The following is a 57671-nucleotide window of genomic DNA, read 5'->3' as shown; positions in this document are numbered from 1 at the left end:
ATAGTAGAAAATTATTTTGAAGCAGTTCTTTATTGTTTTTTATTTATATAGTTGCAAACACAACTATTTATTAAATAATTATAGGGGAGAAAAAATATGGAGTGTTACCAACATATAGGTAAATACATTGGTGAAATTCATAGAGCTAGTGGTATTTATTTTAGCAAGAAATTCAGTAAATTTGGAATAGGAGCAGGTCAATATTTATTTTTACTAAATCTTTATAAGAATGATGGCATTACTCAAGAGGAATTAACGGAGAAAGTGAAATTAGATAAGGCAACTACAGCAAGGGCAATAAAAAAATTAGAAGATGAAGGATATGTAAAACGAGTAAAAAAAGAAAATGACAGACGTGCCTATAAACTTCAAGTTACAGAAAAAGCAGAACAAATAAAAGAAGAAGTATATCTAATAATGGATGAATGGGAAAGCAAGATTAGAAGTAATTTTACTGATGAAGAATCCGAGGAACTAGCGAAGCTATTAGAGAAGTTATCAAAAAGTTCTCTGATTAACAAGGAGGGAAGTTCATGAATAATCAAAAACGACTGGGAGAAATGGGCGTAGGAAAATTGTTATTAGAATTCTCAATACCAGCTATTATAGGTATGCTTGTTAATACCTTATACAATATAATAGACAGAGTATTTATTGGACATATACAAGGAATAGGAAATCTTGCTATGGCAGGTGTTGGGGTAGCTATGCCGCTTATGATTATAATTTTGGCGTTTGGTCTATTAATTGGAATTGGAACAGCTACACAGATATCAATAAAACTTGGGGAACATGACAAAGAAAGTGCAGAAAAGCTTTTAGGAAATGCGTTCACCTTAATAATTATCATAAGTATTTTCTTAACATTATTTGGGTTGATATTTGCAAATCCGCTATTAAAAATGTTTGGAGCAAGCGAAAATATTCTAGGGTATGGTGAAGAATTTATCCAAGTAATTTTTGTTGGATGTATTTTTAATATGATTAGTTTTGGACTTAATCATTCAATTAGAAGTGATGGAAGTCCTAAAATAGCAATGGCATCAATGCTTATGAGTGCTATTATAAATATTATTTTAGATCCTATATTTATATTTGGATTAGGGCTGGGAGTAAGAGGTGGAGCTCTTGGAACTGTGGTTGCACAATTTATCAGCAGTATATGGATACTATATTATTTTACAAAAGGCTCAAGTACCCTCAAAATAAAAAAGAAAAACTTAAGGCTTGATAGAAAAATTGTATTAAGTATTATTGCAATAGGAGTAAGTCCATTTAGTATGCAAATTGCTCAAAGTGCAGTTCAAATAGTGGCTAACAACTTGTTGCAAGAGTATGGAGGCGATATAGCAGTAAGTGCAATGACTATTATAGGTAGTTTGGCTATGGTATTTCTAATGCCTATTTTTGGACTAAACCAAGGACTTCAACCAATAATAGGTTATAATTTTGGTGCAAAACAATATGATAGGGTTAAGAAAGCTGTAAAATATGGGGCCGTAGCGGCTACTGTAATAGTAACAATAGGATTTATAGTAATTCAGGGAGCAGCAGAAATTCTTGTTATAGCTTTCAATGATGATCCATCACTTATAGAAGTTACTTCACATGGTATGAGAATATTTCTAATTATGCTGCCATTTGTAGGGGGACAGATTATAGTTACTAACTATTTTCAATCAATCGGAAATGTTAAAATATCAATGCTTTTGAGTTTATTAAGGCAAGTAATAATATTAATACCATGTCTGATAATAATTCCTATATTTAAGGGGTTAGATGGTATATGGATTGCTGGAGCAGTATCTGATTTTTTATCTGTTATAATAACAGTATTAGTGTTTATAAAAAAATCAAAGGATTTAGTTGGAAATAAAAAAATACAAAAAGTTGCATTAGAAAATTAAATTTATTGAACTTTTATAAGAGAATATTCAAATATAATAACATACAAAAAGCACAGCGGATGATAGCTGTGCTTTTATACATTTTATGTAGATTAAAGGATTCCTTCACTCTTTAAAATATCTTCTAATTTTTGAACTCTAGATGATAGGTCAATAAACTTTTCTTTTAATTGATCCTTTGAAGATTCTTTATTATTTATAAACTTTTCAATGTCCTCGACAGTTTTTAAAGCTTCCTCTACATCTTGTTGAGCTATTTTTAAATTTAAATTGTCCATAAAAGTTCTCCTTTTAAATGTAATTATGTTTAGTAATTATATCCTATCACTACTAAAAAATAAGTGCAAGGAATATAAATGTAAAGAATAATTATGCTATGGAGGAAAATATGATAAATTATATTTGGTTTCTTTTAATATTTCTTGGAGTTTTAGTTGGATTATTTAGTGGCAATGGTGAAGTTATTTCCAAGTCAATAGTTAATTCCAGCGGAAATACTGTTACTTTTATAATAGAACTTACAGGAATAATGTGCTTTTGGTGCGGAGTTATGAAAGTGGCTGAAAATAGCGGTCTTACAGAGAAAATATCTAAATTGTTAAAGCCTATTTTAAAGCGTATTTTTAAAGAGGCTGCTAAAGATGAAAAGGTGTTAGGGGCTATAGTTATGAATCTTACTGCTAATATGATGGGCTTATCTAATGCAGCAACCCCTTTTGGTATTAAAGCTATGGAGGAAATGGATAGACTTAATAAGGATAAAGAAACAGCATCAAATGACATGGCGCTTTTTTTAGTATTAAATGCAACCTGTATCCAATTAATACCTTCTACAATAATTTCTATAAGAGCTGCCTGCAATTCCACAAATCCGGGTGTGATAATATTGCCAACATTAATATCAACTGCCACAGCAGCCGTAGTTGGTGTAGTATGTTGTAAGATCTTACAGAGATATTTTTGAGAAGTTTAAAATATTGTTATTATAAATATTTTTGTAGGAGGGATAATAAATACTATGTTTAATTATTTAAGTAAAAGCATAATCCCAATAATATTTTTACTTATTATAACCTATGGCATGTTTAAAGGTAGAAAGGTTTATGAATGGTTTATCGAAGGTGCTAAAGAAGGGTTAATGGTAACATTAAGAATATTTCCATACCTATTAGCTATGATAATTGCAGTTCAAATATTTAAGGAAGCAAATCTAATGAATTTACTAAATAATATAATAGCTCCTGTTGGAAATTTAATAGGATTACCAAAGGAGCTTATACCATTACTTATAGTAAAACCATTATCAGGAAGCGGAGCTATTGGTGTGTTTACAGATTTAATAAAAAGTGTTGGCCCGGATACTAGAACAGGTTTAATAGCGTCAGTTGTAATGGGAAGTACAGAAACTATTTTTTATACAATTACAGTTTACTTTGGCGCAGTTAAGGTAAAGAAAATAAGACATACGTTATGGGCAGCAGTTCTAGCAGATCTTACAGCCATAATTATGGCTATTTTTATGGTAAATTTATTTTTAGTTAAATAGACAAATAACTAATCGTACATTATTTTATAAGATACAGCTAAATGCCTTTATTTGTATAAATTTTTGCAGTATCATATTTAGAGAACTAAAATACTTGTAGTAGAAAAGAGGCTGAATTTATGAATAAAAGCACATATATAGAAAACAGAAAAAAATTTATAGAAACTATAGAGAATAATTCAATAGCAATTCTATTTTCAGGAAAACCATGCAAAAAAACTGGAGATGAATTATATCAGTTTACTCCTAATAGAAATTTTTATTATTTAACTGGGATTCAAGAACAAGAACATGTAGTTGTATTATCAAAATTTAAAGATGTTATAAATGAAAAATTATTTTTAAAGGATTTAGATTTAGATAAAGAGATGTGGAATGGAAAAACGTTAAGAGATAATGAGGGAAAAGAAATATCAGGAATAGAAGATGTTGTATACTTAAAGGATTTTAATTTTTATATAAATAGATTAATTAAAGGTGCCGAAGAAGTAAATTTATATTTAGATTTAGATAGAGAGGATATTGATGAAGCAGATTCTATTGCCAATATCTTTGCAAAGGAAATTAATAATAAGTACCCACAGGTAAGAATAAAGAATTTTTCCAATAAGATTGCACCACTTAGAATGGTTAAATCTGATGAAGAAATAGTAGAGATGAGAAAAGCAATAGATATAACAATTAATGGTGTAAAATCTTTAATGAAAAATGCAAAAGTTGGAATGAAGGAATATGAACTTGAAGCGTATTTTGATTTTGAATGTAAAACTAAAGGAGTTAAGGATTTAGCTTTTAGAACAATAGCAGCAGCAGGAAAAAATGCAACTATACTTCATTATGTAGAAAATAATAGTGAATTAAAGGATGGCGATTTAATATTATTTGATTTAGGTGCACAATGGAATTTGTATAATGCAGATATTACAAGAGTATTTCCTGTTAATGGTAAGTTCACACATAGGCAAAAAGAAGTTTATGAAGCTGTTCTTAGAGTAAATAAGGCGGTAATCAAGAAAATAAAACCTGGTGTTGATTCAAAAGAATTAAATATTTGGGCAAAAGATTTAATTGCTGAAGAGTGTATTAAATTGGGAATTATAAAAGAAAAAACTGAAGTTAGCAAGTATTATTGGCACAGCATAGGGCATAGCTTAGGATTAGATACTCATGATTTAGGAGTGCAAGGAAGGGAATTTATATTTACAGAAGGAATGGTGTTCACAGTAGAACCTGGAATATATATAAGTGAAGAGAGTATAGGAATAAGAATTGAAGATGATATTTTAGTTACTAAAGATGGATGTGAAGTTTTAACTAAAAATATGATTAAAGAGGTTCATGAAATTGAAGAATTCATGAATAATTAAATACTAAATTATATGAGGAATATTTGATTTTTTTAAATATTCTTGATTATATTAGGAAAATTAGGTACAATATATAATGTTAAATGAAGTAAGATGCAGTGAAAAGAAGAGTAGTAAAAGAATCATTCTATAAGAGAGCTAATGTATGCTGAGAATTAGCGTTTGTGAATTTTATGAAGATGGTCTTAGAGCATGTTTTCTGAGCCAATGTTATTTGGTTAGGGAAGTACGGTAGCAACCGTTATATTGCAGGGTGATGATGGTCACCTACTGAGTTGCTTATTGTGAAGTAAGCAGGAATTAGAGTGGTAACACGTATAATACGTCTCTATGTAGGTTTTAATATACCTATATAGAGACTTTTTTATATATTGAATTTTAAAAGGAAAATTAGAATTAATGATTTTGAATATAAGGAGGAACACAAATAATGTGTAAAGACTGTAAAAAAACATACTATATAACTACACCTATTTATTATCCATCAACAAAGCTTCATATAGGGAATACCTATACTACAGTAGCTGCTGATGCTCTTGCAAGATTTAAAAGATTGACAGGGTACGATGTAATGATGTTGACTGGAACAGATGAGCATGGTCAAAAGATTCAGAGAATAGCTGAAGAAAAGGGGATTACTCCTAAACAACATGTAGATGAAGTTGTTGCGGGCATTAAAGAACTTTGGAGTATGATGAATATAAGCTATGATAAATTCATTAGAACAACTGATGATTATCATATTAAAGCAGTTCAAGATATATTTAAGAAATTATATGACCAAGGAGATATATATAAGAGTTCTTATGAAGGTTGGTATTGTACACCTTGTGAATCATTTTGGACAGATACCCAGTTAGCAGAAGGAAATTGTCCAGATTGCGGGAGACCTGTTGAAAAATCAAAGGAAGAAGCATATTTCTTCAAGATGAGTAAATATGCTGATAGATTAATAAAATATATAGAAGATCATCCGGAGTTTATTCAACCAGAATCAAGAAAAAATGAAATGTTAAACAACTTTTTAAGACCAGGACTTCAAGATCTTTGCGTATCAAGAACAAGTTTTAACTGGGGAATACCAGTAACTTTTGATGAAAGTCACGTTGTTTATGTTTGGATTGATGCATTATCAAACTACATAACTGCTCTTGGATATGGTCAAGAAAATACAGAATTATACGATAAATACTGGCCAGCAGATGTACATTTAATAGGGAAGGATATTTTAAGATTCCACACAATTTATTGGCCAATTATGTTAATGGCCTTAAAATTACCGCTTCCAAAACAAGTATTTGGTCATGGATGGCTGCTTGTTGATGGTGGAAAGATGTCAAAATCTAAAGGTAATGTAGTTGATCCAGTTGTTCTTGTAAATGAATTTGGGGTAGACCCAGTAAGATATTACTTATTAAAAGAAATTCCATTTGGAGCAGATGGTTTATTTAATAATGAAATATTTATAAAGAAGATAAATTCTGATTTATGTAATGATTTAGGTAATCTTTTATCAAGAACAGTTGCCATGGTTGAAAAGTATTTTGGTGGGGATATGCCTGCACAAGCTGAAAAAGAAGCTATCGATGATGAACTAATAAGTTTAGCAATTGCTGCACCGGCTAAAATTGAAGCAGCAATAAATGAATTAAATATTCCGCAAGCATTAGAATATGTTTTTGAGTTAATAAGGAGAGCTAATAAATATATAGATGAAACAACTCCATGGATATTAGCTAAAGATGATAGTAAAAAGGCTAGACTTGGAACAGTTCTTTATAACTTAGCAGAAAGTCTTAGATTTGTATCAGTAATGATCTCAGCATTTTTACCAGATACAGCTAGAAAAATTAATGAACAAATTAATACATCAGAAGTTTCATGGGACTCATTAAAGTCGTTTGATGGAACAAAAGCAGGAACTAAGGTGATTAAAGCTGAAAATTTATTTCCAAGAATAGATGTTGATAAAAAATTGGAAGAACTTGAAGCTTTAAGAGCAGCATCACAGCCTGCAAAGAGAGAAATTACTCCGATAAAAGAAGAAATCACAATAGAGGATTTTGAGAAAATCGATTTAAGAGTGGTTAAAGTATTAGCTTGTGAACCAATAAAAGGTGCTAAGAAATTGTTGAAATTAAAAGTAGACTTAGGTGGAGAAGAAAGACAGGTCGTGTCAGGAATTGCAAATTATTATAAACCAGAAGAATTGGTAGGAAAAAATGTAGTATTAGTTGCTAATTTAAAACCAGCGAAACTTAGAGGAGAGTTGTCACAAGGAATGATTTTATGTGCAGCAACTGATGATGATAGCATATTAAAGGCAGTAGATCCAGGAGATCTTGAAACAGGCAGTATAGTTAGATAAAGATATTATTTGTAAAAAAATAGAACGCTTCACTTAGGGGGGTGAAGCGTTCTTTAACCATAAAATTAACGGTTAAAAGGGGTAAATAATAATGCTTTAACTACTTTACAAGTTAATTTTACGTCAGAAATATGTCATTTACGTGACAAAAAAATATAATTTTAGAAGCTGTTAAATAATTTCTAAAATTTATTTTTATTTATTATGTTAGATTAAATTATCAGGAAGCGAAAGGAATTTTAATTTATGGAAGAGAAATTTAAAATAATAGATAGCCATGCACATTATGATGACGAAGCATTCAATGAAGATAGGGAAGAAGTATTACAAGAAATTAATAAAAATGGAGTTATTGGAGTGCTAAATTGCGCAGCATCATATGATAGTTTAAAAACTACAGATAGATTGACTAAAGATTATGACTTTATATTTGGGGCATTAGGAATACATCCAGAAAACGCGAATGAAATGAAAGAAGATACCATAGATGAAATTAGAGCTTACATAAAAAATAACGATAAGATAGTAGCAATTGGAGAAATTGGATTGGATTATTATTGGGATGAGAATCCGTCAAAGGATATCCAAAAAGATGTGTTTAGAAGGCAAATGATTTTAGCAAAAGATTTAAATTATCCTGTAGTTATCCATGATAGAGATGCACATAATGATACCTTAGAAATAATGAAAGAGTTTCCAGAAGTTACAGGTGTAGTTCATTGTTTTTCAGGCAGCGTAGAATTTGCAAGAGAATGCATAAAACTTGGATATTATATAGGGTTTACTGGAGTAGTTACTTTTAAAAATGCAAAAAAGATTGTTGAAGTAGCTAAAGAAATACCATTAGAAAAAATTCTTGTTGAAACTGATTGCCCATACATGGCACCTGAACCAAACAGAGGAAAAAGAAATAAATCAGATTATATTGAATATATAATAACAAAAATTGCTGAGATCAAAGAAATTGATCCATATGAAGCAAATTTGCGATTTAATGAGAATTTTTATAGGTTGATTAAAAAGGAAAATCAAGGTAAAATGTATTAGTACACTCATTAATTAATTTTCATATTCTACTTATAACAAATTAAATATAAACTTCTATCATGAAATATCGATTGATTCTCCATTTTATAATGAAGTAGCATTGAAATCGCTATCATTTTTATATTATATATTTTATGCACAGAGTGCATTATTACTATACTTCATTATATTGCAAGAGGTTACAAATTTGACAGGTCTGGAATATTAATATATAATTCAAAAGACACTCTTGCCAAAGGAGGAAAGATAATGGTAGAAAAATTAAAACAATTTATTAGAAAAGGTTTTTCTAACAGTCCGAAGGCAAAATTTATAGCAGGAACAATTGCAATAGCAGTAGTAGTTGTTACAGTAGTGACGATAATGAGTATGAGAAAAACGCTCATAATTAGTATAGACGGAAAAGAGGAAACTTTTGTCACGTACAAGGGGACTGTTAAAGATGTGTTGCAAGAAAAAGGCATACAACTAGGTATGCATGATAAAGTGCAACCATCCTTAGAATCCAAAGTATCTGGGAAAGAAACTATTAAATTAAAGACAGCTGTTCCCGTAGAAATTAATGTAAACGGGGTAAAAGTACAAGTGCAGACAGCAGAGGATACGGTTGAGGATATGCTAGATGCAGAGAAAGATACATTAAAAGATCAAGGAATTGAATTTGACAAGGATGTGGATGAAGTAGCACCTTCGCTAGATACTAAAGTAGAAGGCAATTTAAATGTGCAACTTGTTAAAGTAGAATCAAAAGACATTGTAGAAAGAGAAAAAATTAACTTCGATACAATAGTTGAAAAAGATGAAAATCTTGATAGCAGCGTTCAAAAGGTTAAGAGTAAAGGGGTCAATGGAGAGAAGGAGATCACTTATCAAGTAATATATAAAGATGGAATAGAAATTTCTCGTAATATAAAGAGTACTAAAACTATTTTGGAGCCTCAAAATGAAATTGTAGTGAAGGGAACTGGGCAAGTTTATGCGAGTAGAGGTGGAGATAGCATAACCTATAAGAGTAAACTTAGCTGTATAGCAACTGCTTATAGTAATCATTCAATTACTGCTACAGGAAGAACACCTGTTAGAAATGAGGGTGGTTTAAGTACCATTGCAGTTGATCCATCAGTAATACCGTTGGGAAGTAAAGTTTATGTAGATGGATATGGATATGCCATTGCAGCTGATACTGGTGGTGCTATAAAGGGCAACAGAATTGACATATACCTTAATTCGTCAAGTGAATGTAATAATTGGGGTAGAAGAGCAGTCAATGTATTAATAGTTGCCTATCCAGGGGAATGGTAACTTGCTGAAGGAGATAACATTTGTTATCTCTATTTTTTTCTTTAAATTACTTAGATTTTATCATATTATTAGATAATGAGGTAAAATAGATGATAATTATCTTAATTAGTTTTAAATAGATATAGTTGTATACTAAAAGTAAATAGTAATAAATGAAAGGAAGTATAGTATTGATAAAAGAAGTAATCGTTGTTGAAGGAAGAGACGATGTTGATGCGGTAAAAAAAGCTTTAGATGCAGAAATAATAGCTGTTGGCGGATTTGGTATAAATGCTAAAGTAATTGAAAGAATACAAGAAGCGCAAAAAAGAAAAGGAGTAATTGTTTTAACAGATCCAGACTTTGCAGGTGAAAAGATAAGAAGAATAATATCTAAGAGAGTTAAGGGCATAAAGCACGCATATATTACAAAAGAAGATGGGCTTAAAAATGGAGATATAGGAGTAGAAAATGCATCTCCAGAAGTTATTTTAAAGGCACTTGAAATGGCTAAAATAACACAAATAGAAAAACAAGAATTTTATAATATGCAAGATATGTTTTATTTTAAACTTACAGGAGATAGTACATCAAAAGTAAGAAGAAGCATGCTTGGTAAAATATTAGGAATAGGTTATGGAAATGCAGCTCAGATGATTTCTAGATTAAATAATTATGGAATAACTAAAGAAGAATTTACTAATGCTATAGAAGAGATAGAAAAACAATTGGAAGTGGGTAATAAATAAATGGATTTAAAAGATATTAAAACTCAAGAGTTGGTTAAAAAGTATAATTTTAAGTTTTCAAAGAGTCTCGGCCAAAATTTTTTAGTTGATGATTCAGTGCTTAGAGATATAGTTAATGGAGCAGATGTAAATAATGAAGACTTTATTATAGAAATTGGTCCAGGTGTAGGAACTTTAACTGCTCAATTGTTAATGAAAGCTAAAAAAGTAACTTCTATTGAATTGGATAATGACCTAATTCCAATACTTAAAGAAGAACTAGGTGAAAATGAGAATTTTCAATTAATACATAAAGATGCTCTTAAAGTAGATTTTAATGAACTTATTGGAGACGAGAAAAGCGTTAAACTTGTAGCTAATTTGCCTTATTATGTAACTACTCCAATAATAGTTAAGCTTTTAAAAGAAGGGTATAATTTTAAGTCATTAACTATAATGATTCAAAAAGAAGTTGCAGAAAGGATTAACGCTGAACCCAATTGCAAAGAATATGGGTCACTATCTGTTTTAGTTCAGTATTACTGCAATACAAGTATAATAAGAAGAGTTCCACCAACTTGCTTTATGCCAAGGCCTAAAGTAGAGTCTATTGTAATAAGATTGGATAGATTAGCTGAGCCAAGAGTAAAAACTAAGAATGTAGATTTAATGTTTGAATTGGTGCGCAACGGTTTTAATATGAGAAGAAAGACGTTATGGAATTCAGCAAAAACTCTTAATGTTAATAAAGAAAAATTAGAAGAAGCATTTAAAAAATCAGGAATTGATCCTAAAAGAAGAGCTGAGACTCTATCTTTAGAAGAGTTTGCATTATTAGCAGATTGCATATTTGATATAAAAATTGCAGATTAAAGATAGTATGTATTATCTTTGAATTTTAATTAAATCATAATAATAAATCTTCGGCATATAATATATGGAATAAATATATGCGGAGGGAATATAGGGTTTGGCACATAATAAATTGTATAGAAATTTTATAATATTACAAGAAGATGAAAGAGGATATTCTAACTCTAGTGATAAAACTTTGTCTGGATATGCTAAAGTTGAAGCAAAAGGCGATAAATGCAAAGTGTCTTTTTATGCTCAAAATCTAAGACAAGAAGATAACTATTCTATGGTACTTATCTGTTGTAAAAGGGACTTGAAACAATTAATTGATTTAGGCCCTTTGGCAATAAATGAAGTTGGAAAAGGAGATACCAGCAAAGAGTATTATGTCAATAACATAGCTGGGCTAGGAATATCTTACGAAAAAATATCAGGGGCTGCTATATGCAGGATAAAAAATAACGAGCCAGAGTTCATAATGCATGGATTCATGAATGGAGAGGAATCGGCTGATAATTGGAGAAAATTCAAATTTATAAAAGCGGATTCTAAAAAGTACATCAACAAATTAGATTCAGAACCTAAAAAGAGAGAGGTTATTAGTTCTGATGCAACCAGCAAAGCGGCAATAGCACAAACAAATGAAGTGGAGTCTAATGCTGTAAAACCAACTCAACTACAAGATGAACCTGCTGAAAGGAAGAATGAAGAGGTAATAAATACCTTAGATGAAGATAGGCATAAAAATAAAGAAAACAAAAAATATGACAAATGTGATGAAGATTATGAAAAATATGAGAAACATGAGAAACATGACAAGTGTGATGAACATGAAAAGCATGATAAGTGTGATAAATGCGATAAGAAAGAAAAGTATGAAAAATATTATCAATGTGATGAATGTGATAAACTTGGAAAATATGACAGTTTAGAGAAGAACGAAGATATAGAAGCAGTCATTAATAAATTAGCTAAGAAGCTAGATCCTTGTGAAAACATAATAGATCTAAAAATAAATCAGATAAGTGAAGACATTGAAGTCTATGGTTTTATAAAGTATAAGAAAGATTATAATTTCACATGGAAGAAATTTAAGTTAGAAAAGAAACACAGAGATGAAAATGACAACTTTAATTATATACAAACTAATTCTAAGAGGATAGAAGAAAACTTTAAATTAGATAGGATGGATCTAATAGATTTTGATGGATATGAGAAGGACATTCAACAGGGGAATTTAAGTAATACTGGCAAAGGGAATGTAGGACAATCAGGAACAGGAACTACAGGCCAAGTGGGAATGGGAACTGCCGGGCAAACAAATACAGGAATGGAAAAGATAACTCCAATTAGTACCGGAACCATGGGCCAAACAGGAATGGAAAAAATAACTCCAATTAGCACAGGAACTACAAGTCAAACAGGAATAGGATCAACAAGTCCAATGACTACAGGGATTACAGGGCCTACTGGAGGAACAATGACACCATGCAATTGTAATCAGTTGGATTTAGGTGGGGGTCAACAACCAAGTATAAGTAACCAGCAACAACCAGCAACAAATCAAGGATTTAATATAAATGGAGAAATAACTCTATATTTTGAAAAACTTGCAGAAGGTTTTCAGCCTTATAGTGGCAGTTTAGCAGATATAAATCATTGTAAGTGGTATAAGATTAACGTAAATAGTATAGAGGATTTGTCTGATGATTCAAATTATAATCAATATACATTAGCTTATTATCCTATGTTAAATTATTATCCTTACATTAGCAAAACAGGCCATTATTTATTGGGATATAAGTGTAATAGAAACGGGGATATTCAGTATATTGTATATGCAATACCAGGAAGCAAAGATAAAAATGATCAACCATATGGCGGAAGAACAGGTTTTGTAACATGGACCAATGATAGCAGTAATGGCAGAGGATATTGGTTAATGTTCTACGACTTTAAAAATTCTTCGATTGTAATCCCAACCAAATAGGGAAATATTCATATGAATAAAAAGCAGTTAATCGTTACGTCAATATTGTTATCATTAATGTTGATTCTGGCTATAACTCAAGGTTTTTTCAAAGAGAATTTTGAACAAGTTGTTCTCATGAATCAGGGAATAAGTGAATTTAAAGAATATCACTTCAATGAAAATGAATATACTATATCTTTGCCAAGCGAATGGAGTGTAGATGAAAAGGAAAGTAAAGATCAATATGTGAGTTATAGACTAGATTTTAAAGACAAAAATAATAAGCTTACTGGTTTATTAGAGGTAATAAACACCAAGGAAGATTTGAATGTATTTGCAGAAAATGATTTGAATAGTCAATATTTAGAGTACTATAACTCAGAAGTAATGCCTTTTAAGAACTCTAGCAATTCTGGGGTTCTAGCTGAATATGAAACGTCTGTAAAAAATGGATATGAGTTTAAAAATGAATGTTATTATTTAAACTTAGAAAAAGGTAAAACAATAAAAGTATTATTCAATCTAAAAGCCAAGGATTATAAAGATAATATGAAGACTATCATTAATACTATTATTTCAAGTATTAAATCATCTTAAAAGTGAAGTATAATTATATTTAAGTACATTTATACTTTCATAGGGAGGATTGCTTAGTTAATAGTTTTCTATGAGTAAAACATAAATTTATTTGAAAGTTTTGTTTGAACCTTTCTTAAGTAAATAAATTAAGTTTGCCAAGGATAAGGATAAGTATTATAATTTAAGTGTCAAGGAGAGGCAGAGATGGCTTCTCCTTGATACTTATTTCACGTTTGGGGGACAATAATGAGGATAATATTATTTGAGATATTTGGGATACAAATAAAGAGTTATGGATTAATGATTGCAATTGGTATAATTGTTGCAGCAGCTTTATTTATAAACAAAGGAAAAAAGAAGGGGTTTAATGAGGACTTTTTACTAAATTTAATTATCTTTGCTGTACTAGGTGGAGTTCTTGGAGGAAAAGTATTATTTATAATAACTGAATTAAATGATATTATAAAGGATCCAAGCATATTATTTAATCTTGGGTATGGTTTTGTTATTTATGGTGCTATTGGTGGCGGAGCTTTAGCTATGTATTTGTATTGCAGGAAAAAGGGGTGGAATATACTAGAAATGTTTGATATGACAGTCCCAGGACTAGCAATAGCTCAAGGCTTTGGAAGAATAGGCTGTTTTTTAGCAGGGTGCTGTTATGGAGAAGAAACTAAACTGCCTATTGGAGTTGTATTTCCTAAGGGATCTCTTGCACCAGCGGGAGTACATTTACAACCTACTCAAATCTATTCTTCAGTTTTTGATTTTTTATTAGGTTTTTTACTGCTATATTATAGTAATAAAGAAAGACAGACTGGTAAAGTTGCAGGTTTGTATTTAATAATATATAGCGTCGGAAGATTTATGGTAGAATTCTTAAGAGATGATCCAAGGGGGAGTGTTGGAATTCTTTCTACATCACAATTTATTGCGATATTCACTTTAATACTAGGAGTAATAATTTTTAACAATCATAAGATTTTTAAAGGAGCGAAAAAAAACATTGAGAAATAAAAAGTTTATACTTATGGCTTTGGCTATGCTATTAAGTTCAAGCATTATGCTGTCAGGTTGTACTTTTATTGAGGATTTAGAAGTTAAGATGAATCTTAGAAACAAGCAGTTTGAATATATAAAACAAAATAAGGTAGATAAGATTGTAATACAAAATGTTAGAGATACAGGTTTTAGGTTTATTGTTACTGATAGTAAAGCAATTGATGATATTTATAAACTTTTGTCAGAAGGTAGTGAGGTTTCGAAAAAGAGTTCTCTTGATCCAGATTATACTTTCGAAATATATATTGGTGATGATGTCAAAAAGTATCAATATGTAGTTGGAGCGAATGAACGGGATACGGGAAACTTTTATAATGAAGATAAAGCTTTTTCAGTATCAAAAAATTTAGAAAATACAATAATGCAAAATCTATCGTTTATTAGAAAACCAAGGGATTTTGAATACATATATTATCAATCAATATTGAAAGTTATTGAAAGTAAAAAGGACAGCTTATCAAATGGAAATAAGGTTGGAATAGACATTAATGGGGATACAGATTGTTTAAAATATATTTTCTCTGTGGATTTAGAAGAATTCAAGAAAAATTTAAATAAAGTTTTACCTACTGCTAATATAGTAAATAATAATAATGGAGATTTTGATACAATAATTAAAGTTAAGAACAGAGGATATAGCAGTACGGTATTTAAGACTTTAATAACTGTTGATAATAAAAAAGATAAGTCTTTTGAAAGTTATTATATATCAGCAGAATATAACTACAAGGATTGGGATATTAAAGTAAGTGATCCAAATAAAATGCCACAAGACTGGTAAGGAATTTAAGGAGGACATATAATGAGTTGTGAAGATTGTAAGAGTAAGGATACATGTCAATCTAAAGGGTCAGGATGTAAAGAAGAAAGTTTAAAATTATCATCAAGGTATGGGAATATAAAAAATATTATTGGAGTCATAAGCGGAAAAGGCGGAGTTGGTAAATCGACTGTTACAGGAATAATGGCTGCTATGTTAGCAAAGAAAGGCTATAAGGTAGGAGTATTAGATGCAGATATTACAGGTCCATCTATGCCAAGATTTTTTGGTGTTAATAATAAAAGAGCAACTATAATTCCTTTGGAAAATGATATGGTAAGATTTGAACCTGTTGAGACAGAGAGTGGAATAAAAATAATTTCAATGAATCTTTTAACAGCAGTAGAAGATGAACCTGTTATTTGGAGAGGGCCTGTAATTACAGGTGTATTGAAACAAATGTTTGTAGAAACAAATTGGGGAGAACTTGATTACTTGCTTATAGATATGCCGCCTGGAACTGGTGATATAGCATTGACTGTAATGCAGGAATTCCCAATAAATGAAATAGTAATAGTATCTACGCCTCAAGATATGGTGTCAATGATCGTTAAGAAAGTTGTTATCATGGCGCAAAAGATTGGTGTGAAAATTAAAGGTGTAGTAGAAAATATGGCATATATAAGCTGCCCAGATTGCGAAAAGAAAATAAGAGTATTTAGCAGAAAATCTTCAGAGGAAAATGCTGACTATTTGGGGGTTCCACTAATAGGAGAATTACCAATTAATATTGAGCTTACAGAGGCATTAGAAGAGGGGAAAGCTGAAGAATATGTTAAGGAAAGTTCATTATACTCATTGATTTTTGAAGGTTTATATTAATGTAGATAACTATTCTGAATATAAATTTATTCTAGTATTTTAATTAATTCTAATATATATACATAATCTATATTTCTTGGGAAATAATAAGCTATGTAATTTATATTAGAGGAGATGAAATAATTATGAAACCAATTGTTGATAAAGATACTTGCATAGCATGTGGATTATGTCCATCTATTTGTCCAGAATGCTTTCAAATGGAGGATGACGGGAAAGCAGGAGCTGTAGTTGACGAAGTTCCAGAAGGTTGTGCTGATGAAGCAAAGGAAGCAGAAGAAAGCTGTCCTGTAAACGCCATTGTTATTGAAGAATAAACTATTTATTGTAGAATAAGAAAAATAAAGGTATATAAGAATAGGATTGATTTCTTGTAGAAAATCAATCCTATTTTCATATTAGGCACAATCACAAAAATAACATTATTAAATAAACTAAAATATGAAAATTACATACAATCAATGGAATTAAAAATGTTAAATTTATCATTTTTATTATGATTGTTAGTATGAATTGAACTGCCTTGGTTTAAATTTATTATATGATGAGTAACAGAAGTATAGGGCAATTTATTTGATGAAATAGTGAAAATATCATCATTACTATTTACTATAGTGGCATCTTTATATGTTAAATCTAATACAAAATCTTTCATTTTAGAATACTTCCTTTCACATAATTTATTCTTTATTATTTACATATAAAAATAGAAGTATTCATAAAGAAGAATATTAAGAAAAATAAATTGATGAAATTTGTATATTATTTTTTAGTCGATCTTTTCAACTATAAAACCAACTAGTCCAGGTCCTGTATGAACTCCGAGAGCAGGTCCTATTGAACCACCTAAAGTACATTCTACTATATTAGGAAGATGTTTTATTGAATTATAAAGCAGTTCAGCTTTATCTGGGGCGTTTCCATCCATTATCCAAACTTTACACTTATTTTTTAAAAGGTACGTTTCTAGTAAACTTGTTAGCCGAGAAATGCATTGTTTTATTCCTCTAATTTTGCAAACAGTGTGATATATCCCATCACTTCCTACAGTTATAATAGGCTTAAGGTTAAGGGCGTCAGCTATGGTACCAGCCACCTTGCCTATTCTACCTCCTTTTATCAAATATTCCAAAGTATCTATCGTAAAGAATACATCAATTTTATCTCTAAATGTAGGTAAGGCATTTATAATATAATTGAATGATTTTCCTTCTTTTATTAAATTTGCAGTTTCAATAACCATAGCTCCTTCAGACATAGTTAAAGTCATAGAATCAAATACAAAAGTCTCAATTTCAGAAACATTTTCGGCAGCAATTCTTGCAGAATTATATGCACCTGAAAGACCACTAGATATGGTTATTATAATTGCATGGGTGTATCCTTTGCTTTTCACTTCTTCTAAGGCAGAAGTGAATTTTTCAACGCTAGGGAGTGAAGTAGTAGGGATTTCCTTAGGTAAAGATTCGTAAAGCATTGTTGGAGTTATATCTATTCCATCATCGTATTCTCTATCTGAAAATATAATTTTAAATGGTACTATTTTTATGTTATTCTTTTTTGCAAAATCAGTGCTTAAATCAGAAGCACTATCAGTTATTAAAGCTATTTTATCCACTTTAATTCCCCCCAATTGTAATTAATCTTAATTTAATTATAACACTATTTGCATAATTTATATTTTTAATTAATTATAGTGGATGAAAATAATTAAAAATATAAATTTTTTCTATAGATAGAAGTTAGAAAAATATCAAATACCAAGTAAAAAACAACTCTAGAGGATAATTATAATAAGTCAACTATACAAATATCGCAAAAATTAAATAAATCGAAAGATAATAAGATATAAATAAGGATAATTAAAATCTAGTGGCTTTAAAATAAAAAATTAGAAGTATTGCTAATGAATACCTAATACAGTATAATAGTACGGTAATAAGATACTATATATTGTGCCATGGAGGGAATAATAATGCTATATGTTGTGAAACGTGATGGGAGAGAGGTTGAATTTAATTCAGACAAGATAGCCCAAGCAATTAAAGGATCAGCAAATGAAATCGGTTTAAATTTAAAAGAGAGTCAGGTTTTAGATACTGTACATAAAGTTATAACATATATTGAATCGGAGTATAAGAAATCAATAACAGTAGAACAAATACAGAATTTTGTAGAGAGATCATTAAGGGATGAGGGGCACAAAGATATAGCAATTGCGTATTCATCATACAGACAAGAAAGAACTAAGGTTAGAGAAATAAAATCAGATTTAATGAAAGCTATAAGACAAATTGGAATTGAAACTGATAGAGATAATGCTAATGTAGGAAATAACTTCAGTTCAAAATTATTAAGAATTGCATCTGAATCAAATAAATGGAATACCTTAGCCATAATGCCGAAGCATTTAGCAAGAGCTCATGAAACTGGAGATTTATATTATCATGATTTAGACAGCTATAATTTAACTGTAAACTGTCTCCATATTCCAACTAAGGAAATTCTAGAAAACGGATTTAATACAGGATATGGAACAATTAATGCACCTAGAAGAATAGAAACAGCAGCTGAGCTATCATGTATATTACTACAATCAACTCAAAATGATATGTTTGGTGGTCAATCTCACCCGGACTTTGATAATGATATGGCTATGTTTGTTAATCCTACTAGAGATGAAATTAGAGAAGAATTAGAAGAATTAGGAGTTTCTCAAGATAAGATAGAAGAATTGTTAGAAAAGAAGGTCCGAAAGAAAGTACAGCAAGCTATGCAAGGTGTTGTGTATAACCTTAATACAATGCATTCAAGAGCTGGTTCACAAGTTCCGTTTAGTTCAATTAATATTGGGCTACCAACTAGTTCAGATGCTGCATTAGTATGCGAAGTTTTTCTTTTAGAATATGAGAAGGGGCTTGGGAAGGGTGAACAACCTATTTTCCCTAACATAATCTTCAGAGTTAAAGCGGGAGTTAACAGAGAAGAAAGTGATCCGTATTTCTATCTATTCAAGCTAGCTTGTAGAGTAGCTGCTAAAAGAATGAATCCAACGTTCATGAATATTGATGCTGACTTCAATAAGGAATATTATGATAGAGGATATATTCCAGCAACTATGGGTTGCAGAACTTACTTAATGAAGAATGTAAATGGTGAGCCTGGATGCAAAGGAAGAGGAAATATAGCACCAACAACTTTGAATCTTCCAAGAATAGGACTTCAGGCTAAGGGCGACATAAATAAGTTTTTTGAAATATTAGATTCAAGGTTAGAATTAGCTAAAGAATCTTTGATGCATAGATATGACGTATTAAAAAAATTAAGAGTTAAGGATTTACCTTTTGTTGCAGGTCAAGGACTAATGAAAGGGGCTGAAAATTTAGGCCCTGACGATTCAATAGAACCAATATTAAAGCAGGGTACCTGGGGGATTGGATTCATTGGTATAGCTGAAACTTTAGTAGCATTAATAGGTAAACATCACGGGGAAGATGCTGAAGCAAGAGCATTAGGTGTTAGAATTGTTGAATATATGAGACAATATTGTGATAGGCTAACAGAAGAATATAAATTAAATTGGAGTTGTTATGCTACTCCGGCAGAAGGGCTTTCGGGCAAATTTATAAAGCAAGATCAAAAGATATTTGGTTTAATAGCTGGTGTAACGGATAAAGAGTATTATACAAATAGTTATCACGTACCTGTAGCTTACCCAATATCCATTAAAGAAAAAATTGATATTGAAGCTCCATATCATAAGCTTTGTAATGGTGGACATATAAGTTATATAGAGGTAGATGATTCACCAGATGAAGAAACAGTTATGAATATAATAAACTATGCATACAAGCATACTAATATTAGTTATGTAGGTATTAACTTTCATATAAGATATTGTAGGGAATGTGGAACTTATCTTCATAATAATGAATGCAAATGTCCAAAGTGTGGAAGCCAAGACATACAAGGAGTTTCAAGGGTTACAGGATATTTAAGTCTAGATGAAAGATTCGGTTCTGGAAAATATCATGAAAGAGAAGATAGAGTATCTCATACAGAAAATCATGGACATAACTATTAGAATATATATTAAAGCAGGTAATCATTATTATCTAAACTAAAGTGCAATAATCTATGATTATTTTTAACCTAAAATCATTAACTTAAATAAACTATGTTGAAATAAGAGAAAAAACTCATCAGTTCGAAACTTATTTTAGCATAGTTTTTTATATCTATATATTAGGGGGGATAAATGTCCCTTGTAAGTAATTTATTGACTTAATTAGTGTAACTATTTGGTATAAATACTAAATAAAAAGCGTAAATTTGTTAATGGAGTAAAAGTTTAATTGGTTAAAGTCTTGCAATATTAGAAAAAAAACTTGCAATAATATATACGATTTTCCTTTAAATTAGTTGATTTTTAAAATTACTTGAAGGAGAAATGCTATTTCATTGCAAAATAAGAAAATAGAGCTTGTGTAATTTTACTCTTATATGATATTATAAATATACATGAAATTTGTTATTTTATTAGAAATATTGCTTTAAGCTATAAGTTAAAAATATAAATGGGGGGATTGCAATGGCAGTTAGTAATTTGAAAACTAACAAAAAGGTTACTATAGTAGATACCACTCTTAGGGATGGTGAGCAAACAGCAGGCGTAGTTTTCGCTAATGATGAAAAAATAGTGATAGCTCAAATGTTAAGTGATTTAGGTGTTGATCAACTAGAAGTAGGAATACCTACAATGGGTGGCGACGAAAAAGAGGCTATAAAAAAAATAGTGAAAAGAAATTTAAAATCTAGTATAATGGCATGGAATAGAGCTGTAATTAGCGATATAGAGCAATCAATAGATTGCGGAGTTGATTCAGTAGCTATATCTATATCAGTATCAGATATACACATTCAGCATAAGCTTAAGACATCTAGAGAATGGGTATTGGAAAACATGGTTAAATCCGTAGAATTTGCAAAGAAAAATGGTCTTTATGTATCTGTTAATGGGGAAGATGCGTCAAGAGCTGATAAAGATTTCTTAGTTGAATTTATTAATGCAGCTAAGCAAGCAGGGGCTAATAGATTTAGATATTGTGATACTGTTGGAATCAAAGAGCCATTCGGAATTAGAGATGATATTAAATATATATATGATAAGACTAATTTTGATATAGAAATGCATACTCACAATGACTTTGGAATGGCAACAGCAAATGCAGTAGCTGGTATTAAGGGTGGAGCATCGCATGTTGGAGTAACAGTAAATGGTCTTGGAGAAAGAGCTGGTAACGCAGCGTTAGAAGAAGTTATAATGGCTTTAATGCTTGTTTATGGCTATAAAGGTGAAGAAATAAACACTCAAATGTTTAGAGAAGTATCAGAATATGTATCAAGAGCTTCAGGAAGAGATCTTCCTATATGGAAAGCAATTGTTGGTACAAACATGTTTGCACACGAATCTGGCATCCATGCGGATGGAGCAATAAAGGATCCTAAAAATTATGAAGCTTTTGACCCATCAATAGTTGGACTAGAAAGACAAATTGTTATAGGAAAGCACTCAGGGAGAGCGGCAGTTGTAAATAAATTCAAGGAGTATAATATTGAGCTTACAGATGAGGAAGCACAAGGAATATTAGAACTAGTAAGAGCTACATCAGTAAGATTAAAGAGATCTTTATTCGATAAGGAAGTAGTTCAATTATATCAAGAATATCATAGACACTTGGAAGAAAAATAAACAGTAGAAATAGGAGGAAAACAAATTGGGAGATAATTTAGTTTATAAAATTTTAAAAAGTCACATTGTTGAAGGTGAATTAAAAGCAGGAGAGCCTATTGCATTAAAGATAGATCAGACTTTAACTCAAGATTCAACAGGAACTATGGCATATCTTCAGTTAGAAGCTATGGGAATAGATAGAGTAAAGACAAAAAAATCAGTAGCATTTATCGATCATAATATGTTACAGCAAGGTTTTGAAAATGCAGATGACCATAAGTTTATCCAAACAGTTGCATCTAAATATGGGGTTTATTTCTCAAAACCAGGTAATGGAATATGCCATCAAATCTTTTTAGAAAGATTTTCAACTCCAGGAGATACATTAATAGGTTCAGATAGTCATACGCCAACAGCTGGTGGTGTTGGTATGCTTGCTATGGGTGCAGGTGGATTAGACGTTGCTCTAGCTATGGGAGGCGGAGCTTACAATATTAATACTCCTAAGGTAGTTAAAATTGAACTTACTGGAAAGTTAAATAAAATGGTAGCAGCTAAAGACGTTATATTAGAAGTATTAAGAATATTAACTGTTAAAGGCGGAGTAGGAAAAGTATTTGAATACGCTGGTGAAGGTGTTAAAACACTTTCAGTTCCAGAAAGAGCTACTATAACTAACATGGGAGCAGAACTTGGAGCTACAACTTCAATTTTCCCAAGTGATGAAAGAACTTTAGAATTCTTTAAAGCACAAGGAAGAGAACAAGATTGGATAGAATTTAAACCAGATGCAGATGCTGTATATGATGAAGTAGTGACAATTAATTTAAGTGAATTAACTCCACTTACAGCTAAGCCACATAGTCCAGATAACGTAGCTAAAGTTAGTGAAGTTGGTAAGATTAAAGTTGACCAAGTAGTTATAGGAAGCTGTACTAACTCTTCTTATGAAGATTTAATGAAGGTTGCTAAGATACTTAAAGGTAAAAAAGTACATCCAGATGTTAGCTTAGTAATAGGACCTGGATCAAGACAAGTTATGGAAATGATAGCTAGAAACGGTGCATTAGCAGATATAATCAGCTCAGGAGCAAGAATACTTGAGAATGGTTGTGGACCATGTATTGGTATGGGACAATCACCTGGAACTGATGCGATTTCACTTAGAACTGTAAATAGAAATTTCTATGGTAGAAGTGGAACATTATCAGCACAAATATATATAGTAAGTCCTGAAACTGCTGCAGTTTCAGCTATAAATGGAGTTTTAACTGATCCAACAGAAGTGGATGTAGATTTAACAATAGATATGCCTAAGGAATTCTTAATAGATGACTCAATGATTTTAGCGCCAGCACCAACAAATGCTGAAGTTGAAGTTGTTAGAGGACCAAATATTAAGCCATTCCCAGTAAGTAAGCCGTTAGCTGAAGAATTAGATGGTAAAGTGTTAATAAAAGTTGAAGATAATATTACAACAGACCACATTATGCCTTCAAACTCAAAGTTATTACCATTTAGATCAAATATACCTTACCTTGCAGAATACTGCTTTAACACAGTCGATACAGAATTCCCTAAGAGAGCTAAGGAATTTAATGGTGGATTTATAATTGCTGGAGGAAACTATGGTCAAGGTTCAAGTAGAGAGCATGCGGCACTTGCACCTTTATACTTAGGCGTTAAAGCTGTTATAGCTAAGTCATTTGCTAGAATTCATAAAGCTAACTTAATAAACAATGGAATAGTTCCAATGGAATTTAAGAATGAAGCTGATTATGACAAGATTGATTTAGTTGATGACTTGAAGATGGAAAACATCCAAGCTGCTTTAGAATCAGGAGTAGTAAAAGTTAAGAACTTAACTAAAGGAACTGAGTTTGAAGCAACAGTTGATTTAACAGAAAAAGAAATTGCTGTTATTAAAGAAGGCGGAAGACTTAATTACGTAAAAGCAAATAGCTAATTTAAGATAAAGTATTTTTAAAGCGCAGGAATTCATACAAATAGAATTTCTGCGCTTTTTTAATATAAGAACCTCAATTATAATTTAGATTTAATTTAATTAGTTACTATACTATGATAATTAATGTATTTTAATTTGAAAGTACATTTATCATTAAGTTATAATTTATAAATAAACAATTTCTAATATAATAATATAATCTAGTCAGAAAGAAGTGCATTTAAATGAAAAAGACTATAAGGCTGTCTGGAATAGCATATGAAAGTTTAGTTAATGGTCCAGGAATAAGAAGAGTATTTTTTGCACAAGGCTGTAAGCATAATTGCAAAGGATGTTTTAATCCAGATACTCATAATTTTAATGGTGGAGAAGAAAAGGGTATAGATGAGCTAATTGAAGATACAATAAATAATCCAATTATAAAAGGTGTTACGTTTAGCGGTGGAGATCCATGGGAGCAAGCTGATAAATTTGCTTATATGGCAAAAGAATTTAGAAAGAGAGCGTTAAATATTTGGAGTTATACCGGATATACTTTTGAATATATTACAGAGAATATTGATAAGAGAGAGGGGTGGCGTGAATTATTAGAAAATATTGATGTTCTTGTAGATGGAAAATTTGAGGAGAATAAGACTCAAGATGGACTTAGATTTAGAGGCTCAACAAACCAAAGAATAATAGATGTGAACAAAACTTTGAAAGAGGGAAAAATAATAATTTTAAAATATTAATATATTACAGCTAAAGATTATCCACAAACTTGGATTATTAACAGAAAATCTGTGGATTAAATTTAGAAAATGTGGATAATTTTTTAATAATAAAAACCTTGAACATTTCACAATATAAATAATATGATTTATATTGAAAGTTGGGTGAATGAATTTTGATTTTAGATAAAGAATTTTATAAACAAGGTGCACTAAGTTTAGCTAAAGAACTTTTAGGAAAAGTTGTTGTAAGAACTGTTGATAATGTGACTTTAAAGGCCAAAATTGTTGAAACAGAGGCTTATATAGGAGAGGTAGATAAAGCATCTCACGCTTATAATGGGAGACGAACTGAGAGAACAGAACCTTTATTTAGAGAGGGGGGAATTGCATATATATTTTTTATTTATGGTAAATATTTTTGCTTTAATGTGATAAGCGGACTTGAAGATAAAGGAGAAGGAGTTCTAATAAGAGCATTTGAGCCATTAAATGAATTTGATTATTTAGCTAAAAAAAGATTTAGTCAAAACTATGAAGAGTTATCGGAAACTAAAAAAAAAGCAATTTCAAATGGTCCTTCAAAATTATGCTTAGCTTATTCAATTGATAAATCAGATAATTATAAAAAACTTTATGAGACCGGAGATATTTATATTGAAGATGGAGAAAATGAGAAGTTTGAAATAGTTGAAACTAAACGAGTTGGAATTGATTATGCAGAAGAAGCAGTAGATTTTCCTTGGAGATTTTATATAAAGGGTAACAAATATATTTCTAAAAAATAAATAAAAATATAATATACCTAAATAAATAATTCAATAAATTATTACAGTTATTTACTTAAAAGAGATAAAGAGTAATATGTTTATCACGATAAATTTACCATGAGGTTAATATTTTCAGGAGAGGGATTCCCATGGTAATTATAATAAGTAATAAGGAAATACATAAATATAAATATACGAGGAGAAAATTGTTTTTTAAGGATAGGAAAGTTAAAAAAATAAAAAAATCTTTTGGTGAAGTGTATAAAGATGTACAGGAGCTTAAGAAACAAGGGATTATATCTGCATCCAGTATTAATGCTAATATATCTGAAGCAATAAAAAAATCTATTAATAGAAAAATGCACTGATAAGGCATAGATTATAAGGCTATGCCTTATTAGTGCATTTTTTACTTATTATTGAAAGCAAAGAATTTCACAAGCAAGAAGGTGACAGGAACGCCAATAATTGCAGCTAACATATAAGCAAAAAGTTTGTGTAAACCCATAGTAGTGCAAATTATTACAACAATATATTGAATAATAAAATTTGGAATAGAAGATATAGTAAACCTAATAAATTTTTTTAGTTCAAGTTTCTCTTTAAATGTTATAAAGCTGTTTAGTATATATGATATAATTAGCCCAGAAATATATCCGGGTAAAAAAGCAATGTTAGCGCTTAGGAAATTAGAAAATATATATGAAAAAACAGTTCCGTTAAAAGTATTAATAATTCCTATTATAATAAAAAAAATAAACTGTTTCGAAATGAAAGTTTCTTTAAATTTTTGTAATATAGTATCCATAACTTCTAATTATCCTTTTCATTGCTATCAATTAGTTTATCTGCAATAATAAATCTTGGCCTTCTCTTAGTTTCATTATATATCTTACCTATATATTCCCCTATAACCCCAAGAGATAAAAGCTGTATTCCGCCAAGGGTCCAAATGGAAAGTGTTAATGATGTCCAACCGGTCACGGTTTTGCCCAAAAAATTTACTATTAGGGAATATATTAGAGCTAATCCACCAACAAAAAATATTGTAAAACCAAGGCATGTTATTATTCGTATTGGTTTAATGCTAAGAGAAGTAATTCCATCTAAGGCGAAAGCAATCATTTTTTTTAATGGGTATTTGGATTCACCAGCATACCTTTCGTGGCGTTCATATTCAACAATAGAGTATTTATAGCCTATTAGAGGAACCATACCCCTAAGAAATAAATTTACTTCTTTGTATTCGCTTAATCCTTCTAAAGCACGCTTGCTCATAAGGCGATAATCAGCATGATTATAAACCATATCGACACCAAGTTTACTCATAAGTTTATAAAAGATTAATGCAGTAGCTCTTTTAAAAAAAGTATCTGTTTGTCTTGAGGATCTTACTCCGTAGACTATATCACATCCATGATGATATTGTTCCACAAATTTATCTATAACATCTACATCATCCTGTAAATCAGCATCTAAGGATATGGACATATCACAATATTCTTTGGAAATCATAAGACCTGCAAGCAAAGCGTTTTGGTGGCCTCTGTTTCTAGATAAGTTTATACCAGAGAATATATTATTAGTCATATTAAGTTCGTTAATTATGCTCCAAGTATTATCTTTTGAACCATCATTAACAAATAGTATTTTGCTTTTATTAGAAATAAGATTATTTGAAATCATAGTATTGATTTTCTCTAATAATCTTTTAGCTGTTTCATGTAAAACTTCTTCTTCGTTATAACAAGGAATTACAAGATATAATATATCTTTCATAAAATCACCTCCAATAAATATTGTACCCAATATTTACTTAAATTAAAAAGGTATTTTTTATATTTCATATCTTATCTTTGTTATAACTATAGAAGTTTCGTGTATTAAATTAATTTCTTCATTTATTATATCTGAGTTTGCGCTCTTTAGAATTTTTACAATAGGTCTTAGAGGAAAGTTAGGCAGAGTTTCTTGTACTACAGCTACATCGCCATTGCTAAGTTCAACCAGAGTACCCTTAGAAAATGGTATTACTATTTTACAAAAAGTATTGACTATATCATAATCAAATATTTTACCTGCATTAGACATTAAATATTCTAAAACATCACTTGGAAATAGTGCCTTTTTATTGGGTCTGCCTGTAGACAAGGTGTCATATGCATTAGCTATGCTAACAATTTTACTCAACATATTTATTTCATCATTTAACAAGCCATTTGGATATCCTAATCCGTCAGGTCTTTCATGATGTTGCAATGCTATTATTTTACTAGCAGCACTTAGATTGTACGAATCTGACAGATATTTATATCCTAAAGCTGAATGTTGTTTTAGCTTTTGAACTTCTTCTGATGTTAATTCTTCCTCTTTCATGAGAATTTCCCTGGGAATAAATGACTTACCGACGTCATGGAGCAAAGCACCAATGCATAGGGATTGTAATTGCCTTTTTGGAAGTTTTAAAGTCATGCCCAGAACAAGTGATATTACAGCGACATTTACGGAATGTGAATAGACATAGTTATCCATACTTCTTATATCTACCAGTGAAAGTAATACACCATTATTATTTAACACGTTTTCAATTAAATCTTCAGCCATATTTTCTATACTATTAAAATACATAGACTCCTTTTTAGAGAATTTATCAGCGACTGTAAGTCTATTTATATTAGAGAAGGCTTCCTTTATTGTTAGAATAGCCTTTTGCCTTAATTCGGGTTTAATAATATCTTCAATTTCCTCAGAACTATATTCGTCAATAACATATATTGATAGAATATTAATATCTCTTATCTTAGAAATAATTCTTTCACTTAGAATTACTCCGGCTCTTACTAATACTCTTCCATCAGCATCATATAATGTTTTGCCAATAGTTGTATTTGGCTTTACACATTCAATTGGAACTAATCTCATTGTTATCGTCTCCTCAAGTGTTTGGTTATAGTACAATTTACAACATAATTTGCAATTGGTATATTGTATATAATAGTAGTATACCAGCAAAACTGGTGAATTTATAGTATTATAGGAAAAAATATATCATTATAAATGATTGATATTGTCATATTATAAAATAAGTGATAAAAATTGTATATAATTGGATTGATTAAGGGTAAAATGGTTGTACCATTAAGAGAATATACTGTAAATAAAGTAGAGTTAAAAAAATAAATTATATTAATTTCGGAATATTTTAAAATTTTATGTTATTATAGGTGATAAATTTGTTACTTGATAATTAAATTGTGTTATAATATTATAGATTACAAATAAAATATCACAAGGGGGCTTTTTGAATGTCAAGAGTTTATAATTTTTCAGCAGGACCTGCTGTATTGCCAGAAGAGGTTCTTAAAGAAGCAGCAGAGGAAATGTTAGATTACAAAGGTACTGGGATGTCAGTAATGGAGATGAGTCATCGTTCTAAAGCGTTCGAAGGAATCATCACAGATGCTGAAAAAACATTAAGAGAATTAATGAATATTCCAGATAACTATAAGGTTTTATTCCTTCAAGGTGGGGCATCACAACAATTTGCAATGATTCCAATGAATTTAATGAAGAATAAAGTTGTAGATCATATTATTACAGGGCAATGGGCTAAAAAGGCAGCATCAGAAGCAAAAATATTTGGGAAAGTTAATATATTAGCTTCTTCAGAAGACAAAACTTTCTCATATATACCAGATTTAAAAGATTTAAAAATTTCAGATGATGCAGACTATGTTTACATATGTCATAACAATACAATCTATGGAACTAAATATAACGATCTTCCAGAAGTAGGAGAAAAGATATTAGTAGCTGATATGTCATCTGATTTCTTATCAGAACCAGTAGATGTAACTAAATATGGGTTGATTTTTGCAGGAGTTCAAAAGAATGCAGGACCAGCTGGAGTTGTAGTAGTAATAATCCGTGAAGATTTAATTACTGACGATGTATTACCAGGTACTCCAACTATGTTAAGATACAAGATTCATGCAGATAACAATTCATTATATAATACACCACCAGCATATGGAATATATATCTGTGGAAAAGTATTTAATTGGGTTAAAAATAAAGGCGGCTTAGAAGCAATGAAGAAAATTAACGAAGAAAAGGCTGCTATATTATATAATTATTTAGATTCAAGCAGCATGTTCAAAGGAACAGTTGTAAAGAAAGACCGTTCTCTAATGAACGTGCCATTCGTAACTGGTTCAGATGAATTAGACGCTAAATTTGTAAAAGAAGCTAAAGCAGCAGGATTTGAAAACTTAAAAGGGCACAGAACTGTTGGTGGTATGAGAGCAAGTATATATAACGCTATGCCAACAGAAGGTGTTAAAGCTTTAGTTGAGTTCATGAAGAAATTCGAAGAAGAAAATAAATAATAAATAATAAATAATAAATTAAATAAATTTATAAATGAATGTTTATGATAGTCTAAGGTATAAGAGATACTTTAGACTATTTTATTTTAAAAATTAGAAATCAATATGACCTATTTATTATATTTTGCACAAAATAGTAAAATATATTACTTATTTAGTAAAAAAAGCTAAAAAGGGAAGGAATTATAAATATTGTGGCGAATAATACATTATATAGAGTTAAAGTTAGAGCAATAGAGTATATAATTTTTTAAAATATATTATAAGTTTGGTTTTTAGTTTTATGGGATTATGTACTAGGGAAGGGGGGTACAATATGTTGAAACTTACTTGGATAGAATTTTTCTTGAGAACTTTCCCGGAAATATCTATTATGGTATGGGGAATACATGTGATTTCTAGGAAATGTATTGATATGCCTAAATATATATTTTCTAGTGTAATATTATCCATATTAATCTTTTTTGTAAGATGGCTGCCTATATATTTTGGTGTACATATAATGATTAATATAATTTTAATAATAAGTATTATGGCTATTATTGGAATACAAATAATAAAAGCTATGTATAGTACATTATCAATGTTTTTTATACTTACTTTAGGTGAATTTTTAAATATGATATTATTGAATTTATTAAACATAAATACAAGTATTCAATTTATAAATCCATTTAAAAAGTGCATATATAATTTACCATCTTTAATTTTTCTTTTGCTATCCATAATAATAATTAAGTATTTATTAAAGAGGAATAATACGAAATTATTTTTGAATGGTTAATGAATAGAAAGAACAAATAATTATATTTAATATTTCTATAATAATCCTACATATTTTATACTAGTATACAGGATTATGTTCATATCATTTAATTAAATTTTTCGAAATAGATCTTTTCGTTCTTTTACAGATTCTAAAACATTGTGGCATACTACAACATCAAATGAATTATCTTCGAGTTGTTTTAATTGCCCTATATCACCAATAATCTGTTGATAATTATTTTTACACATTCTTTTTTCTACCATTTTAGCATCTGGTTCTATTGCAAGTACATTATTACTTTTTGCTAAATGATTCGCTGTGATTTCAAATCCGCTTCCGAAGTCAAGAATTTTTGAGTTGGTTATTTGAGATAGTTGTTCCCAAACCACTCGATAAAACAGTGTGCTCCAGAGACTATTTAAGTTTCTTAAATATGTTTTTAAATCGTTAGTTCTTATATTACTCCTATCATATAAAAATTATCCTTACTCCATGATATAATATAAATTTTATAGTTATAAAACTACTATGTTACACAAATTTTTATTTTTATCAAATTTAACGTTACTTAGAACTATTTTTATTATTTTTTGTAAAATAAAGAAGGAATTATACATCTAATGGAGAATAATACATTATATAGAAGTTAAAGTTATAATGTATATGATCTGTTGAAACAAATTATAAATTTGTTTCTTAGTTATAATAGATTAGATATGGAAGAAAGGATGTTACAATATGTTGAAAATTACTTGGATAGAATTTTTTTTTAGGATTATACCAGAAACATTTATTTTAATATTAGGGATACATGTAATCTCTAAAAAATCTATTAATATACTAAAGTATATACTTTCAAGCGTATTATTATCATTAATGATCTTTTTTGTAAGATGGCTTCCTATATATTTTGGTGTACATATGATAATTAATATAATTTTAATTATAAGTATTATGGTTGTTATTAGAATACCTATAATTAAATCTATATATAGTACTTTTCTAGTATATTTTTTACTTACCTTAGGTGAATTTTTAAATATGATTATGTTAAATTTATTAAATATAGATACAAGCATTGAATTTTCAAATCCTCTTATAAAATGTTTAGTTGGTACACCATCTTTAATTATCCTATTGATATCTATCATAATATTTAATTATTTATTAAAGATGAGGGAAGGAACAAAAAATATCTCTAACTGAAAAAATAGCGATTAAATCCAAGTCGTTGCATTATAATAGGCACATTTGTAGCAGCTGCAGATGGAATGTCTATTGATAATATATTATACAAGTTGAATATGTTTACAGTGTTGCTAATAAGTATAGCTTTTATAATAGTAGCAAAAAATGCACCTGTAGACAGCATTAAGAAACCTATTACTAGTATTGAAGTGAAAAAACAATTTAAAAAGAAATCTATTGCTGTAATATTCCTTTTTTTATTTATAATTGCAATTCTGTTTATACTAAGTAAAAAATATTTGGATTTATATTGTATTAAATTCATGGAAAGTATTAGTATTGGAATCTTATGGCAGGCTATTACACTTACCAAAATTGGAATTAGTTTATTAAACAAAGTCGACTTTGTTTTAAAATATATTATGAAAAGAGGTGAGTAATTATGAAAAATCAAATTAATAAATTAATTACTATGATCACATCATATATTTGCACAAAGATAGCATTTTCTGTTTCTGCCTCAGCTTGTTCTTGGGGTGCATTTCAACCAGAAGAACCAAAGTGTCTAAGAAAATAGTATATAAAAAATTAAATTAAAACAATATTGAAAGTAAAAATTGTTGATTTAGTTAATTAACAATTTTTACTTTCAATTTATGCAGTTTTGCCTATAATACTAGGAGGTTACCTTATGAAGATATTTATAAATAAAACCGAAAACAATTTATCTATAATATTATCCATTGTTAAAATTGCAATAATAGTATTTATTAGCATAATTATATATATGAATTTACCGAAGTATTGGGCTAATTTAAATATAAAAGATAATGGTCAATTCAATTTGTATACTACAGGATTTTTTTTATGTACTACTGGAATATGTTATATAATTTGGTTGATAATTAGTAATAGAATATCACAATCATCAAATGTATTCAGAATTTCATGGCTATTAGAAAATATTTTTTTTATATCGATTATTTCTTTACCAATATATTTATCTACAGTTTACGAAAATGAATATAAATATTTGTTTCTGCTACTAATAATATCTTCAGTAATTCAATATGGTTCTCGCTATGGAATTATAACTTCACTTTTTTCTTCTATTTTTATACTCGGAGCAGATCTATTATATGCCCCACTTAACGATGGAATTAATGTATATTTTCAAAAGGATTTAATAATGGCAGGAATATTTATTTTTTTTGCATGGATACTTGGGTATTATGTTGATATGGAGTTTGAAAATAATAAAAAGAAAGATGAGACCCTTAATATTTTAAGTTGTGAATTAGAAGAAAAAGATAAACAAAGAAAAGAAATGGAATCGTTATTATTAAATAATAAAATTTGTTATGATATGTTATTTGAAAATTCGCTAAATTCAATTATTGTACATAAAGATGGGATAATTATATACGCTAACGAAAGTGCTAGCAAATTATTAGGATATAAAAATCCAATGGATTTAAATGGGGAAACTTTTTATAATCACTATTTAGATGGATTTCAAAGAAATATTGAAAATAAATATTTAGAGATTGTAGATAAGAAGCTATTAAAGATTATAGAAGATGAAAATATAATAAATTACAATGGTGAGGTCATACCTGTACGAAATACATCATCTTTTTTTACTTATAGAGGAGAACCTTCTATACTGACTTTTTTGCTCGATATAACATCTGAAAAGAAAGTAGAAACTTTAGAGCTAGATGCAGAGAAAAATTTAAAATTACTTAATGAAACTAGAGAATTCAATAGCCTTATAATGGACTTTTTTACCAATATGTCTCATGAACTTAAGACACCTGTTAATGTTATTTATGTTGCTATTCAGGCTATAAATATGCATCTAGATAATTATGATTTATATAGCATTGATAAGTGCAAGTCTTATTTAAAAACCATGAAACAAAATTGTAAAAGAATGATCAGGTTAATAAATAATCTTTTAGATATAACTAAACTAGATTCTGGATTTATAAAAATTAATAAAAAAAATGGTAATATAGTAAGTGTTGTAGAAGACATTGTTCAATCAGTGGCTAGTTATGTAAAAAGCAGAGATATAGAACTTATATTTGATACAGAAATAGAAGAAAAAATTATGAGCTTTGATCATGATATGATAGAACGTATAATGCTAAATTTAATATCTAATGCTTTTAAATATAGCCATCCTAGAGGACACATATATGTAGATTTATTGGATAATGAATCAAGCATTATCATTAAGGTAAAGGATGAGGGAGATGGAATTCCTCCAAATAAGCTTGATGTTATATTTGAGCGTTTTGGACAAGCAAATTCTTCACTTTCTAGACAATGTGAGGGAACTGGAATAGGACTATATCTAGTAAAATCTTTTATTGAAATGCATAATGGAAAGATAAGTGTGGTAAGTACTGAAGGTGAAGGTAGTGAATTTTCAATAGAACTGCCTGTGCTGCCAGTTGAAGATGAAGATTATATGAATAATATGCTTTTTGAAACAAATGTGGAGAGAATTGAAATAGAGTTTTCTGACATATATTCAATACAGGATTAAGGTAGAGCAATAAATAGGTATTATCATCTTATATATATTGTATAGACATGTTGTACAATATAAAAGTTGAATGACATCATTATATCAATAAGTTATAGGGTTAGGGAAGTATACATACCATATAAATGCCATACAAAAGGATATTAATACATATATTTAATTTGGAGAAATAATTCTATAAAGAGGCAGCGGTATAAACACCATATAATATGATGCAACTAGAATATAAAAATAAGAAATCAATGCTAAAAAATAATTAATTTAAAAAAAGTAAATAATTAATAAAATTAGTGAAAAGGAGATAAGTCAACTTTATCCCCTTTTTGAATTAATAAACTATATTTTAATTTGCAAATTAGAAGTAATTAGAACTCGCTTGTTCCTGGAGTTCGTGGAAATGGTATTACATCCCTAATGTTTGTCATGCCTGTTATATACATGATTAATCTCTCGAAACCTAAACCGAAGCCTGCGTGTTTAGTTTCTCCATATTTTCTTAATTCTAGGTACCACCAATAATCTTCTTCAGATAAGCTTAATTCTGCCATTCTATTCTTTAAGACATCTAGTCTTTCTTCTCTTTGGCTGCCACCTATGATTTCACCGATTCCTGGAACCAAAAGATCTGTAGCAGCGACTGTCTTATTATCATCATTTAACCTCATATAGAAGGCTTTTATATCTTTAGGATAATCAGTTACAAATAATGGTTTTTTAAAGTGTTCTTCAGTAAGATATCTTTCATGTTCAGTTTGGAGATCTATACCCCAAGATACAGGGTAATCAAATTGCTTTCCGCACTTTTGCAATATTTCAACAGCTTCTGTATAGCTAACTCTAGCAAAGTCTGATGAAACTACATGATTTAATCTTTCAAGTAATCCCTTATCAATAAATTGATTAAAGAATTCTAATTCTTCAGGACACTCATCCATAACATACTTAATGACATATTTAAGCATATCCTCTGCAAGTTCCATGTCATCTTGCAAGTCAGCAAAAGCAATTTCTGGTTCAATCATCCAAAATTCAGCAGCATGTCTTGTAGTATTAGAATTTTCTGCTCTAAATGTTGGACCAAATGTATAAATGTTTCTAAAGGCTAAAGCAAAGCATTCTCCATTTAATTGACCTGAAACAGTAAGATTTGTTTCTTTTCCAAAGAAGTCCTTACTAAAATCTACATTTCCATCGTCAGTTAGTTGAGGAGTTTTAGGATTAAGGGTTGTCACTCTAAACATTTCCCCAGCGCCTTCGCAATCACTTCCAGTTATTATAGGTGTATGAGTATATACAAAGTTTTGATCTTGAAAAAACTTATGAATTGCATAGGCTGCAACAGAGCGAACCCTAAAAGTTGCTGAAAATGCATTACTTCTAGGTCTTAAATGAGCAATTGTTCTTAAGTATTCAAAGGTATGTCTTTTCTTTTGAAGGGGATAATCAGAGTTTGACATTCCTTCTATAATAATATTTTTTGCTTGGATCTCAAAAGGTTGTTTTGCCTCTGGTGTAGCAACTAATATACCGTTTACTGAAATTGATGAACTTATAGGCAGTTTTGATATCTCCTTAAAGTTAGATATTTTATCATCAAAAACCACTTGAATATTTTTAAAGAAAGAACCATCATTAACCTCTATAAAACCAAAGGCGTTAGATGATCTAAGGGTTCTTATCCAGCCTGATATTGTTACTTCCTTTGATAGGAAATCATCGGTATTTCGATAAAGGCTTTTAATTGAAATTGATTTTGCCATATTATATGACCTCCGTTTTTATAATTAATCTCTAAATTCAAATAAAGATATATTAATCAAAAATTTTATTGTGTTATGCTAAAACTCTATTAATATAACCCTTACGCTTAACAATACATAGATTTTACAATACTTTACTAATGAATGCAACTTATGGCTAGTCCTTAAATAGATAATAATTTATAGCTTTAAATATCTAAATTATAAGTAAAACATTAAATTAATATAAAATTGATAAATTTAGATATTTGCCTACTATAGTATTACATTGTAAATATAATTTAGTATGTATTCTTAAATAAAAAATAGTCCCATCTTTGCTTGTTCCAATAAATATCAGAAGTATACAAAAACAGAACTATTTTTACTTTTACAAATTTATAGCAATATTCTCGAGTAATTATATTAACAGGGTACCCGTCTATTGTCTAATTACTACATAGGTGTATAATTTCCAGACTGTTAATCTATGAGATGATAGTTAAATACATAAAAAGTATTTCGGTAAGGCTTGTCTATTCTATCCCGTCTTCAAAGCTTTGAATTAATTCCTTTGGAAAATTCAACATAGTCATATCCTTCACAATTCTTTTGAATGGATATGGAATTTCTTTTACTTGAACTTTCATTCCACCTTCTTTTGTAAAGTTCAATATGCTATAAGTAATATTTGGACGACCAATTTTGGGCTTTCCTACACTACCTGAATTTATATATACTTTATTACCGAATTCTTTTATTCCTGGAATATGAGTATGTGCACATACTAGGACATCAGCATTAAGTGAATTCATTATATCTAGCGTGTTATTTTCATCTTTTAGAAGATATTCGTTAATTTTATTTGGACTGCCATGAACGAATAAAAGTTTTTTACCTGCAATATTTAAAGTTATGGTGGAAGGCAGATTATCTAGAAACATTCGATTTTCTTCTCTTAACTCATTAACAGTCCAAGGAAGAGAGAAACTGTTAATATAAGTTTCTCTTATATAAGAATATTCATTGTCCACGACAGAATTATCATAATTTCCCTTTATACATAATATATGTCTTCTTCTTACCATTGAAATAACTTCATTAGGATGAGGACCATAACCAACTAAATCGCCCAAGCAAATGATAGTATCAACTTTTTCGTCATCTATATCCTCTAAAAGAGTAATAAGAGCATAAACATTAGCATGAATATCTGAAATTACAGCTATCTTCATAAGTATTCCTCCTATGTTGTTTTAAAAAAAGTTAAAATTACTACATTTGAGATTTTAAATAATTCTCTCCTACAATAACTACATCACCAGCACCTACTGTTAACAGCAAGTCACCAGAAGCAAGTTTTGATTTAGCATAATTTAATGCCTCATCATGAGAATGAACATTAGTGCATTTTACACCTTTATTTCTTATTGCATCACCAAGTTCATTGGAAGATACAAGACCAGTATTTTTTTCACGAGCAGCGTAAACATCCATTAGAATGAGCTCATCTGTATCATTAAAACATTCAGTAAATTCATCAAATAATGCCTTTGTCCTGGTATAAGTGTGTGGCTGAAAGATGCAATAGATTTTATTATGATTGATTTGTTTTGCAGTACTTAAGGTAGCTTTAATTTCCGTAGGATGATGGGCATAATCATCTATTATAGTAACACCATTTAGTTCACCTTTGTATTCAAATCTTTTATGAGCGCCTTTACATTTTGACAATCCTTCGATTATATCGTCATTAGAAATATCAAATATAAGGGAAACACAAATTGAAGCAAGGGCATTTAAAATATTATGCTTACCTGGTACGTTTAAAGTAAGTGTAAATAAATTTTTGTTATCCTTATATACATCAAAAGTTGCACAGCCATTTTTGTTGAAAGTTATATTTTTAGCATTTACATCTGCATTATCATTAAATCCATAGCTTAGTGTATTGCAGTGTGCTTTAGATAAAATTTCCTTAACTCGAGCATCATCATTAAAACCTATAAGATAACCATCATCTGGAATCAGTTTAGAGAATTGTAGAAAAGTATCTGCAATTTCATCTATGCTTTTATAATAGTCTAAATGGTCTGCGTCTATATTTAATATTATCCCAACATAAGGATAAAATTTTAAAAATGAACGTTTATATTCACAAGCTTCAGTTAAAAAATAATCACTATTACCTATTCTAAAATTACCACCTATTGCATCTAATTCTCCTCCAACTAGAATTGTAGGATCTAAATTACCAGCAAGAGTAATGTGGGAAAGCATTGATGTACATGTAGTTTTTCCGTGGGTACCTGATATAGCTACATTATATTTATGTCCTTTCATAATTTGTCCTAAAAATTCTGCTCTATCCATTAATGAAATATTTTTTTCTTTTGCCTCTAATAACTCAAGATTATCAGATGGGATTGCGGCAGTATAGACAACTAAATCTACATCTTTAATATTTTCTCTTTTGTGTCCTATGTAAATTTCAGCCCCTGAAACTCTTAATTTATCAACAATAGGTGAATCTTTGAAATCTGAGCCAGATACTTTATATCCACTATTTAATAAAACGGCAGCTAAACCGCTCATGCTAATTCCACCAATACCAATAAAATGAATTTTCTTATCTTTATCTTTTATAAAATCGAAAGACAAATGATCAACTCCTTTTTAATTAATAAACACTGAAACGTATTTATTATTTTTTCTAAATTATTAAAATATTTAGTATTATACTTTAACTATAATTATATACATTTTTCAAAAAATCAACCATAGAAAAAAATAAATACATAATATTTTATGCATATTTAGTGTATTTGTGAACAAGCTATGGTTATATAAAATAACTTTATAACTAAAAATATTGATATTAACTTGAATTTAGCATAAAATATGAATATTAAAGGGATTTAATATAAAAATAATTCGTGTAGGAGATTTAATATGGAGAAGTTTACGAGAAATAAGAGGGTAGTTGCTATAACCAAAATTTTATTAGAAAGTCCTAACAAAATATTAGGATTAAACAGGTTTTCGGAACTATTAAATGCAGCAAAATCTACTATAAGTGAGGATATTGTTGTAGTGCGTGAAGTTTTAGAAAAACTTAAAATGGGAAAGATTGAAACCATTGCCGGTGTAGCAGGGGGAATAAAATATATACCACAAAGTGGTGAAGAAGAGATGAAGGTATTTGCACAAGAATTATGTAAGCAATTAAGTGATGATGGAAGAGTTATTCCCGGAAACATAATATATATGACAGATTTAATGTATAATCCTAAAATAATAAGTAAGGCTGGAGTTATGCTTTCGTCTTGTTTTCAAGGAAAAGATGTTAACTATGTAATTACCGTTGAAACTAAAGGAATTCCGCTAGCTTATGAAGTTGCAAGAAATTTGGGAGTACAGTTGGTTATTGCTAGAAGGGATAGTCAAGTAACGGAGGGGCCAACAGTCACTATAAATTATGTTTCAGGAAGTAATGGAAGATTACAACAAATGTCATTATCTAAGAAGTCAATGAAGCCATCTAGTAAATGTATATTTATTGATGATTTTATGAAAGGTGGAGGAACTGCCATCGGAATCAAGGACTTGTTAAAGGAATTTGATAGTGAACTAGTAGGGATTGGAGTCCTGGTAGACAATAAGCAAACTGAAAAGAAGCTAATTGACGAATATGTTTCCATTGTAGAACTAAAGGAAGTAGACAAATCAGCAATAATAGGAATACAGCCTTCAAAAATATTTTCATAAATTATTTTAATCGGACAATCTCTTAGTTGTATTAATTTATGTTAATTTCTACAAAAAAATAAATTTTTAAGGATTTATTAAATATAAAAAAGGAATTTAGAAATTTGTGGAGAAAATATATAAATATTAAATATTTTTAAAGCAACTGGGAGGGGTGGAGTAAAATGAAAATTACAGACGTTAGAATTAGAAAAATCGCATCAGAAGGTAAAATGAAGGGAATAGTTTCTGTTACATTTGATAATGAATTTGTGATTCACGATATCAAAGTTATAGAAGGACAAATGGGTTTATTTATTGCTATGCCTAGTAGAAAAACACCAGATGGAGAATTTAAGGATATAGCTCACCCAATAAACACAGAAGCAAGGGAAAAAATTCAAACTGCAATTTTAGAAGCGTATGAAAAAGCTATTTCAGAAGAAGTTGTAGAAGAGCAATAAACTTATGAGCAAAAGGAAGTTTTTTATGACTTCCTTTTGTTTTGTTAAACTAAGTTTCATTTGGAAAATATTAAGATATTAATGGGTTGAAATAACTATTGCTTTCAAATATAATTAATTTAGCATGAATATTAAATGTGTTATTTAAAGAGATTAATCGTGTTAATATAAGGTATATTGAGAAAAATAACAAGTCAATGTGTTTAAATAATTGCCAGCTATTAGATAAAAAGTTCTATTAGCTGATATAAAGAATAACATCTGTGATTGTTATTTCTTTCGTATGTCTAAACTTATAAAAGAGGTGTGATATATAATGTATAAATGTGCACTAGTTTTGGCAGCTGGTCAGGGTAAGAGAATAAAGTCAGATTTACCTAAGGTATTGCATAAAGTATGTGGTAAAGAAATGTTAAAACATGTTATAGACTCAATAAGAAATTCAGGAATCGATGATATAAATGTAATTATAGGTAAGGGTGCTGAATTTGTAAAAGAAAGAACATTAGATAAAAATGTTGCCTATTCATTACAAGTAGAGCAATTGGGAACTGGTCATGCTGTTAAATGTGCTAACGATTTTTTAAAAGATAAAAAAGGAGTAGTCGCAATTTTTGCAGGTGATACTCCTTTAATAAAACAATCAACTATTGAAAGATTATTCAATGATCATATTGAAAATAATAATGCCGCAACTATTTTAACTTCATTAGTGGAAGACCCGACAGGTTATGGAAGAATTGTGCGTGATGCAAATAACCAAGTTTTAAAAATAGTAGAGCATAAGGATTGTAATGAAGAAGAACTTAAAATTAATGAAATGAATACTGCAATTTACTGTTTTGATATTGAATTGTTAGTTAGTGCCTTAGAAAAAATAAATAATAATAATCAGCAAGGTGAATATTACCTTACTGATGTCATAGAAATATTAAAATCTCTAGGAAAGCAAGTCGGTGCAGTTTTAACTGATTATGAAGAGACTATTGGAGTAAATTCAAGGGTTCAATTAGCAGAAGCAGAAGAGATCCTTAAAAACAGAATAAATCTTAAACATATGGAAAATGGAGTTACATTAATTGATCCGAAAACAACCTATATAGGAATCGATGTTGAAATAGGAAAGGATACAATAATATATCCGAATAACATTCTAGAAGGTAATACAAAGATAGGGAATAACTGTTTAATTTATCAGAATTGCAGAATAGCAGATAGTGCAATTGGAAATGAAGTAGAGATTCAATCTTCGGTTATATTGGATAGTAATGTTGGTGATAATACTACTGTTGGGCCATTTGCATATATAAGACCTGAATCTACAATAGGTAAACATGCTAGAATAGGAGACTTTGTAGAGATAAAGAAATCAACTATTGGAGATGGAACTAAAGTATCTCATTTAACTTATATAGGAGATGCTGAAGTTGGATCAGAGTGTAATTTTGGATGCGGAACAGTAGTTGTAAATTACGATGGTAAAGAGAAACATAAAACAATTATTGGAGATCATAGCTTTATAGGCTGTAATACTAATTTGGTATCACCTGTTACAATTCACAATAATACGTATATTGCGGCAGGCTCTACAATTACATCAGAAGTAAATGAAGGCGATCTTGCTGTGGCAAGAGCTAAGCAAAGAAATATTAAAGGATGGGTAGAGAAAAAAGGACTAAAAAAATAAAGTTTTTAATATAAATCAGCCAAAATTATAAAGGGGGTCTTCTCAATTATGATAACTCATGGGAGAAATATAAAAGTATTTACTGGAAATTCACATCCGAAATTAGCTCGGGATATAGCCGATATATTAGGAGTTCCAGTGGGAAATTCTAAGGTTTCAACTTTTAGTGATGGAGAAATATCTGTAGATATTAATGAAACTGTTAGGGGTAACGATGTATTCATAGTACAATCTACGTCTTCACCGGTTAATAATAATTTAATGGAATTATTAATTATGATTGATGCATTCAAGAGAGCATCAGCGGGTAGAATCACAGCAGTTATACCGTATTACGGTTATGCAAGACAGGATAGAAAGGCTAAATCAAGAGATCCGATAACTGCAAAATTAGTTGCAGACCTGTTAACTGCGGCGGGAGCGAATAGAGTTCTAACTATGGATTTACATGCAGCCCAAATTCAAGGATACTTTAATATTCCTGTTGACCACCTGCTTGGTGCGCCAATACTTGCACAACATTATATATCAAAGGGGTTAATGGATCAAGAAGATGTTGTAGTAGTTTCGCCAGATTTAGGAAGTGTAACTAGGGCAAGAAAATTTGCAGATAATTTGCAAGCACCAATAGCAATTATAGATAAGAGAAGACCCAAAGCAAATGTTTCAGAAATAATGAATATTATAGGTGATATTGAAGGAAAGAGATGTATTTTGATTGATGATATGATAGATACTGCTGGGACTATTGCAAATGCAGCAAATGCTCTTAAAGATTTAGGGGCGAAAAATATTTATGCCTGCTGTACTCATGGAGTATTATCTGGTCCAGCGATGGATAGAATAAATGCTTCAGCAATTGAAGAACTAGTAATGCTAAACACAATTCCACTAAAAGAAGATAATGACAATAGAAAGATTTTTTCTATTTCAGTTGCTCCTTTATTTGCAGAAGCAATAAAAAGAATTTATGATGATCAGCCAATTAGCAAATTATTTGAATGTCACCAATAAGATAAGTATTTAATTTTAAAATATCCTCAAATGCAAAAACAGAATGTATATTTATTATAAAATTATAGTAATAAATATATATTCTATTTTTTATAAAAATTATTTTTATATTAAAAGACATTAAGGAAATAATAGACACACTTTCAAACTGAAATAGTTTGAAATTAAAAGTTACTTAAGCAAATAACAATATATTTTTTTGTTTGCTATAAAAAAAATACTATTTATGTTATATTAGGATATGAATAATATGGAAATGTTTTAAGGAGGGAAAGCAGTGGATGGAGTTGCAACCAAGGTTTTAATTGTAGATGATGATGAAAATATTAGTGAAGTTATAGATATGTATTTAAAAAGTTCAGGTTATAATACGAAAATAGCTTTAAATGGCAAGGAAGCCCAAGAATTATATCTAGATTATAATCCTGATATTGTTTTGCTTGATGTGATGATACCTTACATAGATGGAATTGATATATTAAAATGGATAAGAAAACAAAAGGAAACTCCAGTAATAATGATTACTGCAAAAGGGGATACTTTTGATAAAGTTCTAGCATTAGAAATTGGAGCTGATGATTACATAGTAAAACCTTTTGAGCCTAAGGAATTATTAGCTAGAGTTAAAGCAGTACTCAGAAGATATTCTTCAGAAAATGTTAAAAATGAAATAATAAAGTTAAGCGATTTATCAATAGATTCAACTTCTTATAAAGTTATATATAATGGGGAAGAAATAAAAATGCCTCCAAAAGAATTTGAACTGTTATATTACTTAGCTAACAATAAAAATAAAGTTTTCACAAGAGAACAATTACTTTGTGAAGTTTGGGGGTATGACTATCCTGGAGACTCCAGAACTGTAGATGTTCATATAAAGAGATTGAGAGAAAAATTAAGCGGTGGAGAGCAATGGGAAATACAAACAGTATGGGGTGTTGGATATAAATTTGAGGTGAACTAAATGAAATGCGGGAGTCTACTTCAGAAATTAATAATGACATTTATAGTTATTTTGACAATAGTACTAGTTTTATTAGCATGGGCGCTATCAATGTGGTTTAGAATATCATCTTTTAATGAAAAAAGGACTCAATTTGAACAAGATGGAGAATATATATCTGAAGCAGTTAAAACATATAATGCTGAAAATAGTGAGATAAAATTGGATAAGTTGCAGGCTATTATAGACATGGCAAGTGTTGGGGCGAATGCGGATATTATTGTTTCAGATAAATATGGGTATACATATATTTATTCGAAAACCGAAATAAATAAGAATATTGAAGATAAACCAATTATTTCTGATAAAAAAATGGATTATCTGATCGATGGTAAACCTGTAGAATATATTAATGATGACTATACCTACATATATCCAATAACAGAAGATGGAGAATTTGAAGGGTATGTTACAATGACAGCTCCGTTATCAATTATTAGTAAGCAGCTGCATAGAATATACTTAATTGTATGGGCATCAGCACTAGTAGCAATGGTTTTTGCATCTGTAGTTCTATCTTTGGTCTCAAAGAAAATATTGATTAATCCTTTGGCTGAAATTAACAATGCAGCTAAGAGGTTTGCTAACGGTGAAGTTAATAGAAGAGTTTATGTAAGATCGAAGGATGAAATTGGTGAACTTGCAGGCTCTTTTAATATAATGGCTGAATCTTTAGAAAAGGTTGAGAATAATAGAAGGGATTTCATATCTAATGTGTCTCATGAATTAAGATCTCCAATTACATCTATAAAAGGGTTTATAGCCGGTATAATAGATGGTGTAATTCCAAAAGATAAAGAAGGCTACTATTTGGATATTGCTTATAGCGAAATACAAAGGTTAACGAGACTAATAAATGATTTACTAGATTTGTCTGCAATTGAATCGGGTAAATTGAAGTTTAACATGAAAAAAGTTAATATAAATGAGTTAATTAGACTTTGCGTTATAAATAATGAACAAAGTATAAAAGAAAAAGGAATACAAATTAAAATAGAATTACAAGATGATAATTGTTATGTGAAAGCCGATGAAGATAAAACAATGCAGGTTTTAACCAATCTACTGGATAATGCTATTAAATATTGTGGCAGCAAAGGGATAATAAAAATTAGCACATATCATAAAGGTGCAAAAGTATTCGTAGAAATATATAATAATGGACCTAAAATTACTGAAGGGGAAATAAGAAACATATGGAATAGATTTTATAAGTCGGATAAGTCTAGAACTAATAAGATAAGCACTGGACTTGGATTGCCTATAGTAAGAATGATACTTATGCAACAAGGCGAAGAGGTATGGGCAAAAAACCATCCTGATGTAGGTGTAACATTTACCTTTTCATTAACAAAATATAAGAGTAAAATAGATAAATATCAAAGGAGGAGAGAATAGGATGTTTTTAATAGTGGGTCTTGGAAATCCGGGAAAAGAATACGAAGATACACGACATAATATTGGGTTTAAAGTTATTGATAATATTGCGAGAGAGTATAATATTGAATTAAATAGGCAAAAATTTAAAGGTATATATGGAGAAGGTTTTATTGAAGGAAAAAAAGTTATGCTTTTAAAGCCGGCTACTTATATGAATTTAAGTGGAGAAAGTATAAGAGAGGTAGTAGATTTTTATAATCTCGATAATACCGAGATTTTAGTTATATATGATGATATTAGTCTAGAAGTAGGAACTTTAAGAATAAGGGAAAAAGGAAGCGCAGGTGGGCATAATGGAATAAAAAGCATTATAGCCCACCTTGGTAGTGATGTTTTTTCAAGAATAAAAGTGGGCGTAGGACAACCTAAAGGTGATTTAATTAAATATGTATTAGGAAAGTTTACAAAAGAAGAGACGGTTATCTTAAACCAAGTTATTGAGGTATCAACAAAAGCGACTGCAGAAATAATTAAAAATGACGTTAAAACAGCTATGAATCAATATAATGGATTTAAAGCAAATACAATTGTTTAAGGAAGGTGCATGGGATGAGATTAAAAGGGTTATTAGAGCCCTTGGAAGGTAGTATAGAATTTCAAAATATAATGCAAGGTATTGAAAGAAAAAAATACCCTATTGGTATATATGGTGCATCTGAGTCTGGTAGAGGATACATTTTAGGTGGAATTTTTGAGAATATTGATAAGTCTATGGTAATTGTTACTCAAAGTGATATGGAGGCAAAAAACCTTTATGAAGACTTGATATTTTATACCAGTGAAGTATATTATTTTCCAATAAGAGAAATGGTTTTCTATAATATTGATGCTATTTCTGGTGATTTAAGGTGGGCTAGATTAAAAGTAATAAATGAAATACTAAATAAGAAGAAGAAAATAATAGTAACATCTATAGAGGCCTTTGCAGCTAAATATACTCCGCATAAGTTATTTTTGGAGTATAGTATGAAGTTAAAAGAAGGTGACGAAGTTAACCTTACTGAAATATCAAAGAAATTAATTCAATCAGGTTATGAAAGAGTGGAAATGGTTGAAGGTAAGGGGCAGTTCTCACTGAGAGGTGGAATATTAGATGTGTTTCCGACAGGTTCAACTTATCCATATAGGGTTGAGCTTTTTGGCGATGAGATAGAATCTATTAGAACGTTCAATACGGAATCTCAAAGAAGTATTGAAAAGGTAAAGAAAATAGATATTTTTCCAGCAAAAGAGATAATAGTATCTGAAGAAACGTTAAAACTTGGGCGTGATAAATTAAAAGAAGAGTTTGATAAAATTGCTTCAAGTGATAGCGATAATGAAAGAATAGAGAAATTAAGAAAAATATTAAATAAAAATTTAGAAGTATTAGAAGAAACATCCTCTTTTGAAACCATTGACAGCTATTTAACATACTTTGTGAAGCAGCCAGAAACCCTTTTTGATTATTTTAAGGATTATTTTGTTATTGTTGATAATGTACAAAGATGCAAAGGAAAATTAGAATCTACATATATAGAATTTGAAGAAAATTTTACAGCTTTCTCTCAAAGGGGAGATATTTTCCCAGGCCAGGGAAATCTGTTAATTAATAAGGAAGAAGTTTTAGAATTATTTGAAGATCAAAGGATTGCTTTTTTCGAAGCATTGAGCAAGGCTGCAGACTGGTTAAGACCAATAGTAACAGTGAATGTAGCGCAAATAACATTAAATAATTATCAAGGCCAATTAGATTTATTAATCGAAGATATTTTAGATAAGAAAAAGGCAGGATATAAAACTTTAATATTATCGGGAACAAGAGCAAGGGGGGAACGTCTAGTCGGAACCTTAAGAGACAGAGAAATAGAAAGTGTTTATAGGGATAATGTTGATGATATTGCTTATGGTGAAGTTGTAATAACCTTTGGAAATCAGCTAAAGGGTTTTGAGTACCCTGAGTATAAGATTTGTGTAATATCAGATAGGGAAGTATTTGGTGAAGCAAAAAGAAAGTTAAGAACTAGTAAATCAAAGAAAAAGGGAATCTCCAAAATTAAGAGTTTTGCTGAGTTAAAACCTGGAGATTATGTAGTTCATGCTAATCATGGTATTGGTGTATATAAGGGAATTAAACAAATTGATGTTGGGGGACATAAAAGAGATTATTTAGATATTGTATATGATAAAGGCGATAAATTATATGTTCCAGTAGATCAACTTGATTTGATACAAAAATATATTGGTAGTGAAGGAAAATCTCCAAAGGTTAACAAGCTTGGAAGTGCTGAGTGGCAAAAGGCAAAAGCAAAGGCTAGAAAATCAATTAATGAAATAGCTGAGGATCTAGTTAAACTTTATGCAATGAGAAGTACTGTAAAAGGACATAAGTTTCCCAAGGACACTGAATGGCAAAAGCAATTTGAAGATGAATTTCCTTTTGAAGAAACGCCAGACCAGTTGACATCACTAGAAGAAATAAAATATGATATGGAATCAGATAAACCAATGGATAGACTTTTATGTGGTGATGTTGGATATGGTAAAACAGAGGTTGCACTAAGGGCTGCATTTAAGGCTGTTATGGATGGAAAACAAGTTGCAATATTAGTTCCTACCACTATTTTGGCAGAGCAGCATTACAAAAATATTAAAAATAGATTTTCAGACTTTCCAATAAAAATAGACATGGTTAGCAGATTTAGAACTGCAAAACAGCAAAAAGAAATTCTACAAAAAGTGAAGGAAGGTAATCTAGATATCTTAATTGGGACTCATAGATTAGTATCTAAGGATATCCAATTTAAAGATTTAGGATTATTGATAGTAGATGAAGAGCAAAGATTTGGAGTAAAGCAGAAGGAACAAATTAAGGGAATTAAGAAGAATGTTGACGTTTTAACTTTAAGTGCAACTCCAATACCTAGAACACTTCATATGTCATTAAGTGGAGTTAGAGATATCTCTGTTATTGAGACACCGCCAGAGGAAAGATATCCTGTTCAAACTTATGTTGTAGAACAAAATGATCAACTTATAAGAGATGCTATATTAAGAGAAATTGGCAGAGGTGGCCAGGTTTATTTTGTATACAATAGAGTGGAAGATATTGAAAGAATGGCAAAATACGTTCAAGCATTAGTACCAGAAAGTAAGGTTGGGGTTGCTCATGGTCAAATGGCAGAAAGACAACTTGAAAAAGAGATGTATGATTTTATGTCAGAAGAATACAATGTACTAGTTTGCACAACAATAATAGAAACAGGAATGGACATCCAAAATGTAAATACAATAATAATTTACGATGCAGATAAAATGGGACTTTCTCAGTTATATCAATTAAGGGGAAGAGTAGGCAGATCTAATAGGATAGCATATGCATACCTTTTATATACCAAAGATAAAGTTTTAACAGAGATAGCAGAGAAAAGACTTAAAGCATTGAAAGATTTTACTGAGCTGGGGTCTGGATTTAAGATAGCAATGAGAGATCTTGAAATCAGAGGTGCAGGTAATATGATGGGTTCATCCCAACATGGCCATATGGCATCAATAGGATATGATTTATACTGTAGAATGCTTGAAGATACAGTTAAACTGCTCAAGGGAGAAATTCAAAAGGAACCAATAGAAACTACGTTAGATATAAAAGTAGATGCTTTTATATCAGAAAATTATATTGAAGATGAAATACAAAAGATTGAAGTATACAAGAAGATAGCAGCAATCGAAGGTATAGATGACTACAATGACATAAAAGAAGAATTGGAGGATAGATATTCTAAGATTCCAGAACCTGTATATAATTTAATGGATATTGCCTATATAAAAAGTCAAGCCAAATCCATATTCATTGAAGAAATAAAAGAAACTCCAAAGGAAATATTGTTTAAATTTGCGCAAGGTGAAAGTGATTATAAGAACACTTTTAAAATATTGATGTATAAGTATAAAAATAGTGTGGTGCTTAAATTTGGAACAGATCCATATTTTGCGTTTAAATTAAAACATATAAAGAAAGAAAATAAACTAGAATTTTTAAAAGAAGTCTTTAATGACATAATATTGTAACAAATATATGATATAAATGAAAAGTAATATAAACAAAATGGTGTAAAAAATTTGAATAATAAAAATAATATTGATATACTAATATTATGACTTTTTCAGTACGACATCTTTAAAAGATAACATTATCTAATTCGATATACATAGGATATTTTGATAGGTTACTTTTTTAAGATTAAATATAAGATAAGCGAGGGGAAAATTTTGAAAAAAATAAAAAAAATTATTGCAGCGATAGCTTTATGTGCAATTGCAGCATCAGCTATGGGATGCAAGATGATTGAAAAGACACCAGAGGCAATACAAAATACAGTTCTTGCAACAGTTGGAAATGAAAAAATAACAAAAGGTGATTTAGATAAACAAATAGGTCCACAGTTAAAGCAACAGTTTGGTGATGACTATGAGACTAACGACAAAGTTAAAGACCAAGTAAAACAGGCGAAAAAGCAAGGGCTAGATAGTTTAGTAACTCAAAAAGTACTTTTACAAGAAGCAACTATATTAAATTTAAAGCCATCTGATGATGATTTAAATAAAAAGGTTGATGACCAAATTAATCAATATAAAACTCAATATCCTGAGGAAGGGCAATTTGAGAGTGTTTTACAACAAAATGGATTAACAGAAGATCAACTTAGAAGCATGTTAAAGGATCAGCTTGTAATGCAGGCAGTTCAAGATAATATATTAAAGGACGTAGCTGTTACAGATGATGAAGTCCAAACATATTATAATGAGAATAAAGATTCTAAGTATACACAAGGGGCAGGCGCAACAGCTTCACATATTTTAATAGCTGAAAAGGCTAGTGATGGAACAACTGTAGATTTTGACGCTTCATTAAAAAAAGCTAATGATATAAAATCAAAGCTAGATGCTGGTGCTGATTTCGCAACATTGGCTAAAGAAAATTCAGCAGATCCAGGAAGTAAGGATAAAGGCGGAAGTTTAGGCTTTGTAGCATATAATTCAACAGATTTAGTTCCAGAATTCATGAATGGATTTAAAAATTTAAAAGAGGGAGAAATTTCAGCACCAGTAAAGAGTCAATATGGTTATCACATAATAAAAGCAACTGGATTAAAAGATTCTCAAGTAACTCCTTTTGAGCAAGTAAAGGATCAAATTAAATCAACTTTATTACAACAAAAGCAAGGTGATACTTTTAATTCAAAGATAACAGAATGGAAAAATGATTTAAAAGTAAAAACTTATGAAGATAAATTATAATTTTAAATAATTGGGAATAAAAATAGGGATATTTAACGGCTAAGAGTTGAACTGTCTTAAAATAGTTTAGTGCTATTTTAAGGCAGTTTTTATATTTACGTCTGTGAATACTAATAATATGAGTGGATAAATAAATTTAAAATATATGTGAAAATGGGATTATACTTAGCTTTATTATTGTTCAAAAAATACTTATATAAAATTTGTCTATAAGTGTATAAAATTTCTAGAAATTCAAATAATAATACTGCAACCAATTAATAGAGTTATAAGGAGGTTATATAACCAATGAAGGCAACAGGAATTGTTAGAAGAATTGATGATTTAGGAAGAGTGGTAATACCAAAGGAAATAAGGAGAACATTAAGAATAAGAGAAGGAGATCCGCTAGAAATATTTACTGATAGAGATGGCGGTGTTATTCTAAAGAAATATTCCCCAATTGAAGAGCTTACTAATTTTTCAAAAGAATATTGTGAAAGCTTACAACAAGTTATAGGTAATATTGTACTAATAGCTGATAAAGATGCATTTGTATCAGTAAGTGGAGCACCTAAAAAAGATTACATAGAAAGAAAAGTAAGCAGCGAATTAGAAAAAATAATGGATGGAAGAAAAACTGTCTTATTAAGTAAGGCTAATAATTCAGTAATACCATTACATAACGATGATGATGAAAGTGTGTACACTAGTCAAGTTATATCACCAATTATAGCAGAAGGTGATGAAATTGGTGCTGTAATTATATTATCAAAAGAAGATGTAGAACTTGGTGAAGTTGAAACAAAATTAGTTGAAACAGCGGCAGCATTTTTAGGAAAACAAATGGAGCAATAATATCAATAAATTAGTTGCAGTATGAAAAATAAAAGGAATAATACCTCTAAACTTACAATAATAATAATTATTAATAATATGTAAGTTTGGAGGTGTTTTATGAATAAGCAATCCCTAATAAAGGGGAGTATCATTCTTGGAGTTGCGGGAATATTAACTAGATTTTTAGGATTATTCTTTAGGTGGCCGCTGATAATGTTAATTGGCGATGAAGGGATAGGATATTATCAAATGTCATATCCACTGTATATGTTTTTTATCGCCATGGCTTCAGGAGTACCTGTTGCAATTTCAAAAATGATATCGGAAAAGAATGCAACTAATGATATATATGGAAGTTTCGAAGTAATGAAAGAGTCAGCCATTTTAATGACAATAATAGGGACAGGCACTACAGTAGCATTATTCTTTTTTGCAAGGCCAATAATAGTATTTTTAAAATGGGATTCAAAAGCATACTATTCATTAATAGGAATATCATTTGCACCAATTGTAATATCATTTGTGACAATATTTAGAGGTTTCTTTCAAGGATTACAGAATATGACGCCATCAGCCATATCACAAATAATAGAACAAATTGGAAGAGTTATATTTGGTGTAGGACTAGCTGTATTTTTATTACCAAAAGGAATTGAATATTCGGCAGGAGGAGCAGCTTTTGGGGCTACCGCTGGTGCGGTTCTTGGAGGAACATATTTATACACAAATTATAAAAAAATTAAGAAGAATTATAAAGTAAAAAAAATAAAAAGTAATCCAGAAATATTGAATACAATATTAAAAATTGCAGTACCGATATCGTTGGGAACAACAGTTAGCAGCATTATGAATTTGATTGATTCAATATTGGTTCCGCAAAAGTTACTGCAAGCCGGCTTTACAAATACACAGGCAACTGTACTTTATGCTCAATTAACTGGAAAGGCGTCTGTAATTATAAATATTCCATTAACTCTCTCTATGGCCATTTGCACATCTTTAATTCCAATTATAGCTGAGAATTTTGTTCTTAGGAGGCGGAAAGAGCTTAAGAACAAAATAGATGTATCCATGAAAATGGCGGCAGTAATAGCAATTCCTTGTACCTTTGGACTTTTCTTTTTAGCTGAGCCGGTAATGAAGTTTATATTTCCAGGCAGATTTGAAGGTATAGAAATATTAAAATATTTATCATTAACTATTCCTTTCATAATAATAACTCAAACAACAACAGCGATTTTACAGGGAACAGGTAATTATATTAAACCTGTTATTAACTTATTATGTGGATGCATAGTAAAGATAATATTAACTTGGACATTAGTTCCAATGGAGGCCATTAATATATACGGTGCAGTTATTGCGAGTCTTAGTGCTTATGCATTTGTAAGTATATTAAATATAATAACTATGAAACTTACATTAAAGGTAAAATTAAATTTATATGAAATTATAATTAAACCAGCGTATGCATCAACTATTATGACTCTATTAGTATTAATTAGTTATAATATTATATATAGAAATACAATAAGTAATGGAATATCTTGCTTAACATCTATATTTTTGGGTATGATAATATATATTATATTGATTATTGTATTCAAAGTATTTAATGTTGAAGATATAAAGAGTAGATTGAAAAGAAGATAAAAGGAGAGAGGCTCTAATGATTAAAATAGTTGGATTGGGACCAGGAGCAAAGGATGCATTGACAATAGGAACAATATGCGAACTTGAGAGTAATAGGAATATATTTTTAAGAACAGAAAAACACCCAACAGTAGATTACTTAAGAGAAAAAAATATTAAATTTGACACCTATGACAATATGTATGAGAGCATAGATAGCTTTGATCAGGTATATTTAAGTATTGCTAATGATTTAATTAAAAAACAGAAGGAATTAGGAGATTTAATATATGCAGTGCCTGGTCATCCTCTAGTTGCAGAAAAATCAGTATTTAATTTGATGAAACTATGTAATGAAAATAATATAGAATATAAAATAATACCTGCAGTAAGTTTTATTGACGCAATGATAGAAAGCCTTAAGATTGATCCTATAGAGGGAGTTAAGGTTATAGATTCCTTTGATATAGAGAATCAGGTTTTGGACAAAAGAATAGGGACTGTAATTACCCAAGTGTATAATCAATTAATAGCATCAGAAGTTAAGTTAAAATTACTAGAATATTATAATGATGAAACTGAAATTTATTACGTAAGAGCTGCAGGAATAGAAGGACAGGAAAGTATTAGAAAAATACCGTTATATGAGCTGGATATGCAAGAAGATATAGATTATTTAACGTCCATTTATATTCCGAAGGATATGAAAAATAAGAAAGATTTTTATGATCTCTTAGAAATAATAGAAAAGTTAAGGGGAGAGGATGGTTGTCCGTGGGATAGAGAACAAACTCATAAATCTCTTGAAAAAGCATTAGTAGAAGAAAGTTATGAAGTTATAGATGCAATAGAACAAGAAGATGAAAATTCACTAATTGAGGAATTAGGGGATGTGCTCCTTCAAGTTGTGTTTCATGCTTCTATTGGAAAAGAGGATGGATATTTTGATATAAGTGATGTGATAGAAGGCATTTGTAATAAGATGATAAATAGACATCCGCATGTGTTTAATAATTCTAGTGAAATAAATTCTTCAGAAGAAGTACTAGAAAAATGGGATGAACTAAAAAAAGGAGAAAAAGGGTATAAAAATATTACCGAAGAAATGAGGGGAATAACAAAAGGTTTGCCGGCGCTTTTAAGAGCACATAAGGTTCAAGAAAAAGCAAAAAAGGTTGGATTTGATTTTGAACATATTAATTTTGCAATAAATAAGGTAAAAGAAGAACTTAAAGAGGTAATTGATGTATATAATACAGAAAATGTGGAGAAAATAACAGAAGAAGTTGGAGATTTGTTATTTTCATGTGTTAACGTTGCAAGGTTTCTAAAAATAGATGAAGAGATAGCATTAAATTATACTATAGACAAGTTTATAAAAAGATTTGAGTATATTGAGAAGGCTGCAAAGGATGAAAATATTAAATTAACAAACATGAGTTTGGAGGAAATGGATAAACTTTGGGAAATTTCAAAAAAATTAGATTAATCTATGATTTAATTAAAGGAATTTTCTAGTTTATGCAGAATAATAATTTATAAAGAACTATGTTGTAACGATTTATTGGATTATTTAGTTATATATAGGAAAAGAAAGCGCTTTTTCTATAGACGGGTAACTGAAGAGGTTATATAATAAAGAAGTGCAATTTAGTACATAAAGAAAACAGTTAAAAATATATAACTGGATTTTAAGGAGGATGTTATTGTGAATAAAGCAGAATTAATTACTAGTATGGCAGAAAAAAGTAAGTTAACAAAAAAAGATGCGGAATTAGCATTAAAGGCTTTAATTGAAAGCGTTGAGGAAGCTCTAGAAAAAGGAGAAAAAGTTCAACTAGTTGGTTTTGGAACTTTCGAAACAAGAGAAAGAGCAGCTAGAGAAGGAAGAAACCCTAGAACTAAAGAAGTTATAAACATTCCTGCAACAACTGTTCCAGTATTTAAAGCTGGTAAAGAATTCAAAGATAAAGTTAACAAGTAATAAAATACGAGTTAGACAGAGTGAATATGAACCCGAGTTTTCTCGGGTTCTTTTAGTGAAGGAGAAAATTATGAGATTAGATAAATATTTAAAAGTATCTCGTATCATAAAGAGAAGAACTGTGGCAAAAGAAATATGTGAGAGTGGTCGTATACAAATAAATGATAAGGTGGCAAAGCCTTCAACAACAGTAAAAGAAGGCGACATAATTCAAATCACATTTGCCAATAGAATATTAAAAGCAGAAATAATTAATATAGCGGAACATGTAAGAAAAGAAGAAGCAAAAGATATGTATACAATTATTGAAGGTGAAGAAGATAAAGAGTAAGGGCTAATGAAGCTTTCTTACTCTTTCTTTAATTTATATATATGGTTATTATAAAAGATTCTGAATTCTAAATTACAATATATTAACATATATTGTATAAGAAAAATGAATGGAGGAATCTTTGATGGAGAAAAGAGTGGAAAATAAAGTAGAAGATAATAAATCAAGTTTATCTTTAGAAAATAGAAAAAAATTAACATTAAGTGGTGTCATAGAAGTAATAAGCTTTGATGAGCAAAAAATAGACTTAACCACTAGTTTAGGTAATCTGACTATTAAGGGAGAAGAGTTAAAAATGAATAAATTAGATGTACAGAATGGAGATGTTATAATTGCTGGTAGCATTGCATCTATCGTTTATAATGGGAAAGTATCTAAAAAGAGCAATGAAAGTATAATAAATAAATTATTTAAATAGGAACATAGTACTATGCCTTTAGGATTGAGCATGCAAATTAGTCTTGTTATCTACAGCCTCATTGGAGGTATCATAACAGGTATATTGTTCGATATATATAGAGTAATCAGAGGGCTAAACTCTATAAAAATATTAACAGTAATAGAAGATTTATTATTTTGTATACTTATTGCCTTAGTTGTATTTACTTTTCTATTATATACTAATTATGCTTTTTTAACTCCCTATGTATATATTCTTATAACTGTTGCTATTTTATTGTATTTTAGATTCATTAGTAAATATATTTATACTAGTGAGGTAATAATAGCAAAATTATTTTACAAATTTATTCGGATAATATTAAAAAATACATTGTACCCATTAAAAATAATTGTGTATAAAATTACAGATAAGAGGAAATGAGAAAAAATTACTTGAATATTAGCAATATAGTGTTTAAAATAGTCTTAGGAGAATTTGCAAAATAGAGGTTCTATAGATGAAAAAGAAGTTAATAATAAAAAGAATAATAATTGCTGGGTTTATTATTTTCTTTACGTTTAGTTATATTAGACAAAGTATAACAATGAACAGAATACAAAAGGAGATTGATAATAAACAATCCCAGTTAAATGAAATTAAGCAAAAAAATGAACGGCTCCAAGATGAGGTCGATAAAATTAATTCAGATTCATCAGACTATCTTGAAAAATTAGCAAGAGAAAGGCTTGGTATGATTAAACCAGGAGAAAAAGTTGTTAATAGTGAGGTTACGGGTCACGGTTCTAATTAACTTTTGATATATAGAAAACTTATAGAATTCTGGCATATAATAATATTAAATAATAATTTAACTTTATATTTTAAATTAAAGAACTTCTGTATATCAGAATTTGTTCTTATTTTATATATTTTTTAAATTTAAGGAGGAGTCTTTTAAACATGACCTTAATGGCAGGAAACATAGTAGAGGGCACAGTGATAAACATTACAAACTTTGGAGCTTTTATTGAAGTTGAAGGCAAAACTGGATTAGTCCATATTTCAGAAGTCGCAGATTCTTACGTAAAAGATATTAGAGAGCATCTTAATGAACAAGATAAAGTAAAAGTAAAAGTTATCTCAATTGATGATAACGGAAAAATTAGTCTTTCTATAAAACAAGCAAATATTCAAAAAAAATCAGTTAAGCCAGTGGAAATTGATTGGAAAGCAACTGATAAGAAAAAGACTAATAATACAGGTAATTTCGAAGATATTATGTCTAAGTTCTTAAAAGATAGTGAAGAGAGAATGCAAGATGTAAAAAAACATCAAGAGTTTAAGGGCAAGGGTGGAAAAAAAGGTTATTAAATTTTTATCTAGGTAAAATAAACTATATAGTTATAAAGTGAGTTGGAATATTTTGTGTGTAGAATATAATTATAAAAAATCGTTTAAGATTTTTCATAATTGTATTCTACACTATTAATTTAAAATGTTGTAATAATACGCTTAAAATGGCCTTTACATAATAAAAAATGACATGAATATAGTGGCAAAATACAAAGAAAAAAATTATATTGAATTTTTTGTTGACAGTACAAAGATTATATATTATAATTAGCTTTGTTGTTGACACTTAGTTATGCAGCAAGCCGAAGTGGCGGAACTGGCAGACGCACAGGACTTAAAATCCTGCGGTGGTTAAAC

55 protein-coding genes and 1 other annotated feature are annotated in these 57671 nt (G+C 29.6%); of the genes, 45 read left to right on the top strand and 10 right to left on the bottom strand.

The features are described from left to right. Positions 1-96 precede the first annotated feature (96 nt). Both COL3_RS15445 and COL3_RS15440 read left to right on the top strand, forming a co-directional pair. Positions 97-537 (top strand): MarR family transcriptional regulator, encoded by a 441-nt coding sequence (locus COL3_RS15445; RefSeq protein ID WP_008422856.1) that lies wholly within the window; start codon positions 97-99, stop codon positions 535-537. After that, complete coding sequence (locus COL3_RS15440; protein WP_008422854.1) at positions 534-1907, top strand: MATE family efflux transporter; 1374 nt, start codon at positions 534-536, stop codon at positions 1905-1907. Before COL3_RS15445 ends, COL3_RS15440 begins: the two co-directional genes overlap by 4 nt. Before the next feature lie 92 nt (positions 1908-1999). On the opposite strand, the gene COL3_RS15435 is transcribed toward COL3_RS15440, so the two are convergent. Further along, positions 2000-2185, bottom strand: coding sequence for a hypothetical protein (locus COL3_RS15435; RefSeq protein ID WP_008422853.1), 186 nt, complete (start codon positions 2183-2185; stop codon positions 2000-2002). Between the two features lie 110 nt (positions 2186-2295). On the opposite strand from COL3_RS15435, the gene COL3_RS15430 reads away from it, so the two are divergent. From COL3_RS15430 to COL3_RS15365, 14 genes are all read left to right on the top strand, one after another. Further along, positions 2296-2871 (top strand): nucleoside recognition domain-containing protein, encoded by a 576-nt coding sequence (locus COL3_RS15430; protein ID WP_008422852.1) that lies wholly within the window; start codon positions 2296-2298, stop codon positions 2869-2871. Positions 2872-2925: 54 nt separating this feature from the next. Then, a complete protein-coding gene (locus COL3_RS15425; RefSeq protein ID WP_008422851.1) occupies positions 2926-3453 on the top strand; it encodes a nucleoside recognition domain-containing protein in 528 nt (175 codons plus the stop codon). Positions 3454-3572: 119 nt separating this feature from the next. After that, positions 3573-4820 (top strand): aminopeptidase P family protein, encoded by a 1248-nt coding sequence (locus COL3_RS15420; protein ID WP_008422850.1) that lies wholly within the window; start codon positions 3573-3575, stop codon positions 4818-4820. An 89-nt stretch (positions 4821-4909) separates the two neighbouring features. Then, positions 4910-5153 (top strand) — a binding site (T-box leader). Positions 5154-5250: 97 nt separating this feature from the next. Further along, positions 5251-7188, top strand: coding sequence for a methionine--tRNA ligase (gene metG / locus COL3_RS15415; RefSeq protein ID WP_008422849.1), 1938 nt, complete (start codon positions 5251-5253; stop codon positions 7186-7188). Positions 7189-7434: 246 nt separating this feature from the next. Then, positions 7435-8235 (top strand): TatD family hydrolase, encoded by an 801-nt coding sequence (locus tag COL3_RS15410; RefSeq protein ID WP_008422848.1) that lies wholly within the window; start codon positions 7435-7437, stop codon positions 8233-8235. Positions 8236-8484: 249 nt separating this feature from the next. Beyond that, a complete protein-coding gene (locus COL3_RS15405) occupies positions 8485-9537 on the top strand; it encodes a 3D domain-containing protein (RefSeq protein ID WP_008422847.1) in 1053 nt (350 codons plus the stop codon). Positions 9538-9707: 170 nt separating this feature from the next. After that, the gene (gene rnmV, locus COL3_RS15400; protein ID WP_008422846.1) at positions 9708-10265 is read left to right on the top strand and encodes a ribonuclease M5; all 558 of its coding nucleotides are present in this window, start codon (positions 9708-9710) and stop codon (positions 10263-10265) included. Next, complete coding sequence (gene rsmA / locus COL3_RS15395; RefSeq protein ID WP_008422832.1) at positions 10266-11117, top strand: 16S rRNA (adenine(1518)-N(6)/adenine(1519)-N(6))-dimethyltransferase RsmA; 852 nt, start codon at positions 10266-10268, stop codon at positions 11115-11117. Positions 11118-11214: 97 nt separating this feature from the next. Beyond that, positions 11215-13089: a hypothetical protein gene (locus tag COL3_RS15390; protein ID WP_008422830.1), complete on the top strand. Its 1875-nt coding sequence runs from the start codon at positions 11215-11217 to the stop codon at positions 13087-13089. 12 nt (positions 13090-13101) lie between these two features. Beyond that, positions 13102-13668, top strand: a complete 567-nt coding sequence (locus tag COL3_RS15385; RefSeq protein WP_008422828.1) for a hypothetical protein — start codon at positions 13102-13104, stop codon at positions 13666-13668. 228 nt (positions 13669-13896) lie between these two features. Beyond that, complete coding sequence (locus tag COL3_RS15380; RefSeq protein WP_008422826.1) at positions 13897-14667, top strand: prolipoprotein diacylglyceryl transferase; 771 nt, start codon at positions 13897-13899, stop codon at positions 14665-14667. Further along, positions 14657-15493, top strand: a complete 837-nt coding sequence (locus tag COL3_RS15375) for a hypothetical protein (protein WP_008422824.1) — start codon at positions 14657-14659, stop codon at positions 15491-15493. Before COL3_RS15380 ends, COL3_RS15375 begins: the two co-directional genes overlap by 11 nt. A gap of 21 nt (positions 15494-15514) precedes the next feature. Beyond that, complete coding sequence (locus COL3_RS15370) at positions 15515-16354, top strand: Mrp/NBP35 family ATP-binding protein (RefSeq protein ID WP_008422823.1); 840 nt, start codon at positions 15515-15517, stop codon at positions 16352-16354. Between the two features lie 125 nt (positions 16355-16479). Continuing rightward, entirely contained in the window at positions 16480-16671 is a 192-nt protein-coding gene (locus tag COL3_RS15365; protein ID WP_008422821.1) for a ferredoxin, read from the top strand. A gap of 131 nt (positions 16672-16802) precedes the next feature. On the opposite strand, the gene COL3_RS15360 is transcribed toward COL3_RS15365, so the two are convergent. Together COL3_RS15360 and COL3_RS15355 are read right to left on the bottom strand one after the other, a co-directional pair. Beyond that, complete coding sequence (locus COL3_RS15360) at positions 16803-17009, bottom strand: hypothetical protein (RefSeq protein ID WP_008422819.1); 207 nt, start codon at positions 17007-17009, stop codon at positions 16803-16805. A gap of 114 nt (positions 17010-17123) precedes the next feature. Beyond that, positions 17124-17972: a DegV family protein gene (locus tag COL3_RS15355; protein WP_008422816.1), complete on the bottom strand. Its 849-nt coding sequence runs from the start codon at positions 17970-17972 to the stop codon at positions 17124-17126. A 357-nt stretch (positions 17973-18329) separates the two neighbouring features. On the opposite strand from COL3_RS15355, the gene COL3_RS15350 reads away from it, so the two are divergent. From COL3_RS15350 to COL3_RS15325, 6 genes are all read left to right on the top strand, one after another. Beyond that, positions 18330-20438, top strand: a complete 2109-nt coding sequence (locus tag COL3_RS15350; RefSeq protein WP_008422814.1) for an anaerobic ribonucleoside triphosphate reductase — start codon at positions 18330-18332, stop codon at positions 20436-20438. A 507-nt stretch (positions 20439-20945) separates the two neighbouring features. Further along, positions 20946-22106: a homocitrate synthase gene (gene nifV, locus COL3_RS15345; RefSeq protein WP_008422812.1), complete on the top strand. Its 1161-nt coding sequence runs from the start codon at positions 20946-20948 to the stop codon at positions 22104-22106. Positions 22107-22131: 25 nt separating this feature from the next. Then, a complete protein-coding gene (locus COL3_RS15340; protein WP_008422807.1) occupies positions 22132-24054 on the top strand; it encodes an aconitate hydratase in 1923 nt (640 codons plus the stop codon). 224 nt (positions 24055-24278) lie between these two features. Then, positions 24279-24788: an anaerobic ribonucleoside-triphosphate reductase activating protein gene (gene nrdG, locus COL3_RS15335; RefSeq protein ID WP_008422805.1), complete on the top strand. Its 510-nt coding sequence runs from the start codon at positions 24279-24281 to the stop codon at positions 24786-24788. Between the two features lie 155 nt (positions 24789-24943). Next, positions 24944-25555, top strand: coding sequence for a DNA-3-methyladenine glycosylase (locus COL3_RS15330; protein WP_008422804.1), 612 nt, complete (start codon positions 24944-24946; stop codon positions 25553-25555). 131 nt (positions 25556-25686) lie between these two features. Beyond that, on the top strand, positions 25687-25905 hold the full coding sequence (locus tag COL3_RS15325; protein WP_008422802.1) for a hypothetical protein: 219 nt from the start codon (positions 25687-25689) through the stop codon (positions 25903-25905). Between the two features lie 41 nt (positions 25906-25946). Here COL3_RS15325 and COL3_RS15320 read toward each other — a convergent pair whose 3' ends face one another. From COL3_RS15320 to COL3_RS15310, 3 genes are read right to left on the bottom strand one after another with little or no spacing between them, the layout of a single operon-like run. Continuing rightward, positions 25947-26345 (bottom strand): GtrA family protein, encoded by a 399-nt coding sequence (locus tag COL3_RS15320; RefSeq protein WP_008422800.1) that lies wholly within the window; start codon positions 26343-26345, stop codon positions 25947-25949. 5 nt (positions 26346-26350) lie between these two features. After that, on the bottom strand, positions 26351-27316 hold the full coding sequence (locus tag COL3_RS15315; protein ID WP_008422798.1) for a glycosyltransferase family 2 protein: 966 nt from the start codon (positions 27314-27316) through the stop codon (positions 26351-26353). Positions 27317-27373: 57 nt separating this feature from the next. Continuing rightward, the gene (locus COL3_RS15310; RefSeq protein WP_008422796.1) at positions 27374-28459 is read right to left on the bottom strand and encodes an HD-GYP domain-containing protein; all 1086 of its coding nucleotides are present in this window, start codon (positions 28457-28459) and stop codon (positions 27374-27376) included. A gap of 383 nt (positions 28460-28842) precedes the next feature. On the opposite strand from COL3_RS15310, the gene serC reads away from it, so the two are divergent. Next, entirely contained in the window at positions 28843-29925 is a 1083-nt protein-coding gene (serC, locus tag COL3_RS15305) for a 3-phosphoserine/phosphohydroxythreonine transaminase (RefSeq protein WP_008422793.1), read from the top strand. A gap of 316 nt (positions 29926-30241) precedes the next feature. Next, complete coding sequence (locus COL3_RS15300; RefSeq protein ID WP_008422792.1) at positions 30242-30709, top strand: hypothetical protein; 468 nt, start codon at positions 30242-30244, stop codon at positions 30707-30709. Positions 30710-30801: 92 nt separating this feature from the next. On the opposite strand, the gene COL3_RS15295 is transcribed toward COL3_RS15300, so the two are convergent. After that, positions 30802-31083: a class I SAM-dependent methyltransferase gene (locus COL3_RS15295; RefSeq protein ID WP_008422789.1), complete on the bottom strand. Its 282-nt coding sequence runs from the start codon at positions 31081-31083 to the stop codon at positions 30802-30804. Positions 31084-31929: 846 nt separating this feature from the next. Here COL3_RS15295 and COL3_RS15285 point away from each other — a divergent pair. The 3 genes from COL3_RS15285 (at position 31930) to COL3_RS15275 (ending at position 34439) form a co-directional block, all read left to right on the top strand. Next, complete coding sequence (locus tag COL3_RS15285; protein ID WP_099716654.1) at positions 31930-32322, top strand: accessory gene regulator B family protein; 393 nt, start codon at positions 31930-31932, stop codon at positions 32320-32322. Positions 32323-32324: 2 nt separating this feature from the next. Continuing rightward, the gene (locus COL3_RS15280; RefSeq protein ID WP_008422782.1) at positions 32325-32459 is read left to right on the top strand and encodes a cyclic lactone autoinducer peptide; all 135 of its coding nucleotides are present in this window, start codon (positions 32325-32327) and stop codon (positions 32457-32459) included. Between the two features lie 114 nt (positions 32460-32573). Next, complete coding sequence (locus tag COL3_RS15275) at positions 32574-34439, top strand: PAS domain-containing sensor histidine kinase (RefSeq protein WP_008422780.1); 1866 nt, start codon at positions 32574-32576, stop codon at positions 34437-34439. 365 nt (positions 34440-34804) lie between these two features. Here COL3_RS15275 and asnS read toward each other — a convergent pair whose 3' ends face one another. The 3 genes from asnS to murC form a co-directional block, all read right to left on the bottom strand. Next, on the bottom strand, positions 34805-36199 hold the full coding sequence (gene asnS, locus COL3_RS15270) for an asparagine--tRNA ligase (protein ID WP_008422779.1): 1395 nt from the start codon (positions 36197-36199) through the stop codon (positions 34805-34807). A gap of 515 nt (positions 36200-36714) precedes the next feature. Beyond that, positions 36715-37413, bottom strand: a complete 699-nt coding sequence (locus tag COL3_RS15265) for a metallophosphoesterase family protein (protein WP_008422776.1) — start codon at positions 37411-37413, stop codon at positions 36715-36717. 40 nt (positions 37414-37453) lie between these two features. Further along, complete coding sequence (gene murC, locus COL3_RS15260; protein WP_008422773.1) at positions 37454-38839, bottom strand: UDP-N-acetylmuramate--L-alanine ligase; 1386 nt, start codon at positions 38837-38839, stop codon at positions 37454-37456. Between the two features lie 291 nt (positions 38840-39130). Here murC and purR point away from each other — a divergent pair, with 291 nt between their 5' ends. The 18 genes from purR to COL3_RS15170 all read left to right on the top strand — a co-directional run bounded on the left by purR (position 39131) and on the right by COL3_RS15170 (position 57332). Further along, positions 39131-39946 carry a pur operon repressor gene (gene purR, locus COL3_RS15255; RefSeq protein WP_008422770.1) on the top strand — a complete coding sequence of 272 codons (816 nt, stop codon included), beginning with the start codon at positions 39131-39133 and terminating at the stop codon, positions 39944-39946. 164 nt (positions 39947-40110) lie between these two features. Beyond that, a complete protein-coding gene (spoVG, locus tag COL3_RS15250; RefSeq protein WP_008422768.1) occupies positions 40111-40389 on the top strand; it encodes a septation regulator SpoVG in 279 nt (92 codons plus the stop codon). Positions 40390-40705: 316 nt separating this feature from the next. Then, complete coding sequence (gene glmU / locus COL3_RS15245; protein WP_008422765.1) at positions 40706-42076, top strand: bifunctional UDP-N-acetylglucosamine diphosphorylase/glucosamine-1-phosphate N-acetyltransferase GlmU; 1371 nt, start codon at positions 40706-40708, stop codon at positions 42074-42076. 48 nt (positions 42077-42124) lie between these two features. Next, a complete protein-coding gene (locus tag COL3_RS15240; RefSeq protein WP_008422763.1) occupies positions 42125-43090 on the top strand; it encodes a ribose-phosphate diphosphokinase in 966 nt (321 codons plus the stop codon). 277 nt (positions 43091-43367) lie between these two features. Then, the gene (locus COL3_RS15235; protein ID WP_008422761.1) at positions 43368-44054 is read left to right on the top strand and encodes a response regulator transcription factor; all 687 of its coding nucleotides are present in this window, start codon (positions 43368-43370) and stop codon (positions 44052-44054) included. Next, positions 44055-45491 (top strand): ATP-binding protein, encoded by a 1437-nt coding sequence (locus COL3_RS15230; RefSeq protein WP_008422759.1) that lies wholly within the window; start codon positions 44055-44057, stop codon positions 45489-45491. It begins immediately after the preceding gene. 1 nt (position 45492) lies between these two features. Next, positions 45493-46068, top strand: coding sequence for an aminoacyl-tRNA hydrolase (gene pth / locus COL3_RS15225; RefSeq protein ID WP_008422757.1), 576 nt, complete (start codon positions 45493-45495; stop codon positions 46066-46068). A gap of 14 nt (positions 46069-46082) precedes the next feature. Continuing rightward, positions 46083-49583 carry a transcription-repair coupling factor gene (gene mfd / locus COL3_RS15220; RefSeq protein ID WP_008422755.1) on the top strand — a complete coding sequence of 1167 codons (3501 nt, stop codon included), beginning with the start codon at positions 46083-46085 and terminating at the stop codon, positions 49581-49583. Between the two features lie 201 nt (positions 49584-49784). Continuing rightward, positions 49785-50813, top strand: a complete 1029-nt coding sequence (locus COL3_RS15215; RefSeq protein ID WP_008422754.1) for a peptidylprolyl isomerase — start codon at positions 49785-49787, stop codon at positions 50811-50813. A gap of 288 nt (positions 50814-51101) precedes the next feature. Beyond that, the gene (spoVT, locus tag COL3_RS15210; RefSeq protein ID WP_008422752.1) at positions 51102-51650 is read left to right on the top strand and encodes a stage V sporulation protein T; all 549 of its coding nucleotides are present in this window, start codon (positions 51102-51104) and stop codon (positions 51648-51650) included. Between the two features lie 99 nt (positions 51651-51749). Beyond that, positions 51750-53285, top strand: a complete 1536-nt coding sequence (locus tag COL3_RS15205; protein WP_008422750.1) for a polysaccharide biosynthesis protein — start codon at positions 51750-51752, stop codon at positions 53283-53285. A gap of 16 nt (positions 53286-53301) precedes the next feature. Further along, a complete protein-coding gene (mazG, locus tag COL3_RS15200; RefSeq protein ID WP_008422748.1) occupies positions 53302-54753 on the top strand; it encodes a nucleoside triphosphate pyrophosphohydrolase in 1452 nt (483 codons plus the stop codon). A 219-nt stretch (positions 54754-54972) separates the two neighbouring features. Beyond that, complete coding sequence (locus tag COL3_RS15195) at positions 54973-55248, top strand: HU family DNA-binding protein (RefSeq protein WP_008422747.1); 276 nt, start codon at positions 54973-54975, stop codon at positions 55246-55248. A gap of 70 nt (positions 55249-55318) precedes the next feature. After that, positions 55319-55579, top strand: a complete 261-nt coding sequence (locus COL3_RS15190) for an RNA-binding S4 domain-containing protein (RefSeq protein ID WP_008422746.1) — start codon at positions 55319-55321, stop codon at positions 55577-55579. Between the two features lie 124 nt (positions 55580-55703). Next, positions 55704-55997: a sporulation protein YabP gene (gene yabP, locus COL3_RS15185; protein WP_008422745.1), complete on the top strand. Its 294-nt coding sequence runs from the start codon at positions 55704-55706 to the stop codon at positions 55995-55997. 12 nt (positions 55998-56009) lie between these two features. Continuing rightward, positions 56010-56402, top strand: a complete 393-nt coding sequence (gene yabQ, locus COL3_RS15180) for a spore cortex biosynthesis protein YabQ (RefSeq protein ID WP_008422744.1) — start codon at positions 56010-56012, stop codon at positions 56400-56402. A 76-nt stretch (positions 56403-56478) separates the two neighbouring features. Next, positions 56479-56772 (top strand): septum formation initiator family protein, encoded by a 294-nt coding sequence (locus tag COL3_RS15175; protein ID WP_008422743.1) that lies wholly within the window; start codon positions 56479-56481, stop codon positions 56770-56772. Between the two features lie 149 nt (positions 56773-56921). Continuing rightward, on the top strand, positions 56922-57332 hold the full coding sequence (locus COL3_RS15170; RefSeq protein ID WP_008422742.1) for a S1 domain-containing RNA-binding protein: 411 nt from the start codon (positions 56922-56924) through the stop codon (positions 57330-57332). The last annotated feature ends 339 nt before the right edge of the window (positions 57333-57671 follow it).

The sequence above is a fragment of the Clostridium sp. LS genome (assembly GCF_002760435.1).
GTDB lineage: Bacteria > Bacillota > Clostridia > Clostridiales > Clostridiaceae > Clostridium.
Note: the sequence above shows the minus strand (reverse complement) of the source record. Positions and strands in the feature narration are given on the sequence as shown.

Excerpts from the sequence above, each read along its gene's own strand:
- COL3_RS15420 (WP_008422850.1), top strand. The coding sequence starts at position 3,573 with ATGAATAAAAGCACATATATAGAAAACAGAAAAAAATTTATAGAAACT.
- COL3_RS15360 (WP_008422819.1), bottom strand. The coding sequence starts at position 17,009 with ATGAAAGATTTTGTATTAGATTTAACATATAAAGATGCCACTATAGTA.
- COL3_RS15365 (WP_008422821.1), top strand. The coding sequence starts at position 16,480 with ATGAAACCAATTGTTGATAAAGATACTTGCATAGCATGTGGATTATGT.
- mazG (WP_008422748.1), top strand. The coding sequence starts at position 53,302 with ATGATTAAAATAGTTGGATTGGGACCAGGAGCAAAGGATGCATTGACA.
- COL3_RS15430 (WP_008422852.1), top strand. The coding sequence starts at position 2,296 with ATGATAAATTATATTTGGTTTCTTTTAATATTTCTTGGAGTTTTAGTT.
- COL3_RS15385 (WP_008422828.1), top strand. The coding sequence starts at position 13,102 with ATGAATAAAAAGCAGTTAATCGTTACGTCAATATTGTTATCATTAATG.
- serC (WP_008422793.1), top strand. The coding sequence starts at position 28,843 with ATGTCAAGAGTTTATAATTTTTCAGCAGGACCTGCTGTATTGCCAGAA.
- nrdG (WP_008422805.1), top strand. The coding sequence starts at position 24,279 with ATGAAAAAGACTATAAGGCTGTCTGGAATAGCATATGAAAGTTTAGTT.
- COL3_RS15410 (WP_008422848.1), top strand. The coding sequence starts at position 7,435 with ATGGAAGAGAAATTTAAAATAATAGATAGCCATGCACATTATGATGAC.
- yabP (WP_008422745.1), top strand. The coding sequence starts at position 55,704 with ATGGAGAAAAGAGTGGAAAATAAAGTAGAAGATAATAAATCAAGTTTA.
- rsmA (WP_008422832.1), top strand. The coding sequence starts at position 10,266 with ATGGATTTAAAAGATATTAAAACTCAAGAGTTGGTTAAAAAGTATAAT.
- purR (WP_008422770.1), top strand. The coding sequence starts at position 39,131 with ATGGAGAAGTTTACGAGAAATAAGAGGGTAGTTGCTATAACCAAAATT.
- COL3_RS15190 (WP_008422746.1), top strand. The coding sequence starts at position 55,319 with ATGAGATTAGATAAATATTTAAAAGTATCTCGTATCATAAAGAGAAGA.
- spoVT (WP_008422752.1), top strand. The coding sequence starts at position 51,102 with ATGAAGGCAACAGGAATTGTTAGAAGAATTGATGATTTAGGAAGAGTG.
- COL3_RS15325 (WP_008422802.1), top strand. The coding sequence starts at position 25,687 with ATGGTAATTATAATAAGTAATAAGGAAATACATAAATATAAATATACG.
- COL3_RS15275 (WP_008422780.1), top strand. The coding sequence starts at position 32,574 with ATGAAGATATTTATAAATAAAACCGAAAACAATTTATCTATAATATTA.
- COL3_RS15310 (WP_008422796.1), bottom strand. The coding sequence starts at position 28,459 with ATGAGATTAGTTCCAATTGAATGTGTAAAGCCAAATACAACTATTGGC.
- metG (WP_008422849.1), top strand. The coding sequence starts at position 5,251 with ATGTGTAAAGACTGTAAAAAAACATACTATATAACTACACCTATTTAT.
- COL3_RS15445 (WP_008422856.1), top strand. The coding sequence starts at position 97 with ATGGAGTGTTACCAACATATAGGTAAATACATTGGTGAAATTCATAGA.
- pth (WP_008422757.1), top strand. The coding sequence starts at position 45,493 with ATGTTTTTAATAGTGGGTCTTGGAAATCCGGGAAAAGAATACGAAGAT.
- COL3_RS15315 (WP_008422798.1), bottom strand. The coding sequence starts at position 27,316 with ATGAAAGATATATTATATCTTGTAATTCCTTGTTATAACGAAGAAGAA.
- COL3_RS15205 (WP_008422750.1), top strand. The coding sequence starts at position 51,750 with ATGAATAAGCAATCCCTAATAAAGGGGAGTATCATTCTTGGAGTTGCG.
- COL3_RS15240 (WP_008422763.1), top strand. The coding sequence starts at position 42,125 with ATGATAACTCATGGGAGAAATATAAAAGTATTTACTGGAAATTCACAT.
- COL3_RS15425 (WP_008422851.1), top strand. The coding sequence starts at position 2,926 with ATGTTTAATTATTTAAGTAAAAGCATAATCCCAATAATATTTTTACTT.
- COL3_RS15405 (WP_008422847.1), top strand. The coding sequence starts at position 8,485 with ATGGTAGAAAAATTAAAACAATTTATTAGAAAAGGTTTTTCTAACAGT.
- asnS (WP_008422779.1), bottom strand. The coding sequence starts at position 36,199 with ATGGCAAAATCAATTTCAATTAAAAGCCTTTATCGAAATACCGATGAT.
- mfd (WP_008422755.1), top strand. The coding sequence starts at position 46,083 with ATGAGATTAAAAGGGTTATTAGAGCCCTTGGAAGGTAGTATAGAATTT.
- COL3_RS15380 (WP_008422826.1), top strand. The coding sequence starts at position 13,897 with ATGAGGATAATATTATTTGAGATATTTGGGATACAAATAAAGAGTTAT.
- COL3_RS15435 (WP_008422853.1), bottom strand. The coding sequence starts at position 2,185 with ATGGACAATTTAAATTTAAAAATAGCTCAACAAGATGTAGAGGAAGCT.
- nifV (WP_008422812.1), top strand. The coding sequence starts at position 20,946 with ATGGCAGTTAGTAATTTGAAAACTAACAAAAAGGTTACTATAGTAGAT.
- spoVG (WP_008422768.1), top strand. The coding sequence starts at position 40,111 with ATGAAAATTACAGACGTTAGAATTAGAAAAATCGCATCAGAAGGTAAA.
- COL3_RS15265 (WP_008422776.1), bottom strand. The coding sequence starts at position 37,413 with ATGAAGATAGCTGTAATTTCAGATATTCATGCTAATGTTTATGCTCTT.
- COL3_RS15350 (WP_008422814.1), top strand. The coding sequence starts at position 18,330 with ATGCTATATGTTGTGAAACGTGATGGGAGAGAGGTTGAATTTAATTCA.
- COL3_RS15170 (WP_008422742.1), top strand. The coding sequence starts at position 56,922 with ATGACCTTAATGGCAGGAAACATAGTAGAGGGCACAGTGATAAACATT.
- COL3_RS15230 (WP_008422759.1), top strand. The coding sequence starts at position 44,055 with ATGAAATGCGGGAGTCTACTTCAGAAATTAATAATGACATTTATAGTT.
- COL3_RS15320 (WP_008422800.1), bottom strand. The coding sequence starts at position 26,345 with ATGGATACTATATTACAAAAATTTAAAGAAACTTTCATTTCGAAACAG.
- yabQ (WP_008422744.1), top strand. The coding sequence starts at position 56,010 with ATGCCTTTAGGATTGAGCATGCAAATTAGTCTTGTTATCTACAGCCTC.
- COL3_RS15280 (WP_008422782.1), top strand. The coding sequence starts at position 32,325 with ATGAAAAATCAAATTAATAAATTAATTACTATGATCACATCATATATT.
- COL3_RS15300 (WP_008422792.1), top strand. The coding sequence starts at position 30,242 with ATGTTGAAACTTACTTGGATAGAATTTTTCTTGAGAACTTTCCCGGAA.
- COL3_RS15175 (WP_008422743.1), top strand. The coding sequence starts at position 56,479 with ATGAAAAAGAAGTTAATAATAAAAAGAATAATAATTGCTGGGTTTATT.
- COL3_RS15370 (WP_008422823.1), top strand. The coding sequence starts at position 15,515 with ATGAGTTGTGAAGATTGTAAGAGTAAGGATACATGTCAATCTAAAGGG.
- glmU (WP_008422765.1), top strand. The coding sequence starts at position 40,706 with ATGTATAAATGTGCACTAGTTTTGGCAGCTGGTCAGGGTAAGAGAATA.
- COL3_RS15440 (WP_008422854.1), top strand. The coding sequence starts at position 534 with ATGAATAATCAAAAACGACTGGGAGAAATGGGCGTAGGAAAATTGTTA.